The organism is Brevundimonas sp. GW821-FHT09G01, assembly GCF_059416065.1.
Genome location: NZ_JBWKOL010000001.1, coordinates 719,763 through 774,393, shown reverse-complemented (window position 1 = coordinate 774,393; position 54,631 = coordinate 719,763). Strand labels below are relative to the sequence as shown.

General features: G+C 69.8%; 51 protein-coding genes and 3 tRNA genes (1 of these 54 running past the window's edge). 33 read left to right on the top strand and 21 right to left on the bottom strand.

Going from position 1 to position 54,631, the window contains the following annotated elements:
* The first annotated feature begins 24 nt into the window (after positions 1-24).
* Complete coding sequence (locus AC07NB_RS03810) at positions 25-1,095, top strand: COX15/CtaA family protein (RefSeq protein ID WP_494570966.1); 1,071 nt, start codon at positions 25-27, stop codon at positions 1,093-1,095.
* Here the strand turns inward: AC07NB_RS03810 and AC07NB_RS03805 are convergent, their stop codons facing one another.
* Positions 1,096-2,508, bottom strand: a complete 1,413-nt coding sequence (locus AC07NB_RS03805) for an alkaline phosphatase PhoX (RefSeq protein WP_494570965.1) — start codon at positions 2,506-2,508, stop codon at positions 1,096-1,098.
* 304 nt (positions 2,509-2,812) lie between these two features.
* Between AC07NB_RS03805 and rplM the strand changes: the two genes are divergently transcribed.
* The 5 genes from rplM to msrB all read left to right on the top strand — a co-directional run bounded on the left by rplM (position 2,813) and on the right by msrB (position 5,704).
* Positions 2,813-3,289 (top strand): 50S ribosomal protein L13, encoded by a 477-nt coding sequence (gene rplM, locus AC07NB_RS03800; RefSeq protein WP_291840623.1) that lies wholly within the window; start codon positions 2,813-2,815, stop codon positions 3,287-3,289.
* A 2-nt stretch (positions 3,290-3,291) separates the two neighbouring features.
* Complete coding sequence (rpsI, locus tag AC07NB_RS03795; RefSeq protein WP_291840627.1) at positions 3,292-3,786, top strand: 30S ribosomal protein S9; 495 nt, start codon at positions 3,292-3,294, stop codon at positions 3,784-3,786.
* 79 nt (positions 3,787-3,865) lie between these two features.
* A complete protein-coding gene (locus AC07NB_RS03790) occupies positions 3,866-4,234 on the top strand; it encodes a hypothetical protein (protein ID WP_291840630.1) in 369 nt (122 codons plus the stop codon).
* Complete coding sequence (gene argC, locus AC07NB_RS03785) at positions 4,231-5,163, top strand: N-acetyl-gamma-glutamyl-phosphate reductase (RefSeq protein ID WP_291840633.1); 933 nt, start codon at positions 4,231-4,233, stop codon at positions 5,161-5,163. The genes AC07NB_RS03790 and argC overlap by 4 nt, the downstream gene beginning before the upstream one ends.
* Before the next feature lie 49 nt (positions 5,164-5,212).
* On the top strand, positions 5,213-5,704 hold the full coding sequence (gene msrB / locus AC07NB_RS03780) for a peptide-methionine (R)-S-oxide reductase MsrB (protein WP_291840634.1): 492 nt from the start codon (positions 5,213-5,215) through the stop codon (positions 5,702-5,704).
* Here msrB and AC07NB_RS03775 read toward each other — a convergent pair.
* The 3 genes from AC07NB_RS03775 to phaC are packed head-to-tail and all read right to left on the bottom strand — an operon-like array spanning position 5,701 to position 9,258.
* Positions 5,701-6,861, bottom strand: coding sequence for a serine hydrolase domain-containing protein (locus AC07NB_RS03775; RefSeq protein WP_494570964.1), 1,161 nt, complete (start codon positions 6,859-6,861; stop codon positions 5,701-5,703). The genes msrB and AC07NB_RS03775 overlap by 4 nt on opposite strands.
* Before the next feature lie 31 nt (positions 6,862-6,892).
* The gene (locus tag AC07NB_RS03770) at positions 6,893-7,273 is read right to left on the bottom strand and encodes a hypothetical protein (protein WP_494570963.1); all 381 of its coding nucleotides are present in this window, start codon (positions 7,271-7,273) and stop codon (positions 6,893-6,895) included.
* Positions 7,270-9,258 (bottom strand): class I poly(R)-hydroxyalkanoic acid synthase, encoded by a 1,989-nt coding sequence (phaC, locus tag AC07NB_RS03765; protein ID WP_494570962.1) that lies wholly within the window; start codon positions 9,256-9,258, stop codon positions 7,270-7,272. The genes AC07NB_RS03770 and phaC overlap by 4 nt, the downstream gene beginning before the upstream one ends.
* Before the next feature lie 90 nt (positions 9,259-9,348).
* On the opposite strand from phaC, the gene AC07NB_RS03760 reads away from it, so the two are divergent.
* From AC07NB_RS03760 to AC07NB_RS03730, 7 genes are all read left to right on the top strand, one after another.
* A complete protein-coding gene (locus tag AC07NB_RS03760) occupies positions 9,349-9,789 on the top strand; it encodes a hypothetical protein (protein ID WP_492313037.1) in 441 nt (146 codons plus the stop codon).
* A gap of 60 nt (positions 9,790-9,849) precedes the next feature.
* Complete coding sequence (glpX, locus tag AC07NB_RS03755) at positions 9,850-10,809, top strand: class II fructose-bisphosphatase (protein WP_492313038.1); 960 nt, start codon at positions 9,850-9,852, stop codon at positions 10,807-10,809.
* Positions 10,809-12,623 carry a single-stranded-DNA-specific exonuclease RecJ gene (gene recJ, locus AC07NB_RS03750; protein WP_494570961.1) on the top strand — a complete coding sequence of 605 codons (1,815 nt, stop codon included), beginning with the start codon at positions 10,809-10,811 and terminating at the stop codon, positions 12,621-12,623. The genes glpX and recJ overlap by 1 nt, the downstream gene beginning before the upstream one ends.
* An 83-nt stretch (positions 12,624-12,706) precedes the next feature.
* Positions 12,707-12,781: transfer RNA gene (locus AC07NB_RS03745), tRNA-Glu, on the top strand.
* Positions 12,782-13,237: 456 nt separating this feature from the next.
* Positions 13,238-13,801 (top strand): cold-shock protein, encoded by a 564-nt coding sequence (locus AC07NB_RS03740; RefSeq protein ID WP_291832449.1) that lies wholly within the window; start codon positions 13,238-13,240, stop codon positions 13,799-13,801.
* Between the two features lie 33 nt (positions 13,802-13,834).
* Entirely contained in the window at positions 13,835-14,305 is a 471-nt protein-coding gene (locus tag AC07NB_RS03735) for a DUF192 domain-containing protein (RefSeq protein WP_291832448.1), read from the top strand.
* A gap of 50 nt (positions 14,306-14,355) precedes the next feature.
* A tRNA-Pro gene (locus AC07NB_RS03730) sits at positions 14,356-14,432 on the top strand.
* 370 nt (positions 14,433-14,802) lie between these two features.
* Here AC07NB_RS03730 and AC07NB_RS03725 read toward each other — a convergent pair.
* Positions 14,803-15,132: a hypothetical protein gene (locus AC07NB_RS03725; protein WP_494570960.1), complete on the bottom strand. Its 330-nt coding sequence runs from the start codon at positions 15,130-15,132 to the stop codon at positions 14,803-14,805.
* A gap of 144 nt (positions 15,133-15,276) precedes the next feature.
* Between AC07NB_RS03725 and AC07NB_RS03720 the strand changes: the two genes are divergently transcribed.
* Positions 15,277-15,585 carry an ETC complex I subunit gene (locus AC07NB_RS03720; protein ID WP_494570959.1) on the top strand — a complete coding sequence of 103 codons (309 nt, stop codon included), beginning with the start codon at positions 15,277-15,279 and terminating at the stop codon, positions 15,583-15,585.
* Positions 15,586-15,696: 111 nt separating this feature from the next.
* A tRNA-Arg gene (locus AC07NB_RS03715) sits at positions 15,697-15,773 on the top strand.
* A gap of 6 nt (positions 15,774-15,779) precedes the next feature.
* Here the strand turns inward: AC07NB_RS03715 and AC07NB_RS03710 are convergent.
* Both AC07NB_RS03710 and metC read right to left on the bottom strand, forming a co-directional pair.
* Positions 15,780-16,025 carry a hypothetical protein gene (locus AC07NB_RS03710; protein WP_494570958.1) on the bottom strand — a complete coding sequence of 82 codons (246 nt, stop codon included), beginning with the start codon at positions 16,023-16,025 and terminating at the stop codon, positions 15,780-15,782.
* A gap of 115 nt (positions 16,026-16,140) precedes the next feature.
* Complete coding sequence (gene metC / locus AC07NB_RS03705) at positions 16,141-17,322, bottom strand: cystathionine beta-lyase (RefSeq protein ID WP_494570957.1); 1,182 nt, start codon at positions 17,320-17,322, stop codon at positions 16,141-16,143.
* 86 nt (positions 17,323-17,408) lie between these two features.
* On the opposite strand from metC, the gene AC07NB_RS03700 reads away from it, so the two are divergent.
* Positions 17,409-18,515 (top strand): amino acid ABC transporter substrate-binding protein, encoded by a 1,107-nt coding sequence (locus AC07NB_RS03700; protein ID WP_494570956.1) that lies wholly within the window; start codon positions 17,409-17,411, stop codon positions 18,513-18,515.
* 32 nt (positions 18,516-18,547) lie between these two features.
* Complete coding sequence (locus tag AC07NB_RS03695; RefSeq protein WP_291832441.1) at positions 18,548-19,861, top strand: dicarboxylate/amino acid:cation symporter; 1,314 nt, start codon at positions 18,548-18,550, stop codon at positions 19,859-19,861.
* A 132-nt stretch (positions 19,862-19,993) separates the two neighbouring features.
* Here the strand turns inward: AC07NB_RS03695 and sseA are convergent, their stop codons facing one another.
* The 3 genes from sseA to AC07NB_RS03680 are packed head-to-tail and all read right to left on the bottom strand — an operon-like array spanning position 19,994 to position 23,564.
* The gene (gene sseA, locus AC07NB_RS03690) at positions 19,994-20,827 is read right to left on the bottom strand and encodes a 3-mercaptopyruvate sulfurtransferase (protein WP_494570955.1); all 834 of its coding nucleotides are present in this window, start codon (positions 20,825-20,827) and stop codon (positions 19,994-19,996) included.
* Between the two features lie 22 nt (positions 20,828-20,849).
* On the bottom strand, positions 20,850-22,070 hold the full coding sequence (locus AC07NB_RS03685) for a class I SAM-dependent methyltransferase (protein WP_494570954.1): 1,221 nt from the start codon (positions 22,068-22,070) through the stop codon (positions 20,850-20,852).
* Between the two features lie 33 nt (positions 22,071-22,103).
* Complete coding sequence (locus AC07NB_RS03680) at positions 22,104-23,564, bottom strand: cryptochrome/photolyase family protein (RefSeq protein WP_494570953.1); 1,461 nt, start codon at positions 23,562-23,564, stop codon at positions 22,104-22,106.
* 110 nt (positions 23,565-23,674) lie between these two features.
* On the opposite strand from AC07NB_RS03680, the gene kdsA reads away from it, so the two are divergent.
* Genes kdsA through AC07NB_RS03660 form a run of 4 tightly spaced genes read left to right on the top strand, consistent with a single transcriptional unit; the run spans position 23,675 to position 28,112 of the window.
* Positions 23,675-24,535 carry a 3-deoxy-8-phosphooctulonate synthase gene (kdsA, locus tag AC07NB_RS03675; protein ID WP_291832437.1) on the top strand — a complete coding sequence of 287 codons (861 nt, stop codon included), beginning with the start codon at positions 23,675-23,677 and terminating at the stop codon, positions 24,533-24,535.
* A gap of 18 nt (positions 24,536-24,553) precedes the next feature.
* Positions 24,554-26,005: a D-glycero-beta-D-manno-heptose 1-phosphate adenylyltransferase gene (gene rfaE2, locus AC07NB_RS03670; protein ID WP_494570952.1), complete on the top strand. Its 1,452-nt coding sequence runs from the start codon at positions 24,554-24,556 to the stop codon at positions 26,003-26,005.
* Positions 26,005-27,006, top strand: a complete 1,002-nt coding sequence (rfaD, locus tag AC07NB_RS03665) for an ADP-glyceromanno-heptose 6-epimerase (protein ID WP_494570951.1) — start codon at positions 26,005-26,007, stop codon at positions 27,004-27,006. The genes rfaE2 and rfaD overlap by 1 nt, the downstream gene beginning before the upstream one ends.
* Positions 27,003-28,112, top strand: a complete 1,110-nt coding sequence (locus AC07NB_RS03660; RefSeq protein WP_494570950.1) for a DUF3089 domain-containing protein — start codon at positions 27,003-27,005, stop codon at positions 28,110-28,112. The genes rfaD and AC07NB_RS03660 overlap by 4 nt, the downstream gene beginning before the upstream one ends.
* On the opposite strand, the gene recG is transcribed toward AC07NB_RS03660, so the two are convergent.
* On the bottom strand, positions 28,109-30,196 hold the full coding sequence (gene recG, locus AC07NB_RS03655; RefSeq protein ID WP_494570997.1) for an ATP-dependent DNA helicase RecG: 2,088 nt from the start codon (positions 30,194-30,196) through the stop codon (positions 28,109-28,111). The genes AC07NB_RS03660 and recG overlap by 4 nt on opposite strands.
* Before the next feature lie 84 nt (positions 30,197-30,280).
* Here recG and AC07NB_RS03650 point away from each other — a divergent pair, with 84 nt between their 5' ends.
* The 3 genes from AC07NB_RS03650 to AC07NB_RS03640 are packed head-to-tail and all read left to right on the top strand — an operon-like array spanning position 30,281 to position 34,538.
* Positions 30,281-30,598, top strand: coding sequence for an FAD assembly factor SdhE (locus AC07NB_RS03650; protein ID WP_291832429.1), 318 nt, complete (start codon positions 30,281-30,283; stop codon positions 30,596-30,598).
* Complete coding sequence (gene mfd, locus AC07NB_RS03645; protein ID WP_494570949.1) at positions 30,598-34,047, top strand: transcription-repair coupling factor; 3,450 nt, start codon at positions 30,598-30,600, stop codon at positions 34,045-34,047. Before AC07NB_RS03650 ends, mfd begins: the two co-directional genes overlap by 1 nt.
* Entirely contained in the window at positions 34,044-34,538 is a 495-nt protein-coding gene (locus AC07NB_RS03640; RefSeq protein WP_494570948.1) for a GNAT family N-acetyltransferase, read from the top strand. The genes mfd and AC07NB_RS03640 overlap by 4 nt, the downstream gene beginning before the upstream one ends.
* Before the next feature lie 7 nt (positions 34,539-34,545).
* On the opposite strand, the gene AC07NB_RS03635 is transcribed toward AC07NB_RS03640, so the two are convergent.
* Genes AC07NB_RS03635 through AC07NB_RS03620 form a run of 4 tightly spaced genes read right to left on the bottom strand, consistent with a single transcriptional unit; the run spans position 34,546 to position 37,770 of the window.
* The gene (locus tag AC07NB_RS03635) at positions 34,546-35,085 is read right to left on the bottom strand and encodes a GNAT family N-acetyltransferase (protein ID WP_494570947.1); all 540 of its coding nucleotides are present in this window, start codon (positions 35,083-35,085) and stop codon (positions 34,546-34,548) included.
* A gap of 1 nt (position 35,086) precedes the next feature.
* Positions 35,087-35,815 carry a hypothetical protein gene (locus AC07NB_RS03630; RefSeq protein WP_494570946.1) on the bottom strand — a complete coding sequence of 243 codons (729 nt, stop codon included), beginning with the start codon at positions 35,813-35,815 and terminating at the stop codon, positions 35,087-35,089.
* Positions 35,816-35,820: 5 nt separating this feature from the next.
* Positions 35,821-36,417: an ArsR/SmtB family transcription factor gene (locus AC07NB_RS03625; protein WP_494570945.1), complete on the bottom strand. Its 597-nt coding sequence runs from the start codon at positions 36,415-36,417 to the stop codon at positions 35,821-35,823.
* Between the two features lie 36 nt (positions 36,418-36,453).
* Positions 36,454-37,770, bottom strand: coding sequence for a diguanylate cyclase domain-containing protein (locus tag AC07NB_RS03620; protein ID WP_494570944.1), 1,317 nt, complete (start codon positions 37,768-37,770; stop codon positions 36,454-36,456).
* A gap of 198 nt (positions 37,771-37,968) precedes the next feature.
* Here AC07NB_RS03620 and AC07NB_RS03615 point away from each other — a divergent pair, with 198 nt between their 5' ends.
* On the top strand, positions 37,969-38,907 hold the full coding sequence (locus AC07NB_RS03615; RefSeq protein ID WP_291832414.1) for a YihY/virulence factor BrkB family protein: 939 nt from the start codon (positions 37,969-37,971) through the stop codon (positions 38,905-38,907).
* Here AC07NB_RS03615 and AC07NB_RS03610 read toward each other — a convergent pair.
* Positions 38,870-39,103, bottom strand: a complete 234-nt coding sequence (locus AC07NB_RS03610) for a sulfurtransferase TusA family protein (RefSeq protein ID WP_494570943.1) — start codon at positions 39,101-39,103, stop codon at positions 38,870-38,872. The genes AC07NB_RS03615 and AC07NB_RS03610 overlap by 38 nt on opposite strands.
* Positions 39,100-39,591: a CinA family protein gene (locus AC07NB_RS03605; RefSeq protein WP_494570942.1), complete on the bottom strand. Its 492-nt coding sequence runs from the start codon at positions 39,589-39,591 to the stop codon at positions 39,100-39,102. The genes AC07NB_RS03610 and AC07NB_RS03605 overlap by 4 nt, the downstream gene beginning before the upstream one ends.
* Before the next feature lie 74 nt (positions 39,592-39,665).
* On the opposite strand from AC07NB_RS03605, the gene AC07NB_RS03600 reads away from it, so the two are divergent.
* Positions 39,666-41,960, top strand: coding sequence for a fused MFS/spermidine synthase (locus AC07NB_RS03600; RefSeq protein WP_492313057.1), 2,295 nt, complete (start codon positions 39,666-39,668; stop codon positions 41,958-41,960).
* Here AC07NB_RS03600 and AC07NB_RS03595 read toward each other — a convergent pair.
* Positions 41,957-43,111, bottom strand: a complete 1,155-nt coding sequence (locus tag AC07NB_RS03595) for a bifunctional 2-C-methyl-D-erythritol 4-phosphate cytidylyltransferase/2-C-methyl-D-erythritol 2,4-cyclodiphosphate synthase (protein WP_494570941.1) — start codon at positions 43,109-43,111, stop codon at positions 41,957-41,959. The two genes, AC07NB_RS03600 and AC07NB_RS03595, sit on opposite strands and share 4 nt — an antisense overlap.
* 64 nt (positions 43,112-43,175) lie before the next feature.
* Here AC07NB_RS03595 and dusB point away from each other — a divergent pair, with 64 nt between their 5' ends.
* The 7 genes from dusB (at position 43,176) to AC07NB_RS03560 (ending at position 52,405) form a co-directional block, all read left to right on the top strand.
* Positions 43,176-44,228 carry a tRNA dihydrouridine synthase DusB gene (dusB, locus tag AC07NB_RS03590; protein WP_291839138.1) on the top strand — a complete coding sequence of 351 codons (1,053 nt, stop codon included), beginning with the start codon at positions 43,176-43,178 and terminating at the stop codon, positions 44,226-44,228.
* Positions 44,225-46,516: a sensor histidine kinase gene (locus tag AC07NB_RS03585; RefSeq protein ID WP_494570940.1), complete on the top strand. Its 2,292-nt coding sequence runs from the start codon at positions 44,225-44,227 to the stop codon at positions 46,514-46,516. Before dusB ends, AC07NB_RS03585 begins: the two co-directional genes overlap by 4 nt.
* A 9-nt stretch (positions 46,517-46,525) precedes the next feature.
* The gene (gene ntrX / locus AC07NB_RS03580; RefSeq protein WP_492313060.1) at positions 46,526-47,941 is read left to right on the top strand and encodes a nitrogen assimilation response regulator NtrX; all 1,416 of its coding nucleotides are present in this window, start codon (positions 46,526-46,528) and stop codon (positions 47,939-47,941) included.
* Positions 47,938-48,801, top strand: a complete 864-nt coding sequence (locus tag AC07NB_RS03575; RefSeq protein WP_494570939.1) for a D-amino-acid transaminase — start codon at positions 47,938-47,940, stop codon at positions 48,799-48,801. Before ntrX ends, AC07NB_RS03575 begins: the two co-directional genes overlap by 4 nt.
* A gap of 104 nt (positions 48,802-48,905) precedes the next feature.
* Positions 48,906-49,151, top strand: a complete 246-nt coding sequence (hfq, locus tag AC07NB_RS03570) for an RNA chaperone Hfq (RefSeq protein WP_013269198.1) — start codon at positions 48,906-48,908, stop codon at positions 49,149-49,151.
* 133 nt (positions 49,152-49,284) lie between these two features.
* Positions 49,285-50,601 (top strand): GTPase HflX, encoded by a 1,317-nt coding sequence (gene hflX / locus AC07NB_RS03565; protein WP_494570996.1) that lies wholly within the window; start codon positions 49,285-49,287, stop codon positions 50,599-50,601.
* A 166-nt stretch (positions 50,602-50,767) separates the two neighbouring features.
* Positions 50,768-52,405, top strand: a complete 1,638-nt coding sequence (locus tag AC07NB_RS03560) for a Na+/H+ antiporter (RefSeq protein WP_492313062.1) — start codon at positions 50,768-50,770, stop codon at positions 52,403-52,405.
* Here AC07NB_RS03560 and AC07NB_RS03555 read toward each other — a convergent pair.
* The 3 genes in view from AC07NB_RS03555 to AC07NB_RS03545 are tightly spaced (each overlapping or abutting the next) and all read right to left on the bottom strand, a layout consistent with a single transcriptional unit that may run on beyond the window.
* Positions 52,402-52,953: a DUF1643 domain-containing protein gene (locus tag AC07NB_RS03555; protein ID WP_494570938.1), complete on the bottom strand. Its 552-nt coding sequence runs from the start codon at positions 52,951-52,953 to the stop codon at positions 52,402-52,404. The genes AC07NB_RS03560 and AC07NB_RS03555 overlap by 4 nt on opposite strands.
* On the bottom strand, positions 52,950-53,735 hold the full coding sequence (mazG, locus tag AC07NB_RS03550; protein WP_494570937.1) for a nucleoside triphosphate pyrophosphohydrolase: 786 nt from the start codon (positions 53,733-53,735) through the stop codon (positions 52,950-52,952). The genes AC07NB_RS03555 and mazG overlap by 4 nt, the downstream gene beginning before the upstream one ends.
* Positions 53,732-54,631 carry the 3' portion of an MFS transporter gene (locus AC07NB_RS03545; protein WP_494570936.1) on the bottom strand. Its footprint extends 459 nt past the window's final position, so the window shows 900 of its 1,359 coding nt (coding positions 460-1,359); its start codon lies off the right edge, out of view — the gene reads right to left on this strand; the stop codon is at positions 53,732-53,734. The genes mazG and AC07NB_RS03545 overlap by 4 nt, the downstream gene beginning before the upstream one ends.

Sequence of the window (54,631 nt, the reverse complement as noted above, 5' to 3'; positions counted from 1 at the left end):
AACGGGCGGAACGGCAGGCGTCGAATGAAGCGTTTGGGCGGTGGCGATCAAAGCCGGTCGGTGGCGATCTGGCTGTGGGCGGTGGCGGCGTTGGTCTTCGTCATGGTCGTGGTGGGCGGCGTGACCCGCCTGACCGGCTCGGGCCTGTCGATCACCGAGTGGAAGCCGATCATGGGCGCCCTGCCGCCGATGAACCACGCCCAGTGGATGGACGCCTTCGAGAAGTACAAGGCCATCCCGCAATACCAGCAGATCAACGCCGGGATGAGCCTGGCCGAGTTCCAGGGCATCTTCTTCTGGGAGTGGCTCCACCGCCTGCTGGGGCGGCTGATCGGGGTGGCCTTCGCCGTGCCGTTCGCGGTCCTGCTGCTGATGCGCAAGGTGCAGCGCCGGCTGATCTCGCGCTGCGTGGTCCTGCTGGGGCTGGGCGGGCTGCAGGGGCTGATCGGCTGGTGGATGGTGACCAGCGGCCTGAGCGAGCGGGTCGACGTGGCCCCCGAGCGCCTGGCGACCCACCTGGGCCTCGCCCTCATCATCTTCATGGGCCTGATCTGGACCGGGCTGGAGGCCTGGAACGGCGAGGAGCGTTCGCGCTCGCCGGGAGGCTGGAGCCGCGGCGCGGCCATTCTGCTCGGCGCGGTCTTCATCCAGTGCCTGCTGGGCGGGCTGGTGGCCGGGGCCAAGGCGGGGTTCGTCTACACCGACTGGCCGCTGATGAACGGCGCGGTCTTCCCGCCGGTCGAGTGGGGCAAGGGGGCGCTGGCCTTCCTGCACGACCAGGCGCTGGTCCAGTTCAATCACCGCATCTGGGCCTACGGCCTGCTGATCGGCGGCACGGTCTATGCGGTGCAGGCGTGGCGCTGGCGGCTGGCCGAGGGGCTGGGCGCGAGCGGCTTTGTCGTCGCCGCCGCCGTGTGGCTGCAGGCCCTGCTGGGCGTCGTCACCCTGATGCACGCCGTGCCCCTGTGGCTGGGCGCCCTGCATCAGGCGGGGGCGGCGCTGGTGCTGGCGACGGCGACCGTGAACCTGTGGCTGGTCCGCCGGTCGCAGCCGCGGCTGTTCGTGTCGGGTCCGAGGTCGCGCGGGCTGTTCTGACTACACCCGCACCGTATCCCAGGGCCCCGTGATCGCCAGGGTCACGCCCGGGTACTGGATGTTGACGAACAGCACCTCGCCGTCCGGCGAGAAGACGCAGCCGCAGAGCTCTGAGTTGCCCTGGAAGACATTGCGGCCCAGCGTGTAGAGCTTGCCGTCCGGGGTCACGCCCTTCAGGTGGTTGCGGATCGCCGCGGAATAGTTGTCCTCGCACACGATCAGGTGGCCCCAGGGCGCGACCGTCAGGTTGTCGGCCATGTTCATGGCCTTTTCGTCCAGGCTCTCGACGAACAGCTGGATGCGGCCGGGGCGGGCGCGTTCGCCGTCCTGTCCCTCGTCGGGCGAGGGGACGTAGCGCAGGATCTGGCCGCGCTCGATCGGGCCGCCCGAGGTGGCGGTCAGATACAGTTCGTTGTCGCCCCAGTGGATGCCTTCGCCGCGCGCCACCAGCGCCGCGCCGTCGGCGTGGCCGCGCTTGCGCAGGTCGCCGTTGGGGCTTTCGACGTCGTCCAGATCGATCCAGTCGACCTCTTTCCAGTCGCCGACGCTCCAGAAGCGCGCGCCGTTGTGGTTGGCGGTGTCCGCGCCCGGGGCGCCGCGCACGACCATGGCCTGCAGCCGCCCGCCGTCGACCAGCTTGCCCGGGGTGGTCGGGATGAAGCGGTAGAAGAGGCCGTCGCCCTGGTCCTCGGTCTGGTAGAGGATGCCGGTGCGGGGGTCGACGCAGACCGCCTCGTGGTCGAAGCGGCCCATGGCCTTCAGCGGCACGGCCTGGACCAGGCCGTCGGCGTCGGCGGGCACCTCGAAGATGTAGCCGTGCGCCTTCATCACGTCGGCGGTGGCGGGCGTCTCCTCGGTCTCCTCGCAGGTCAGCCAGCTGCCCCAGGGGGTCATGCCGCCGCAGCAGTTGGTCGAGGTGCCGGCCAGGCTCATGAACTGGCGCACGGTCTCGCCGGTCTTGAGGTCGTAGACGACGGTGGTCGTGCCGCCGGGCAGGACCTGGCCGTTCTTGTAGGTGTCATAGGCCTTGGAGGCGTCGACCCGGCCCAGACGCTCCTGCCGGTAGCCGCCGGGGCCCCAGTTGCGGTGCGCCCGCGACGAGCCCTTGAGCTCGTGGTTTCGGACCAGCGCCACCTGCGTGCCGGACAGGGCGAAACAGCCCATGCCGTCGAACTGGCCGGGGACCAGCAGGCCGTCGTCCATGGTCTCGCCGCCTTGGGAGACGACGGTGTAGGAGAAGCCCTCGGGCAGGTCGAACAGGCCGTTCGGATCGGGCCGCAGCGGACCATAGCCCTCGACCTCGTTGACATAGGTCTCGGCGGTCGCCGCCTGGGCCGAGGCCTGACGGGCCAGGCCGGTGAAGGCGAGGGCGGCGGCGCCCGTGGTCAGGACGCCGCGACGGTCGATATGCATGGGGCCGGCACTCCGGTGACAGGAACTGCCGCGCTTATGCCGGGCGTCGGTCAGGGTTCTGTGACAGCGAGCGCGGCGGATCGTCCCGGCGGTCATCCGCGCCGACAAACGGCGGCAAAGGCCGCGCCTTGATGCGGTATTTTAATACCGTTTAAGTTTTCTCATTATTTTACAATGAGATGATGAGATGTGGGTGCACAGACCGGCATTGACCCCGCGCCGGGCTTCCTCTATCAGCGCGCCTTCCGTTCACCGGTCCCGCCGGAGAACACCCGTTTCGCCCGTCTCCCAAGGACTCCTCGTTATGCTGAAGAGCACTACGGCTTCGCTGAAGCCGGCCGAGGTCACGAAGAAATGGATCCACATCGACGCTGAAGGCGTCGTGGTGGGCCGTCTCGCGACCTTCATCGCCAACCGTCTGCGCGGCAAGCACCGCGGCGACTACACCCCGCACGTCGATTGCGGCGACTATGTCATCGTGACCAACGTCGACAAGGTCGTCTTCACCGGCAAGAAGAACACCGACAAGATCTACTACCGCCACACCGGTCACCCGGGCGGCGTCAAGTCGACGACCCCGGAGAAGGTTCTGGGCGGTCGCTTCCCCGAGCGCGTGCTCGAGAAGGCCGTCGAGCGCATGCTGCCGAAGGAAAGCCCGCTGGCCCGCAAGCAGATGACGCACCTGCGTCTGTTCGCCGGCGCCGCGCACAGCCACGAAGCCCAGTCGCCCGAGACGATCGACTTCGCGTCGGCCTCTCCCAAGAACACCCGGAGCGTCTGAGCATGACCGACGTCACCAACGACACCGCCACCGGCTTCGACGCCCTGAAGGGCCTCGGCACTCCGGGCGTGGGCGAAGAGCACCCCGTCTACGTCCAGAAGCTGGACGCCCAGGGCCGCGCCTACTCGACCGGCAAGCGCAAGAACGCGATCGCCCGCGTCTGGGTGAAGCCGGGCACCGGCAAGTTCACCATCAACGGCAAGGACCAGGAGCAGTACTTCGCTCGTCCGGTTCTGCGCATGATGATCGCCCAGCCGCTGGTCGTCACCGAGCGTGAAACCCAGTTCGACGTGGTCTGCACCGTCGAAGGTTCGGGCCTGTCGGGCCAGGCCGGCGCCATCCGCCACGGCCTGTCGCACGCCCTGACGCACTACGAGCCGGAACTGCGCAAGGTCCTGAAGCCGCACGGCTTCCTGACCCGCGACAGCCGCGTCGTCGAGCGCAAGAAGTACGGCCGCGCCAAGGCTCGCCGTTCGTTCCAGTTCTCGAAGCGCTAAGCCGTTTCATTACGGGTTGGATGGGGGCGCTTCGGGAAACCGGAGCGCCCTTTTTCTTTGGGACTCGCTGGAGAGCGCCATGTACGCCTTCCCCTCTGCAGACAGACTGGCTTTTCTAATCGAAGAGCCCGCGCGGCTGATTCAGATCGCCGTCAACGCGACCTCGTTGCGCTTCGTTTTCGACAACGGGTGTTATGTCGATGCCGGTTTGAACGTCGGCTATGTCAGGCCCGATGGCTCAAGCGTTGCGTACGACAAGGAATGGTTCGTCGAGAAGCCGATCGAATTCCATGCGCTGATCGACCAGAAAGCTGTTTCGGTGGAGGCAAGCGACCTCGAAATGCGGATCGGGTTCGGGAACGGCGCGGCGCTGCTTATCTACACTGACATCGGCCCCTATGAGGCGGTCGCCGTGATCAAGCGCGGCGGCCCGGAGTTCTATCTGTGACCCACACCATCTTCATCGACGGCGAGGCGGGCACCACGGGGCTCGAGATTCGCGAGCGGTTGGAAACGCGCCCGGATCTGGACTTGATCCTGCTGGGCGACCGCCGCCGGGACGTCGAGGCGCGGCGCGAGGCGCTGAACGGCGCCGACGCGGTGATCCTGTGCCTGCCCGACGACGCGGCCATCGAGGCGGTGTCGATGATCGAGAACCCTGCGGTGCGGGTGATCGACGCTTCGACCGCCTACCGGGTCGATCCCGACTGGACCTATGGCTTCGCCGAGATGGCGCCGGGCCAGCGCGAGGCCATCGCCGCCTCGACGCGGGTGTCGAACCCGGGCTGCTATCCGACCGGCCTGATCGGCCTGGTGCGTCCGCTGGTGTCGGCGGGGATCGTGCCGGCGGGCTGGCCGGTGACGGTCAATGCGGTCAGCGGCTACTCCGGCGGCGGCAAGGCCATGATCGCCGAGTTCGAGGGCGGCGGGGCCGAGGCCTATCGCGCCTATGGCCTGACGCTGAAGCACAAGCATGTACCGGAGATGACCAGGCATACCGGGCTGGAGCGCAAGGTGCTGTTCGCGCCCGCCGTCGGGTCGTACCGGCAGGGGATGCTGGTCGAGGTTCCGCTGCACCTGTCGGCCCTGCCGGGCTCGCCCTCCGTCGAGGTGGTGCACGGCGCCCTGGTCGAGGCCTATGCCGGTCAACGCTTCGTCGAAGTCGCCTCGCTGGAAGAGACCGAGGCCATGACCGGGATCGACCCGGAGGGGCTGAACGGCACCAACCGCATGCGGCTGCATGTGTTCGGCGACCGGGGGGGAGAGCAGGCGCGACTGGTGGCTCTGCTGGACAACCTCGGCAAGGGCGCGTCCGGCGCGGCGGTGCAGAACCTGAACCTGATGCTGGGACTGGATGAAGCCGCCGGGCTGACCTGACGTGGGGGAGGGGTTGCATCTGCGTCGGGCCTCCCGACGTATCAATGTCATGACCCAGACCCGCAGAGCCCTGTTCCTGACCGCCGGCGCGGCGGCGCTGAGCGCGTGCGCACCGGAAGTCGCCGATGCCTCGGAGGCGCAGTACGCCAACTCGCCCTTCCGGCGGATCACCGACGCCCAGTGGCGGGCGCGGCTGCCGGCGCTCAGCTATCAGGTGCTGCGCCATGAGGGCACCGAGCGGCCGGGGACCAGTCCGCTGAATGAGGAACACCGGCGCGGGACCTTCGTCTGCCGGGGTTGCGAACTGCCGCTGTTCCGCTCGGAGTGGAAGTTCGACAGCGGCACCGGCTGGCCCAGCTTCACCCGGGTGATGGCCGCCAATGTCGGGATCAAGCGGGACTATGCGCTGGGCATCCCGCGCACCGAATATCACTGCGCCCGCTGCCTGGGGCATCAGGGCCATGTGTTCGACGACGGCCCCGCGCCGACGGGCAAGCGCTACTGCAACAACGGCGTGTCGCTGATCTTCCAGCCCGCCTAGGTTTGCGGGGCGGCGTCCACCGCCTCGACCACCTGGCGGATGAAGGCGCGGCGGGCGGCGCTGTGGGCCCGGCCCGTGGCCTCCGGCCAGGCGGACAGCAGGACGATGACCAGCCGGCGCTCGGGATCGACGCGGATCGTCTGGCCGAAGATGCCGTAGGCGGCGAAGATCCCGTCGTCCTGGGTCCACCACTGGAAGCCGTAGCCCTCGCCGGGATCGCCGGTCTCGGCCTGTTTGGTCACGGCCTGGGCGAACCAATCGTCGGGAACGATGCGCTCGCCGCCCAGTTCGCCGCCGTCCAGCGCCATCAGGCCGATGCGGCCCCAGTCGCGCAGGGTGGCCGAGACGCAGCAGCCGCCCATCTCGCGCCCGCCCTGGTCCAGCGCCCAGAAGGCGTCCGCCTGCATGCCCGCGCGCGACCAGAGGCGCTCGGACAGAAGCTGGGCCAACGGACGACGCTCGGCGGCGGCGACCAGGGTTCCGATCAGATTGGTCTCGCCGGTGGAGTAGTTCCAGTGCGCGCCCGGAGGATGGGCGCGGGGCAGGCGGGCCATGTAGGTGACGACCGGATCGCGCCCGTCGAAGGCCGGTTCCTGCAGGAAGCGGGCGACGTCGGAGTTCGGATCCGAATAATCCTCGTCCCAGGCCACGCCCGAGGTCATGGTCAGCAGCTGGCGCACGGTCACGCCGTCATAGCCGCCGCCCGCCAGGCCCGGCAGATAGCGGGTGACGGGATCCTCCAGCGAGCCGATGGCGCCGCTCTTCAGCGCCGTCCCGACCAGGGTCGAGGTCAGGCTCTTGGTCATGGAGAAGGAGACCCAGTGGTTCTGCGGCCCGATGCCGAGGCCGTAGCGCTCCAGCCGAATGCGGCCGTCCTGGATGACCAGCACCCCGGCGACCTTTTCGGCCTGCATGTAGGCGGTGGGGTCCAGCGTGATCGGCGTCCCCGGAGGCAGGGCGCGCACGGGCGTGTCGCCGCGCCGGACGGGCGCGTGCGGCATGATGGTGTCCATGGTCCGGAAGGCCCGCTCGCGGTCCTCGGGCGCCCAGAACAGCACCCCGGCGGGGTTGGTCTCCGGCGTCGGCTGCTGGGCCGAGGCGGGCAGGGCGCCGGCGAGCAGGACGGCGGCGGCGAGGCAGGCTGCGAGACGGTTCATGCGCCAGCTTAGCAGGGCGGCCGCCGCTGCGTCAGCCCGCGCGCCGCGCCTTGATCGCCGACTCCGCCGTCACGCCGAAGATCACCGCGGCGATGATGACCGCCAGTCCGTAGTCGGGACCGGGGAAGAGCACCGGCAGCACGGCGATCGCCGTGACGATGGCCGGGAACAGGGCGGCCCAGACGGCCGTGCCGGGGCTGTCCGGATGGATCATCGGCGGGCGCGGCGGCTGACCCGTCATCTTCGCCAGTCGCGGACTCAGCAGAATGAAGCCGCCCGCGCAGATCACCGCCATCAGGACGTTGCGCAACTGGATCGGCTGGGGCTCGGTCAGGCTGGTGGTGAGCAGGACGAGCAGCAGGCTCAGGCCGGTGGAGACGGCCAGCAGCAGATTGGGTTCGAAACGCTTCAAGACTTCACTTTCACATAGGCCCCGGGGGCCGGTTCGACCGGCGTCAGCGGGCCCGTCTTCGGATCGCGGGCGGGGACCTGGCCGCCGGACCGCTCACGCAGCCACGCCGCCCAGTGGTTCCACCAGCTTCCGGGATGTTCCTCGGCCTGCGCCTGCCATTCGGCCAGGGTCGCGGGCAGGGCGGGGTTGATCCAGTGCTGGTACTTGTTGGCCGAGGGCGGATTGACCACCCCGGCGATGTGGCCCGATCCCGCCAGCGTCAGGGTCACGTCGGCGTTGGGGAAGGCCCTGGCCGAGCGGTAGACCGAGTTCATCGGCGCGATGTGGTCGTCGCGGCTGGCCTGGAAATAGAGCGGGATGGTCACCTTCGACAGGTCGATGGCCTGGCCGCCGATGCTGAAGTCGCCCTGGGTCAGGGCGTTCCTGCCGTACATGGAGCGCAGATAGTCCATGTGCAGGGCCTTGGGCATGCGCGTCTGGTCGGCGTTCCAGAACAGCAGGTCAAAGGCGGCCGGCGCCTTGCCCATCAGGTAGTTGCTGACGAAGAACGACCAGATCAGGTCGTTGGCGCGCAGGGCGTTGAAGGTCTCGGCCATGGCCGCGCCGGGCAGGACCCCGCCGGCGGCGTCCATCTGCTGCTCGATCTCGTTCAGCCAGTGGTCGTCGGTGAACAGCAGCAGGTCGCCCGCTTCGGCGAAGTCGTGCTGGGCGGCGAAGAAGGTGTTGGCCGAGACGCGCGCATCCTTGTTGGCCGCCATATGGGCCAGCGCCGCGCCCATCAGGGTCCCGCCGATGCAGTAGCCGACCGTGTTGACCGACTTGGCGCCCGACTGCTCCAGCACCTTCTCGATCGCACGATAGACGCCCTTCTGCAGATAGTCGTCGAAGCCGTAGCCGGCCTTGTCCCGGTCAGGATTGACCCAGGAGCAGACGAAAACAGTGAACCCCTGGGCCGACAGCCAGCGGATCATCGAGTTCTCGGGCTGCAGGTCCAGGATGTAGAATTTGTTGATCCAGGGCGGGAAGATCAGCAGCGGGATCTCATGCTGGGTCTCGGTCGCCGGGTCGTACTGCAGCAGTTCGAACAGGTCGTCGCGCCAGACCACCTGGCCGGGGGCGGTGGCGACGTTCACCCCGACCTCGAACTTGCCGTAGTCGGCCTGGCTGATCTTCAGCTTGCCCTGGCCGCGCTCCAGGTCGGCGGCGAAATTCTGCATCCCCTTGACCAGCGACTCGCCGTTGCTCTCGGCCAGGGCCTTGAGGGCGGCGGGGTTGGAGGCCAGGAAGTTGGACGGCGAGAAGGCGTCGGTCAGCAGCTTGGTGAAGAACTCGGCCCGGCGCTTGGTGCGCGGATCGACGTCCTCGACCGAGGACACCAGCCCGTTCATCCAGTCGGCGGTGACCAGATAGGACTGGCGCATGACGTCGAACATAGGGTTCTCGGACCAGGCCGGGTCCTTGAAGCGCTTGTCCTTCGACGGCGCAGCGGCGGGCTCCTCGCCCGCGGCCCGACGGGCCGACGACGCCCAAAGGTCCATGTAGCGGTTGAACAGGTCGGCCTGGGCGCTGAACAGCCGGTCGGGGCGCGAGGCTAGGCTGGACATCACCGAGGTCATGGCTGGGCCGACGTTGAACGGATCGGGCGACAGGGCGGCGGGCCGGTCCGCCTGGCTGAGCGCGGCCTCGGCGATGGCCGTCTGGGCCGTCATGGCGGCCTTGGCCAGGTTCAGGGACAGGGTCTCCAGCATCTCGCGCTGCTCGGCGCCGAACGGAGCGGCGGCGGGCCCCGGCTCGGGTTCGGGCGCGGCGGCCTCGGGGCGAGGCTGGGATTGCGGCGCGGGTTCCGGCTCCGGCGCGGCGGCCGCGGCCTTGGCGGCGCGGGGGCGGGGCGGCTTGGCCGAGGTCGGGCGGCCGGCGCGGCGCGGCGCCTTCACGGCCCCGGCGACGGGGGGCTCGGGCGGCGGGACGGTCGGGCGTCTGGCCATGCGGCGGTTCCTGCTGCGCGTCATTATTGGACGTAAAGGACTCGCGCCGCCCTTCCGCCTGTCACGATCATGGCGTAGACCGCCAATGAAATGAACGCGCCGATCCGGAAAATTGCTGCGCTGTGCGTCGTCCTGACGGGGGCGGGCCTGCTTTCGGCCTGCGCCGGGGCCTTCTCGCCCCACACCGACACGGCCTCGCCCGTCGCCCCGCAGGTGCAGGCGCTGGTGGAAGCCAACCGCCGCTATCCCGCCTGGGAGGACTTCCCCAAGGCCACGCCCGCGCCCGAACCGGCCCAGATCGCGGCCCAGGTGAACACCCTGCGGGTCAGCGCCGGGGCGCTGGCGGGCGAGGCCTCGCGAATCGACTGGCAGACCGACGGCGACGCCGCAGCCTTCACCGAAGCCGTGCGGGCCCGCATCGCCGCCACCCCGATCGCGCCCGCTTCGGCCGAAACCCAGGCCGAGATCGACGCCCGCCTGCGCGCCGCCCGCGAACGCGGACGCGCCCCGCCGCCGGTCGACCGCCGCTAATCCCTTTCAGAATCGCCCGGGCGACAGAATCCGGGGATCATCGCCTCACGGAGAACGCTCATGGCCGATACGGCCCCCTACGCTTCGACCCTCGCCGCCGACGCCGCGCGCGTGACCGAGCTGGCCGCCATCGCCTCCTACGCCCAGATCGGGCGCGGCGACGAAAAGGCCGCCGACCAGCTGGCCGTCGACGCCATGCGCACGGCGCTGAACGCCCTGGATATCGACGGCAAGATCGTCATCGGCGAAGGCGAGCGCGACGAGGCCCCCATGCTCTACATCGGCGAGAAGGTCGGCACCGGCAAAGGCCCGGTCATCGACATCGCCCTGGACCCGCTGGAAGGCACCACCCTGACGGCCAAGGCCATGGCCAACGCCCTGTGCGTGCTGTCGATGTCGCCCGGCGGCGGCATGCTGCACGCGCCCGACACCTATATGGACAAGATCGCCGTCGGCCCGGGCTATCCCGCCGGCACGGTCGATCTGGACAACAGCCCGCAGGACAACGTCCGCAACCTCGCCAAGGCCAAGGGCGTCCCGGCCTCGGAAATCACCGTCTGCGTCATGGACCGTCCGCGTCACGCCGAGCTGATCGCCGCCCTCCGCGAGGTCGGCGCCAAGGTGGTGCTGATCACCGACGGCGACGTGGCCGGCGTGATCCACACCGCCGAGCCTGAAACCGGCATCGACATGTACCTGGGCTCGGGCGGCGCGCCGGAAGGCGTGCTGGCGGCCTCGGCCCTGAAATGCGTCGGCGGCTTCTTCCAGGGCCGCCTGATCTTCCGCAACGACGACGAGCGCGAGCGCGCCCGCCGCACCGGCGTGACCGACTTCGACCGCAAATACGACCTGCACGAGCTGGTCTCCAAGGACGCCATCTTCGCCGCCACCGGCGTGACCAAGGGCGCGATGCTGGACGGCGTCCATTTCCGCGACGGCTTCGTCACCACCCATACGCTGGTGATGGATTCCTCGACCCGCACCGTGCAGCGCATCCGCACCACGCGCCCGGTCGCCTGATGGCGGACGGCGGGAGCGCTCCGGCCTTTCTGGGCGTCTCCCGCTCGCTCTCAGGCCGCGTCTGGCGGCAAAGGCCCGCCGAGCCCGGCGTCATCCGCGCCCATATGCAGGCCCTGGGGCTGGACGAGCCGCTGGCCCGGGCGCTGGCGGCGCGGGGCGTGCGCGCCGACCAGGGGCAGGACTTCCTGACGCCGACGCTGAAGGCCCTGTTCCCGGACCCCTCCAGCTTCACCGACATGGATGCGGCCGCCACGGCCATCGTCGACGCCCTGCAGGCCGGGGCGTCGGTGCACGTCTTCGCCGACTACGACGTGGACGGGGCGTCCAGCGCGGCCCTTCTGGTGCGCTGGTTCCGGGCCATGGGCGCCGACCTGCCCATCTATGTCCCCGACCGCATCACCGAGGGCTATGGCCCCAGCGCCAAGGCCTTCGACACCCTGAAGGCGTCGGGCGCCGATCTGGTCGTCACCGTCGACTGCGGCGCGGCGGCCAATGAGGCGGTAGCCCACGCCGCGGCCATCGGCCTGAAGGTCGTGGTCATCGACCACCACATGATGCGCGAGCAGCCGCCGCAGTGCCTGGCCGTCGTCAATCCGAACCGGCCCGGCTGCAACTCGGGGCAGGGCAACCTGGCCGCCGCCGGGGTGGTGTTCGTCCTGCTGGCCGCGTTGAACCGCGAGGCGCGGGGCAGGGGACTGTTCACTCCAGAATCTGGGGGGCGTGAGCAGCCCGACATCCGCCAGTGGCTGGATCTGGCGGCGATGGGCGCCATCTGCGACGTGACCGGCCTGACCGGCTTCAACCGGGCCCTGACCAGTCTCGGCCTGAAGGTCATGTCCGACTGGGGCAATCCGGGGCTGAAGGCCCTGCTGGCCGCCGCCGGGGCCGAGCCGGGGCCGGCCAAGGTCAATCACGCGGGCTTCATCCTGGGCCCGCGCATCAATGCGGGCGGACGGATCGGCAAGGCCGATCTCGGGGCAAGGCTGCTGTCCACCGACGATCCCGAAGAGGCCATGGCGCTGGCGCAGGAGCTGGACGCCCTGAACATCGCCCGCCGCGAGGTCGAGAAACAGGTCACCGATCAGGCCATGCGCCGGGTCGAGGCGACGGGCGCCCACGACGACGGCTCGGCCGTGGTAGTCATCGGGGGCGACGACTGGCACCCGGGCGTCGTCGGCATCGTGGCCGGACGGCTGCGCGAGCGCTGGCGCAAGCCCGTGGTGGTCATCGGCGTCGACGCCGTGAATGGGCTGGGCAAGGGCTCGGGCCGGTCGCAGCCGGGCATGAACCTGGGCAAGGCCGTGCAGGCCGCCTGGGAGAGCGGCGTCCTGCTGGCCGGGGGCGGTCACGCCATGGCGGCGGGCCTGACGGTCAAGGCGGATCGCATCGGCGAGCTGCGCGACTTCCTCAACGGCCGGATGGCCGGCGAACAGGCGGCGGCCGAGGCGCTGGACGGGGTCGAGATCGACGCCCTGATCGAGCCCGTGGCGGCCACCCGCGCCCTGTTCGAGCAGTTCGACGCCCTGGCCCCCTTCGGCCCGGCCAATCCCGAACCCCTGTTCGCCATGGAGCATGTCTCGGTGCGCGAACCCGTGGCCATGAACGGCGGTCATGTGCGCTGCCGACTGGTCGGCGCCGACGGGGCCTCGGTGAAGGCCATCGCCTGGCGCTGCGCCGACCTGCCGACCGGCAAGGCCCTGCTGGCGGGGCAGGGGGGGCTGAGCGTCACGGGCCGTCTGAAGGCGGACGACTGGAACGGGCGTCGCGGCGTTCAATTCGAGATCGAGGACGTCGCCGATCCCCGCATGAGCTAGCTATAACCGCGATCTCAATTTTTCTGCGAAAAGGCGTTGCAGCCTGCGGAGTCGGCGGCTATATCGCCGCTTCCCCGCGCAGCGGTCCCTTCGTCTATCGGTTAGGACGTCAGGTTTTCAACCTGAAAAGAGGGGTTCGATTCCCCTAGGGACTGCCACGCGGGGCATTCCTCCTCCCCCTGAAATCGTCAGTCCCGCGCGAGCCTTCCGGCGCGCGCCGCCACGCCGTTGAGCGTCGCCGTGATGGACGCCGGGCGCCGATCCGTGCGGGCGCACGGATCGATTTTCTTCTCATCGACATCGTCAGGTCCGGAACCCCGGCCGGGCCGCCGTGGGTGAGATTCTGCCGGAAGACCCGTCCGCCTGACCGCGGGCCAGGACGCCCGCGTGGCCTCGCAGGCCAGTGGGCTGGGGCCCTTGCCCTTGATCTCAAAGCCCTATCGCCCCGGCGACCCGCCACGCCGTGTGAAACATCCGTGCTCCGGGCGATCCGGCAACGGTTGAACGAATTCGACTGCACAACCAACGAAAATGGGTGTTTTTCGCTTTTCAGGTGTTCAAAGAACCGTGTTAAATAAGACGTGCCCGTACAGATCCCGGGCAGGGGGAAAGTTGTGTCTGACTACGAGGGTGGGGAAACGGTGACCGCGGTGCGGATCGCCGGACGGGTCAAGTGGTTCGACCCCGGCAAGGGCTACGGGTTCATCGTACCTGACGACCCGGGCATGACCGACCTGAAGGACGTGCTGCTGCACATCTCCAGCCTGCGCGACAGCGGACACGAGACCGCGGCCGAAGGCGCGCCCATTTCCTGCGACTGCGTACGCCGCCCCAAGGGCTGGCAGGTGATCGAGATCGTCGACCTGGGCGAGGGCGATCCCGCCCTGGCCGTCCAGCAGCCGCGCCGTCCGACGGGCTATGAAGGCCTGCGCCAGTCCAGCGAGGCGGCGCCGCCCGTCGCCGGCGGTCCACTCGAGCCGGCGGTGGTGAAATGGTTCAACCGCACCAAGGGCTACGGATTCGTGGTGCGCGACGGCCAACCCGGAGATATCTTCATCCATGTCGAAACGCTTCGGCGCTGCGGGCTGGACGATCTCCTGCCCGGAGAGTCGGTTTCGGTGCGGTTCGCCGATGGTCCCAAGGGGCTGGTGGTCGCTGAAATCAGGATGGGCGGATAGGACATCCGCTCCCTTTGCAAAGGGCGGATGCGAATGATTCATCGTCGTGGAATTCCGGCGCTCGTCGCCGGTGCGGTGCTGCTGGCCGGCTGCGCCCTCGGGACGCCCAAGGGGCCGGACGGCCAGCCGATGGAGCCGCTGACCATCACCACCTCGAGCGGCGCGCACAAATTCATGGTCGAGATCGCCGACGATGAAGCCGAGCGCCAGCGCGGCCTGATGGAGCGTCCGCCGCTCGCCGACGACCGCGGCATGCTGTTCCAGTTCCCCGACGTCGCCGAGCGCGGCTTCTGGATGCACAACACGCCCAGCCCGCTGGACATCATCTACATCGACCCGCACGGCCGTATCGTCTCGATCGTCAAGAACGCGGCGCCCAACAACGACCGGGTCCTGCCGTCGAACGGACCGGCCATGGGGGTGCTGGAACTGCGCGCGGGCCGGTCGGACGAGATCGGCGCCAAGCCGGGCGACAAGGTCGCGCATCCCTTCTTCGCCGAATAAGGTCGTCAGGCGCGTTGCGGCGGGACGACGAGTGTGTCAAATCCCGCCGCCGGAGTGTAGCGCAGCCTGGTAGCGCATCTGGTTTGGGACCAGAGGGTCGGAGGTTCGAATCCTCTCACTCCGACCATTACTAAAATCCAGAAGCGGATAGCCGGCCCCGCGACATCCTTCGCGATGCTGGCGCTTGACTCCAAACTGTCCCGATACTCTCATTGGTGGAATTGTTTGGAAGGCGACGCGGATGCGCTTCTTGGACAGCCCTCATCTGAGAGTGATAGGCGTCGTCCTGCTTTTGGCGGGAACGGTCGCTTATCTCGGCCTTCGCAGCCTGTTCCTCGATCACTGGATCGCTGTCGTCATGTTCGGCGCGACGGGGTGGATGACCGGAGCCGTCTACGCCGCGCTCTGCATGGCTCTGACAGGCGGAGCGCTGTTTGTCTCAACCTTCCTGAGGCGCCGCCGCCCTGTCTCATAGTGCGCTGGAGGCCTAGGCGGCCCTAGAAGACGCCCACCGCGGCGTCGGCCCAGATCAGCAGCACGACGCCCAGGATGACGGCGGCTGAGATCAGCCGGCCGGTCAGGCTACGGAATTTCCAGGCCGCCAGTTCGAACAGGGCGCCCGCGCCGATCAGCAGGACGCCGGCGAAGGTGAAGTCCTCGGGCCCCCAGGCGACCTCGTGCGTGAACTGCATCGCCACGGCGGGCAGCAGCAGCAGGGCCGCGATCCCGCCCCACATCGCCACGCGCCAAAGCGGAAACCGCTGTCCGCCGTCGGTCTTGGTCATGCCCGTCATCTCGGCCTCGCCGTGAAAGTGATGACCTTTCATGCGCCGATCGCCGCGTGGAGGCATGTGGAGATTTCAAGGATTTTTCACGCAGGGTCGTCGCCGCGCGGTCACGAACGACGTGGTTTGGCGCTTGAGCGACGGCGAATGCGTTGTATTACGGCGGCAACCGTTCGAGAGACCGCTATGGCCATCGCCCGCATCTACCGCCCCGCCAAGACCGCCATGCAATCCGGCAAGGCCAAGTCGAAAGACTGGCGTCTGGAATTCGAGCCGGCCTCGGCGCGGACCATCGACCCGCTGATGGGCTGGACCTCATCGTCGGACATGAACGGCCAGGTCCGCCTGACCTTCGATTCCAAGGAAGAGGCCGTCGCCTACGCCGAACGCCACGGCATCGCCTTCCGCCTGCACGAGCCGCAGGAGCCGCCGGTGATCCTCAAGGCCTACGCCGACAATTTCGCCACCTACCGCAAGCAGTCCTGGACGCACTGACCGCCGAAGGCGGTCAGTGTTTTCTGAGTGGCCTACCGCGCGTGGCGCTACTTGAGGCGCGAAATGTCGCCTTGCTGTAATTGGGGCGCGTCTGCGTCCCGGCCCCATCGGGCGCCCATAGCTCAACCGGATAGAGCACCCGCCTTCTAAGCGGACGGTTGCAGGTTCGAGTCCTGCTGGGCGCGCCACCTACATCAGTACAGCAGCTTTTCCTGTTCCGCGCGCGCGGCGGCCTGTCGGGCGTCCGCGGCGGCCTGGGCCTGATCCATGGCCGCGACGGCCTGGACCTGTCGCGCTTCGAGGGCGGCCCTATCGGCCGGATCGCCGCCCCGGGTCTGGTAGATGACGACGAACAGCAAGGTCATGATCGCCAGCGCGCCGAGGCAGGACCAGGCCGTCAGGGTCCAGCTTCTGCGGAAGATATAGGGATCGCGGGCCATCGAACGCTCCGGCCGAGGCGCGCGGCCGGGAGCCGCCCGGTCCGTCGGGACCACGGAAACGGATGCCGGGGGAAAAGGGTCCATCGCTCCCGGAGAAGACGTGGCGCGCGAAGCCCTAGAGCGCCGCCCGCCAGGCCGCGAGACCGGCCTCCAGGTCGGCGATCAGGTCCGCCGGATCCTCCAGCCCGACATGCAGGCGCAGCAGTTGGCCCGCCGGCGCCGGCGGCGAGGCGCGCATCGACAGCTGGCCGGTCTCATGGGTGATCAGGCTTTCGAACCCGCCCCAGGAGTATCCGAGGCCGAACAGGTTCAGCGCCGCCATCAGGGCGTGGGCGGCGGCTTCGGTCCCGCCCTGCATCACGACCCCGAATAGGGAGGCGGCGCCGGTGTAGTCGCGTTTCCACAGGGCGTAGGCGGGCGAACCGGGCAGGGCGGGCCACAGCACCTCGGCGACCTCGGGCCGGGCCAGCAGCCAGTCGGCCACGACGCCGGCCGAACGGGCCTGTTCGGCATAGCGCAGGGGCAGGGTGCGCAGGCCCCGCAACGCCAGCCAGGCGTCGTCCGAGGTGACCCGCCAGCCGTTGTCCTCAAGGGTTTCGAAGATGGGCTTGCCGACGGCGTCGTCCGCCACGGCGATGGACCCCATCAGCAGGTCAGAGTGCCCCCCCGCATACTTGGTCAGGGCCTGGACGCTGACGTCGACGCCGTGCGCCAGCGGCTTGAAGGCCAGACCCGCGCCCCAGGTGTTGTCCATGACGGTCAGGACGCCTCGCGCCCGACAGGCGGCGGCGAGCGCCGGGACGTCGGCCATGTCGAAGGTCAGGGAGCCCGGCGATTCGATCAGCAGCACGCGGGTGCGGTCGGTCAGGGTGGACAGGATCCGGTCCGTGGAGGCGTCGGCGGCGTGGAAGGCGGTATCGATCCCGCGCGGCTTCAGGTGGCGGTGCAGGAAGCGGCGGCTGGGGCCGTACAGGGCGTCCGTGGTCAGGACCTGATCGCCGGGCCTCAGCAGGGCGGTCAGGGGCACGGTGACGGCGGCCAGCCCCGAGGGAACCAGCCAGACGTCCGACGCGCCCTCCAACTGGGCCAAGGCGGCGCGCAGTTCGCGGCCGGCGGTCAGGTCCTCGATGCCGTAGGTCGGCCCAAGCGAACCGTCCCGCATGGCCGCGGGCGAATCGTTGAGCAGGGTCGATGCCCGCTCGATCGGCGGCGACACCGGTCGGCGTCCGGACGCGGGTCCCGGCGTGCGGCGCGTGGCCCCGGCGATCAGGCGCGTACGGTCGGAACGGTCGGTCATCGGCGGCTCGCGGGGTTGCGGTTCAGGCCTCAAAGGCCTCTAAACGCACCGGGGCGCAAGTCTGACAGGCACTGACGAGGCGCGGAATGCGGACAGGCAGGACAGGGGTTCGAAAGCAGGCGCTGGCGCTGCTGCTGACGCTGGGGGTCGCCGCCTGCGGCCAGGGCGCGCCCAGGGACGAGACGCCGGAAGACGCGGCCGCCCATCCGCCGACCGCCGCCCCGGCCTTCAACAGCCCGACCCTGCAGGCGATCAAGCGGCGCGGCCGGCTGAACTGCGGCGTGCACGAGGGGCTGGTCGGCTTCGCCTACACCGACAACCGCGGCCAGTGGCGCGGCTTCGACGCCGACTTCTGCCGCGCCCTGGCGGCGGCGGTGCTGGGCGATGCGAACGCGGTGCGCTTCGTGCCCCTGACCACCAGCCAGCGCTTCGAGGCCCTGCGCAGCGGCCGGGTCGACGTGCTGTGGCGCACCACCTCCTGGACCCTGTCGCGCGAGGCGCAGGAGGGAGTCCGGTTCGCCGGCATCAACTATTACGACGGCCAGGGCTTCCTGGTGCGGCGCTCGCTGACCCTGGCCAGCGCGACCGAGCTGAACGGCGCCCGGGTCTGCGTGCAGCGGGCCTCGACCAGCGAGCTGAACGTCGCCGACTGGTTCCGCGCCCGAGGCATCGAATACCGGCCCGTCGTCACCGCCAACGAGGAAGAGGCGCGCGAGGCCTATGCGCGCGAGGACTGTGACGCCTTCAGCGCCGACATCTCGGCCCTGGCCGCCGCCCGCACCCTGCTGCCCAATCCCGAACAGCACGCCATCCTGCCCGACGTCATCTCCAAGGAGCCGTTGGGCCCTGCGGTGAAGCGCGGCGACGAGGCCTGGACCTCGGTGGTCCGCTGGACCCTGAACGGGCTGATCCTGGCCGAGGAACTGGGCGTGACCCGACAGAACGCGGCCGCCATGGCCGACGACTCCCGCGATCCGCGCATCCGCCGCCTGCTGGGCGCCGAGGGCGACTTCGGCCCCATGCTGGGGCTGTCGAAGTCGTGGATGAAGGATGCGCTCGTCGCCGAAGGCAACTATGGAGAAATCTTCGCCCGCAATGTGGGCGCGGATTCTTCGCTCGACCTCGCCCGCGGGCTCAATGCACAATGGAACCAGCGGCCCGCCGGCTTGATCTACGGTCTGCCGATCCGATAACGACGCGGCTCTAAAGCCGGGGGAACTTCTTCATGGAAACGACCAAAAAGGGCGGGATCGCTCTTCACTGGCTGATGCTGGCCGGCTTTGTGATCGGCCTGGCGGGCGGCCTGTGGGCCAATTTCGCCCTGCAGCCCACGGCGGACTGGTGGCCCGTGGTGATCGCCGGGACGATCGGCCAGATCTTCCTGAAGCTCCTCTTCATGATGGTCATTCCGTTGCTCTTCTCGGCCCTGGTGATCGGGGTGGCGGAGATGGGCGACCTGAAGTCCCTGGGGCGCGCGGGGATCAAGACCCTGCTGCTGACCATCATCGTCTCGGGCGTCGCGGTGGTGATCGGCCTGGGCATGGTGAACTACTTCCGTCCGGGTGAGGGCGTTCCGGCCGATCTGGCCAAGCAGCTGCTGGCGCAGGGCGCGCAGGGCGCCAGCGAGATCGTCGAGAAGGCCCAGGGCGGCGTCCAGTTCGATCAGTTCTTCCTCGACCTGATCCCGTCCAACGTCGTCACGGCGGCGGCCGAGAACCAGATTCTGCCGGTGATGATCTTCGCCCTGTTCTTCGGGATCGGGCTGGTCATGGCCAAGTCGCCCCAGACCGACAATCTGCAGCGGACCGTCGAGGGCCTGCTGGAGGTCACGATGAAGCTGATCAACCTCTTCATCAAACTGGCTCCCATCGCCATCGCCTGCCTGATGTTCAAGCTGGCGGCGGTGTTCGGCTGGGACCTGCTGGTCCGTCTGGCCGCCTATGTCGGCGTGGCCGTGGGCGCGATGGCGATCCACATGTTCGTGGTCTACCCGCTGGTCGTCTGGATCGGGGGCGGCATGAATCCGCTGAAATTCTTCCGCGGCATCCGTGAGCCGATGGTGGTGGCCTTCTCGACCGCCTCGTCCAACGCCTCCCTGCCGGTGTCGCTGCGCGCCGCCGAGGAGCAGCTGGGCCTGCCGCGCAAGATCGCCCGCTTCGTGCTGACCGTCGGCGCCACCGCCAACCAGAACGGCACCGCCTTGTTCGAGGGGGTGACGGTCCTGTTCCTGGCCCAGTTCTTCGGCGTCGAGCTGTCGCTGACCCAGCAGGTCGTCGTCATGCTGGTCTGCATCCTGGGCGGCGTCGGCACCGCGGGCGTGCCGGCCGGCTCGCTGCCGGTGGTCGCCATGATCCTGGCCATGGTCCATGTGCCGGTGGAGGGGATCGGCCTGATCCTCGGCGTCGACCGCTTCCTCGACATGTGCCGCACCACGCTGAACGTCACCGGCGACCTGGTGCTGGCCACGGTGGTGTCGCGCGGCGAGACCGACGACGTTGTCCCCGACGACGCGCCCGAGCCGGTGGCTCCGGGCGCCTAGAGCCTGATCCGTTGAGGAGGAATCGCTTCGCGATTCCGCCGACGCGGTAAATCAGGCTCCAGATTTAAAGCGAGAGCCTGATTCACGCTTCAGCCGGAACCGCGAAGCGGTTCCGTCTAAAACGATCAGGCTCTAGGGGCCGGTGACGACGGGGCCGCCTTCGGGCGAGCCCCATTCGCTCCAGCTGCCGTCATAGAGCCGCGCCGAGCGGCCCAGCTCGGCCAGGCCAAGGATCAGGATGGCGGCGGTGACGCCCGAGCCGCAGGTGGTGACGACCGGACGCTCGATGTCCACGCCCGCGTCACGGAAGGCGGCTTCCAGGGCGTCGCCGCGCTTCATCGTTCCGTCCGGGGTCAGCAGCGAGCCATAGGGCAGGTTCAGCGCGCCGGGCATGTGTCCGGGCCGCACCCCGGGCCGGGGCTCGGACGCCTCGCCCCGGAAGCGGGCGGCTCCCCGGGCATCGACCACCTGGGCCCCGTCGTCCAGGGCGGTCCGCACATCCTCCAGCGCGGCGACGGCGGACGCTTCGAAATCCGGGCTGAACACGGCGAAGTCCGGCCGGGGCGGCAGCCCGTCCTCGACCGGCAGGTCCCGCGCCCGCCAGGCGGGCAGGCCGCCGTCCAGCACCCGCACGTCGCGGGCGCCCATGATCTTCAGCATCCACCAGACGCGCGCCGCCGAGAACAGGCCCGTCGTGTCGTAGACGACGATGCGGTTCCGGTCCGACAGGCCCAGCACGCCCGCCGAGGCCGCGAAGGCCGCGGGCGCGGGCAGGGTGTGGGGCAGGGGGCTGTCCGGGTCGGACACGGCGTCCAGGTCCAGGAAGACCGCGCCCGGAATGTGCGCCTGCGCGAAGTCCGCGCGGGCGTCCCGGCCGTCCAGATGCCAGCTGGCGTCCACGATGCGCAGGTTCGGATCGCCCAGGCGGGCGGCGAGGTCGTCGGCGGAGATCAGGGGGGAGGTCATGGGACCGCCTATGCGCCTGGCGTCAGGCCTTCGCCAGCGCCAGCTGGACCACGTCCGTCCGGCGCGAGCGGAAGCCCGCCTCGCAATAGGCCAGATAGAAGCGCCACAGCCGGCGGAACCGCTCGTCGAACCCGGCCATGCGGCCGACTTCGCCCCAGACCGCCTGGAACCGCTCGTCCCACAGCTTCAGGGTCTCGGCGTAGTCGAGCCCGAAGCGTTCGATCGCCTGCCAACCCAGCCCCGCCTGTTCGATCACCGGCTTCAGGCTGGCCTCGGAAGGCAGCATGCCGCCCGGGAAGACGTATTTCTGGATGAAGTCCGTCCGCTTGGCGTAGCCGCCGAACAGGGCGTCATCGATGGTGATGATCTGCAGGCCCGCCCGGCCACCGGGCGCGAGGACCTCGTGGATCTTGCCGAAATAAGCGGGCCAGTATTCCTGGCCCACGGCCTCGAACATCTCGATGGAGGCGACCCGGTCGAACTGCCCGCGCACGTCGCGATAGTCGATCAGCTGGATGTCGGCCTTGTCCGACAGGCCGGCGTCGAACAGCCGCTGCTTGGCGAAATCGTACTGCTGCTGCGAGATGGTGATGCCGGTGACCGTGGCCCCGACCTCGCGCGCGGCGAATTCGGCGAAGCCGCCCCAGCCGCAACCGATCTCCAGCACGCTCTGGCCGGACCGCAGATCCATCAGCCGGGCCAGGGCGGCGTATTTCTCGCGCTGCGCCGCTTCCAGGGCCATGTCGGGCGCCGCGAACCGGGCCGACGAATAGGTCATCGAGGGGTCCAGCCACGCGGCGTAGAAGGCGTTGCCCAGGTCGTAGTGGGCATGAATGTTCTTGCGCGAGCCCGAGCGGCTGTTGCGGTTCATCCGGTGCGACAGCCAGTTGACCGCCTTCATCACCGGATGCCCATCGAACAGGCGGCGGATGCTGTCGTAGTTGTGGGCCAGCACCTCCAGCAGGGGCGCCAGGTGCGGCGTCTCCCACTCGGCGGCCATGTAGCCCTCGGCGAAACCGATGTCCCCACTCGCCAGTACGCGGCGGGCGAAGCGGTAGTCGCGAATGTCGAGGACGGCCGAGGGGCCGGGCTGTTCGCCCTCCAGCCGGTGGGTCTCGCCGTTGGGCAGCAGGACCGTCAGCCGTCCGAAGGTCCAGTTGGCGCTCAGAAGGCGCAGGAACAGCGCGAACCCGCGTGGGGTGCGGGCGGTGATCTGATGCAGATCGGTAGTGACCGACGTCATGACTGAAGATGTTGGGTGGCCGACCCCCGCGCGTCAATGGCCTGGATCGTCGTGACGGGCAGCCGTGATCGTTCGTAGGGCCTCGAGCGCGCGGTCGCGGGCCTCCGCATGATCAAGGATCGGTCGGGGATAGTCGTGGCCGAGCCGAAGACCGATCCCGCGCATGATTTCCGGCGGAGCGGTCCAGGGCGCATGCAGCCACTTGTCGGGAAGCGCCGCGATCTCGGGGACCCAGCGGCGGACATATTGTCCCTTGGCATCGAACTTCGTCCCCTGGGTCACCGGATTGAACACTCTGAAATACGGCGCCGCGTCCGCTCCGGATGCCGCAACCCACTGCCAATTCTGAACATTGCTTGCCAGATCAGCGTCAACGAGAGTGTCGCGGAACCAGGCTTCGCCTTTCCGCCAATCAATCAGAAGGTCCTTCACTAGGAACGAGGCGACGATCATCCGGACGCGATTGTGCATCCAGCCGGTGGTCCACAGCTGCCGCATCCCGGCATCGACGATCGGATAGCCGGTCCGGCCTCTCCGCCAGGCCTCGAGCCCCTCCGGATCGTCGCGCCACGGCATGGCGTCGTACTCGGGTCTGAACGCCGTGTCCGTCATCTGCGGGAAGTGGTGCAACAGATGTGCGGAGAAGTCGCGCCAGCCCAGTTCGGCGGTGAATTTGTCCGCTTCCGATGACGGCGCGCGACCGTCGGCGGCGGCGGCGCGAACCTGCTGGATCGCCCGCCATGGATGGATCTCGCCGAAGTGCAGATGCGGGGACAGGCGGCTGCAGCCGGGCGCCGCCGGGTGGTCACGGTCACGACTGTAGGCTTTCAGCCCGCCGTTGACGAAAGTTGAGAGCGCCGCCGACGCTCCGGCCTCGCCCGGCGTCCAGTCGAAGCCCGTTGACCAATCCGGTTTCGAAGGATGCAAACCCCAGCCGTCCAGGGATTCGCTCTTGATCCAGGCGGGGGTGTCCAGACGGCGCGGACCGGTCGTGTGCGCCGGGGGTTCGGCAGCGGCGAGCAGGCTTTTCAGAAACGGCGTGAAGACCTTGTAAGGCGACCCTGATCCGTTCAGCACGCCTCCGGGGCGGCACATCAGCGTACCGTTCCAGCCCCGCACCTCGACGTTTTCGGCCTTGAGCGAATGGGCGATATCCGCGTCGCGGGCGAACAGTTCAGGCTCGAACCGGCGGTTCAGGAAAACGGCTCCGGCGCCGGTTTCTCCGATCAGCCGACGCAGCTCGGCTTCCGAATCACCCGACCGCAGGATCAGTCTCGAACCCCGCGTCTGCAGGCTTTCGTCGAGGGCCCGCAGGGACTTGTCCAGCCACCAGAGCGACGCCGCCCCGCCCCGGTCCTGAACCGGGCCCCCATCGTGGATATAGAGCGGAATGACCGGCGCGCCGGTCTCCGCGGCGTGATTGAGGGCTGGATTGTCGGCCAGTCGAAGGTCGCGGCGAAACCAGAGGATCACGGGTGTCGGTCTGGTGGTCATGCGGTCGGCCTCCGTGGTAGCTTGCGAACCTCAACATCGAACGCCACCTGATCGCCGCATAGGTGCGGCAAGGGCCGTGCGTCGCCAAGCCGCTTCTTCGGGAATTCGCCGTGTCCAAGCCCAACGCCGTCATCGACATCAAGGGCGTCGCCCGTCCCGTCAGCATCGGCGGCAATCAGCGCATCGTCTTCATCGCCGGCCCCTGCCAGCTGGAGAGCCGCGATCACGCGCTGGAGATGGCGCATGCGCTCAAGGAGATCGGCGAGCGGCTGAACGTCGGCATCATCTACAAGACCAGCTTCGATAAGGCGAACCGCACCAGCGCCACCGCCGCGCGCGGTTTCGGCCTGGAGGGCTCGCTGCCGATCTTCGCTGAAATCCGCGAGAGCGTCGGCCTGCCGGTCCTGACCGATGTCCACACCGAGGAGCATTGCCGCATCGCCGCCGAGGTCGTCGATGTGCTGCAAATCCCGGCCTTCCTGAGCCGCCAGACCGACCTGCTGCTGGCCGCCGCCGCCACCGGCAAGGTCATCAACATCAAGAAGGGCCAGTTCCTGGCCCCGTGGGACATGAAGAACGTCATCGCCAAGGTCGTCGGCGCGGGCAATCCGAACGTCATGGCCTGCGAGCGCGGCGCCAGCTTCGGCTACAACACCCTGGTCAGCGATATGCGCGCCTTGCCGATCCTGCGCGAGATCGGCTGTCCGGTCGTCTTCGACGCCACCCATTCGGTCCAGCAGCCGGGCGGGCAGGGCACGTCGTCGGGCGGCCAGCGCGAGTTCGTGCCGGTCCTCGCCCGCGCCGCCGTGGCCGTCGGCGTCGACGCCGTCTTCATGGAAACCCACCAGGATCCGGACAACGCCCCCTCGGACGGCCCGAACATGGTGCCGCTGAACGAGTTCGAAGCCCTGGCCGCCGACCTGATCGCCTACGACGACCTGTCGAAGGCGCGCATGGCGAAGGTCGCGTGAATCCGATAGTTCGGTCGCATGGCTGAACGCACGCTCGATCTTGGGGAACTGCAGGCGCTTCTGGAGCGCGTGCGCGGGCTGAAGGTCGCTTGCGTCGGCGACCTGATGCTGGACCGCTACGTCTATGGCGAGGTCAGCCGTATCTCGCCCGAGGCGCCGATCCCGGTGCTCAAGACCAAACGGCGCATCGCCATGCCGGGCGGGGTGGGCAATGTCGCCCGCAACGTCGCCGCGCTGGGCGGGGCCGCCCGTCTCGGCGCGGTGGCCGGTCAGGATCCCGCCGGCGACGAACTGGCCGCGCTGATCGCGGCCGAGGACGGCATCGAGGACGCGATCGAGCGCCGCGCCGGCTCGGCCACCATCGTCAAGACCCGCTTCGTCGCCGCCGGCCAGCAACTGCTGCGGCTCGACGAGGAGGCGGCGCCTTTGATGGCGACAGAAAGCGAAGCTTTTACAGGAGCATCTGTCTATCTGTTGTCAGACTACGCCAAGGGCGCGGTAAGCGATTTGCTGATCGCCCAGGCGCTTTCGGCGGCCCGTGACAGCGGCGCGCCGGTGATCGTGGATCCCAAGGGTCGCGACTTCGCCCGCTATGGCGCGGTCGACCTGATCAAGCCCAACGCCAGCGAACTGGCCGGCGCCACCGGCCTGCCGGTCGACACCGACGCCGAGGTCGAGGCGGCGCTGACGGCCCTGCTGGACGCGACCACGGCCCGGGCCATCGTCGTCACCCGCGCCGGCAAGGGCATGAGCCTGATGAGGCGCGGCGGCGCGGCGAAGCATTTCCCCGGCCGCGCGCGCGAGGTGTTCGATGTCTCGGGCGCCGGCGACACCGGCCTGGCGGCGCTGGGGCTCGCCCTGGGCGCGGGCGTGTCGCTGGAGACGGCGGTCGAGTTCGCCATCCTCGCCTCGGGCGTGGTGGTCGGCAAGGCGGGCACCGCCGTGGTCAGCCCGGCCGAGCTGATCGACGCCGAGATGAGCCAGCACGCCTCGGGCGCCCACGCCAAGGTCATGCCGCTGGAGGAACTGGCGCACGTGGTCGAGGGCTGGAAGCGTCAGGGTCTGAGGGTCGGTTTCACCAACGGCTGTTTCGACATCCTGCACCGCGGCCACGTCGCCTATCTGGCGCAGGCCCGGTCGTGGTGCGACCGGCTGGTGGTGGCGCTGAACACCGACGCCTCGGTGCGCGCGCTCAAGGGCGAGGGCCGGCCGATCAACGATCTGGACAGCCGCGCCGTGGTCATCGGCGGCCTGCAGTCCGTGGACCGCGTCACCAGCTTCGACGAGTCCACGCCGCTGGCCCTGATCGAACGCTTGCGTCCCGACGTCCTGATCAAGGGCGCCGACTACACCCGCGAGGGCGTAGTCGGCGGCGATCTGGTCGAGAGCTGGGGCGGCGAGGTCAGGCTGGCCACCTTCGAGGACGGCTATTCCACCACCCGCACGATTGAAAAGATGAAGGCTGACTGATGGCGCGTCGGATGATCGTGGTGACCGGCGGCGCGGGCTTCATCGGCTCCAACATCGTCGCGCGCCTGTGCGCCGACGACCGCCGCGACATCGTCGTCTGCGACCGTATGGAAGAGGCGGCGCTGGGCAAGTGGAAGAACCTGGCCAAGCACCCGATCGCCGACTTCTGGCAGCCCGAGGAGCTGTTCGAACAGCTGGAACGCCACGCGGACGCCGTCGAGGCCGTCGTCCACATGGGCGCCATCTCCTCGACGACCGAGGCCGACGCCGACCTGATCATGCGCACGAACTTCAGCCTGTCCCGCGACCTGTGGGACTGGTGCGCCCTGCGCGACGCGCGGCTGATCTACGCCTCCTCGGCGGCCACCTACGGCGACGGCGAGAGCGGGTTCGAGGATGACGACAGTCTTGAAGGTCTGTCTTCGCTCAAGCCGCTAAACGCTTACGGTTATTCGAAAATGCTGTTCGACCAGTATGCCGCGCGGCAGTCGGACCGCGGCCAGTCGCCCAGCCAGTGGGCGGGGCTGAAATTCTTCAACGTCTACGGCCCGAACGAGTACCACAAGGGCGGGATGAAGTCGGTCGTGGCCCAGATCTGGCCCAAGGTGCAGGCCGGAGAGCCGGTCACCCTGTTCCGCTCGCACAATCCGAACTACGCCGACGGCGGCCAGCTACGTGACTTCGTCTTCGTGGACGATGTGGTCGACATCATCGACTGGCTGCTGGAGACGCCCCACGTCTCGGGCGTGTTCAACGCCGGCTCGGGCCAGGCGCGGTCCTTCCTCGACCTGGCCAACGCCACCTTCGCGGCGGCGGGCAAGACGCCGGCGGTCGAGTATGTCGACACCCCGCTGTCGATCCGCGACAAGTATCAGTACTTCACCGAGGCCCGGATGGAGCGCGTCCGCGCCGCCGGCTACAGCGGTCAGTCGACGCCGCTGGAGGAGGGGGTCCGCCGCTATGTGCAGGACTTCCTGATGCAGCCGGACGCCTACCGGTGAGCGGTCGCGGGCCGACATTGCGCCAGTGTGTCGGCTATCTCGGCATCGGCTTCGTCGTCCTCATCGTCATCGCGCTCGTCGTCTTCCGTGGCGATATCCTGAAGGCGGGACTGGACCCCAAGGTGCCGTTCCAGACCTATACGCCGCCGCCCGCGCCCGACTATCGCGCGCCCGCCGCCTGGGCCCTGCTGGAGGCGCGCGCGCCGGAGTCCGGGCCCGCGGCGGTCTTCTTCGTCCACTCCACCACCTATGACGGCGGCCGCGACTGGAATGGTCCGATCGGCGAGCCGCGCGGCGAACGCTGGCTGAAGGAGGTGGTCCTGCCCAACTACGCCGGGCCGTTCGCGCGCGCCGGGGCCGTCAGCGCGCCGCGCTACCGGCAGGGCAGCCTCTACACCCGCCTGACGCTGCGGGAGGACGCCCGCGAGGCTCGGGCCTTCGCCTATGTCGACGTGGCCGCGGCCTTCGAGGCCTGGCTGAAGCATCATCCTGCGGGGCCGCTGGTGCTGGCCGGGACCGAGCAGGGCGGCGAGCTGGTCGAACGGCTGGTGCGCGAGCGCGTGGCCGGAGACGCCGCGCTGCGCTCACGCGTCGTCGCCGTCTATCTGATGGATGTGATCGCTGCGGCGGACGCCCTGTCGCCCGCCGTGCCGGCCTGCGCCCGCCGGGATCAGGTCGGCTGCATCGTCGGCTGGTCGCCGGTTGGCGAGAACAACGACGGCGCGGCGCGGCGCCGCCTGAACCGGGCCCTGGTCTGGGACGGGCGCGGCCGGCTGATCACCCTGGACGGCCGCCCGGCCCTTTGCGTCAACCCGATCACCGGCTCGACCGACCTGGCGCCGGTCGCCGCCCGGGCCCAGCGCGGCGTGACCAACGCCACCGGGCTGGAATGGGGCGCCCGCCCGGCCCTGATGGCGCGCGAAGTGGCCGCCCAGTGCCGCGAGGGCCTGCTGCGCCACACCGAGCCCAAGCTGGAGTCCCTGAAGCTGACCGGAAGCTGGGCGGACCGCAGAAAGTCTCGCCCGTACAATCTCTTCTACGGTGATGTTGAGGCGGACGTTCTGACGCGGCTGGCCGTCTGGCAGATGGCCCATCCGGTGAGCTAGTCCAGGCCGGACCGGTCGTTGCGCCAGTCGAACAGGGCCTCCAGCACCTTGACCGCCTCCCCGCGCGGCGACAGCAGGTCCGGGTCGCGGCCCAGCACCAGCCGCGCGTCGTCCGCCGCCGCCAGCATCAGCGAGCGATGCCGGATCGGATCGGCGAACCGATAGGCCGGGAAGCCGCTTTGCTTGAGTCCCAGCGGATCGCCGCCGCCGCGCAGCCGGAAATCCTCCTCGGCGATCTCGAACCCGTCCTCGGTGCGGCGCAGGGTCTCCAGCCGGGTCTTGGCCGTCTCTCCCAGTCCGTCGTCCCCGCCGCCGTACAGCAGCAGGCAGGTGCTCGCCTTGGACCCCCGTCCGACCCGGCCCCGAAGCTGGTGCAGCTGGGCCAGGCCGAAGCGGTCGGCGTGTTCGATGACCATGATCGAGGCGTTGGGCACGTCGACCCCGACCTCGACGACCGTGGTGGCGACCAGCAGGGGCGTGCGCCCGTCGGCGAAGTCGGCCATCACCGCCTCGCGCTCCGCGCCCGGCATCTGGCCGTGGGCCAGGCCCACCTCGATCTGCAGGATGCGGCGCAGGTCGGCGGCGCGGGCCTCGGCGGCGGCCAGATCGCTGGCCTCGCTCTCGGCCACCAGCGGACAGATCCAGTAGGCCTGCGCCCCGGAATCCAGCGCCGCCTTCAACCGCTTGGCCACCTCGCCGATGCGCGCCAGCGGCAGGACGGCGGTCGTCACCGGCGTTCGGCCCGGCGGCTTTTCGGTCAGGCGCGACACGTCCAGTTCGCCGTACTGGGTCAGCTCCAGGGTGCGCGGGATCGGCGTGGCCGACATGGTCAGCAGGTGGACGCCGCCGGTGCGCGGATCACCCTTGGCCTGCAGCCGCTGGCGCTCGTTGACCCCGAACCGGTGCTGCTCGTCGATCACCGCCAGCGCCAGCCGGTCGAAGCGCACGGCGTCCTGGAACAGGGCATGGGTGCCGATGGCCACCTTCGCTTCGCCCGAGGCCAGGGCGGCCAGGCGCGGACGGCGCTCGGCGGGGGTGTCGCGTCCGGTCAGCAGCACCGTCGGGACCCCGGTGGCCTCCAGCATCGGCGCCAGCCGCTGATAGTGCTGGCGGGCCAGGATCTCGGTCGGCGCCATCAGCGCGGCCTGGAAGCCGGACGCGGCCGCATCGGCCAGCGCCAGCGCCGCCACCGCCGTCTTCCCCGAACCCACGTCGCCCTGCAGCAGACGGCCCATCTGTTCGCCCGAGGCCAGGTCGCGGCGGATCTCGGCCACCGCCTGCGCTTGCGCGCCCGTCAGGGTGAAGGGCAGGGCGGCCAGCAGCCGTTCCGACGCCTCGCCCGGCGCGACGACGGGCGCGGGCGTGATCTGCCGCGCCCGTCGGCGCCGGGTCAGGGCCAGCTGGTGCGCGAACAGCTCGTCATAGGCCAGCCGCTCGCGGGCCGGGGCGCCCGGGTCCAGGTCCGCTTCGCCAGTGGGCGCGTGCAGTCGTCCGATGGCCTCGCGCCAGCCGCTCCAGCGTTGCTTGGCCAGCCAGGCCGGGTCCTGCCATTCCGGCAGGTCCGGCGCCGAGGCCATCGCCGCCTGCACCAGCTTGCGCACCACGCGCGAAGTCAGGCCCTGCGTCGCCGGATAGACCGGCTCGACCGCCGCGATCTCATCGGCCTCGGTCGGCTTGAACACGTCCGGATGGACGATCTGGACCTCGTTGTTGAACCGTTCGACCTTGCCCGTGACCAGCCGCGTCTCGCCGCGCGGCAGCAGCCGGTCGATATGCTGGCCCGAGCCGCCGAACCAGATCAGGTGGACGAAGCCGGTCGCGTCGATCGCTCGCACCTTGATCGGCGCGCCGGGCTTGCCGGGCAGGATCAGCCGGTCGATCGTGACCTCGAAGATCCCGACCTGTCCCTCGACCGCGTCGATCGCCGTCATCGGGCGGCGGACCACCACTCCGGACGGCGGCAGGAACAGCAGGTCGCGGACCAGCGGCCCGGCCAGCTTCTGGACGAGCGGCAGCACCTTGGGCCCCACGCCCTTCAGGGTGGAGACCTCGGCGAACAGCGGAAAGAGAATCTGGGGCCGCATACGCCTCAGCATAGCTGGCGAAACGGCCTCTGGAACGCTATCTGCTGCGTCCTGTTTGAAGATATGGACCGGGCAAGGATTCTTGTGGCCGATACGAACGCGCGTCTGAACGAAGCCCAACGGACCCGGCTGGGCCGCATCGCCTTCCGGGCGTGGCGGCGCGGCTTCCGTGAGGCCGACCTGGTGCTGGGCCCGTTCGCCGACCAGGTGGGGCCGACGCTGACCGAGGCCGAACTCGATCTGTTCGAGGCCCTGCTGATGGAGGACGACGACCACGCCCTCTACGCCTGGATCATCCAGACCGCCCCCACGCCTGAAAAGTATGACGGAAGCCTGATGACGAAGATCCGCGCCTTCATGGCCGCGCACGTCGCCGCCGAAGTCGCCAAGGGCGCCGGCTGATGGACGCCGTGATCCCCAAACGCAGCGATCAGGAGCTGGGCGGCGCCCCTGAGGGCCTCGACGCCCTGACCGTGGCCGGGCGCCTGCGCGCCGACGGCGGCGTCGGCCTGTTCGTGGCCCGCGACTACGCCCGCATGGGCGAGTTCGTTCAGGCCTTCCGCTTCTTCGCCGGCGACATCGAGGTGGTGGAATTCCCCGCCTGGGACTGCCTGCCTTACGACCGGCTCAGCCCGACCTCCTCGGTCTCGGCCGAGCGGATGGCCGCCTTGACCAAGCTGGCCGGCCGCGACGCCGGCGACCGCCGCCCGACCCTGGTCGTCACCACCGTCGGCGGCGTCACCCAGCGCACCCCGCCGCGCGAGATCACCTGCGGCGCGGGCTTCGAGGCCACCGTAGGCCTCGACCTCGATACGGCGGCGCTGGAGCGCTATTTCGCGGCCAACGGCTACCTGCGCGCCTCCACCGTGTCCGAACGGGGCGAGTTCGCCGTGCGCGGCGGTGTGGTCGATGTCTATCCGCCGGGCTTCGAGGAGCCGGTGCGCCTGGACATGTTCGGCTCCGAGCTGGAATCGATCCGCACCTTCGACCCGGCCACCCAGCGCTCGACCGGCCAGATGCGCCACGTCTCGCTGGCCCCGGTGTCCGAGGCCCTGCTGACGCCGGAAGCCATCTCGCGCTTCCGCACCGGCTATCTGAACCTGTTCGGCGCCGGCGGCGACGATCCCCTCTATGTGGCGGTCAGCGAGGGCGCGCGGCGTCAGGGCATGGAGCACTGGCTGCCCCTGTTCTACGAGCGGCTCGAGACCCTGTTCGACTATCTGCCGGACGACGCCCCGGTCTTCCTCGACAACCAGTCCGAGGCCGCGCGGGCCGAGCGCTGGACCCTGACCGCCGACGCCTGGGAGGCGCGCCGCGACGCCTCGCGCAGCAAGGGCGGGGCCGCCAACAGGGCCCTGCCGCCCGAGCGCCTCTATCTGCCGGACGCCGACTGGAACAGCGCGCTGGCGGGCCGCACCGTGCGCCGGCTGTCCCCCTTCGCCGCCGGCGGCGAGGATGCGGGCGGCCGCCTGGGCCGCAGCTTCGCGGCTGAGCGGGCGCAGGACAGCATCAATCTTTTCGAGGCCGTCGCCCGCCACGCCCAGGCGCTGAAGGACGGCGGCAAGCGCGTCCTGTTCGCCTCCTGGAGCGAGGGCTCGTCCGAACGCCTGGCCTCCATGCTGGCCGACCACGGGCTGGAGCACGTCGTCGCCGTGCGCGACTGGGCCGACGTCCAGAAGGCGCCGGACGGCCTCTACCTGCGCGGCGTCCTGCCGGTCGAACACGGCTTCGAGACGGACGCCATCGCCGTCATCTCCGAGACCGACATCCTCGGCGATCGACTGGCGCGGCCGCGCAAGAAGCGCCGAGCCTCCAACTTCCTGGCCGAGGCTTCGGCCCTGACCACGGGCGACCTCGTCGTCCACCTCGACCACGGCATCGGCCGCTACGAGGGGCTGAAGACGCTGGAGATCCAGGACGCCCCGCACGACTGTCTGGAGCTGATGTACGCGGGCGAGAGCAAGCTCTACCTGCCGGTCGAGAACATCGACCTGCTGACCCGCTACGGCTCGGACACCGACGGCGCCCAGCTGGACCGGCTGGGGGGCGCGGGCTGGCAGGCGCGCAAGGCCAAGGCCAAGCAGCGCCTGCGCGACATGGCCGAAGGGCTCATCGCCCTGGCGGCCAAGCGCGCCCTACGCACCTCCGAAGCCATCACCCCGCCGCAGGGCCTGTTCGACGAGTTCTGCGCCCGCTTCCCCTACGAGGAGACGGACGACCAGCTCAACGCCATCGGCGACGTGCTTGAGGATCTGGGCAAGGGCACGCCGATGGATCGCCTGATCTGCGGCGACGTCGGCTTCGGCAAGACCGAGGTGGCCCTGCGCGCCGCCTTCGTGGTGGCCATGAGCGGCCAGCAGGTCGCGGTCGTCTGCCCGACGACCCTGCTGGCCCGCCAGCACTTCAAGACCTTCTCGGAGCGGTTCGCCGGCTGGCCGATCACCGTGCGCCACCTGTCGCGCATGGTCACCGCCAAGGACGCGTCGGAAACCCGCGCGGGCCTGAAGGACGGGACCTTCGAGATCGTCGTCGGCACCCATGCGGTGCTCAGCGAACAGGTCGGGTTCAAGGACCTGGGCCTGGTGATCGTCGACGAGGAGCAGCACTTCGGGGTCAAGCACAAGGAGAAGCTCAAGTCGCTTCGCGCCGACGTGCACCTGCTGACCCTGACCGCCACCCCGATCCCGCGCACCCTGCAGATGGCCCTGTCGGGCATCCGCGAGATGTCGATCATCGCCACCCCGCCGGTCGATCGCCTGGCGGTGCGCACCTACGTCACGCCGTGGGATCCGGTGCTGGTCCGCGAGGCCCTGCTGCGCGAGAAATACCGCGGCGGCCAGGCCTACTATGTCGTGCCGCGCCTCAACGACCTGCCGGACATCGAGAAATTCCTGCGCGAGCAGGTGCCCGAGATCAAGTTCGTGGTCGGCCACGGCCAGATGTCGCCGACCCAGCTCGAGGAGGTGATGAGCGCCTTCTATGACGGCACTTACGACCTGCTGCTGTCGACCACGATCGTTGAGTCCGGACTTGATGTTCCGACAGCCAACACCTTGATCGTGCACAGGGCGGACATGTTCGGCCTGGCCCAGCTTCACCAGATCCGCGGCCGCATCGGCCGGGCAAAGGCGCGCGCCTTCGCCTATCTGACCACGGATGCCAGGAAGCCGCTGTCCCTGTCGTCGGAGCGCCGTCTGCAGGTGCTGCAGTCGCTGGACAACCTCGGCGCCGGCTTCCAGCTGGCCAGCCACGACCTGGACCAGCGCGGCGGCGGCAATCTGCTGGGCGACGAACAGTCGGGCCACATCCGCGAGGTCGGCGTCGAACTGTACCAGCAGATGCTGGAAGACGCCGTCGCCAGCCTGCGTGAAGCGGGCGAAGAGGTCGTCGACCGCGGCTGGTCGCCGGCCATCAATGTCGGCGCGGCTGTTTTGATTCCAGAGGATTATGTCCCGGACCTCAACGTTCGTCTGAGCCTGTACCGCCGTCTGTCGGACGCCGAGAACACCGAGGGCCGCGAGGCCTTGGCCGCCGAACTGATCGACCGCTTCGGCCCGCTGCCGGATGAGGCCAAGCAGCTGCTGCGCATCGTCGGCATCAAGGCGAACTGCAAGATCGCCCATGTCGAACGCATCGATGTCGGGCCCAAGGGCGCCGTTCTGACCCTGCGCAACAACACCTTCCCGAACCCGATGGGTCTGGTCGGCCTGATCCAGAAGAACCACGCCTTCTGGAAGATCCGGCCCGACCAGAAGATCGTCGTGAAGGGCGATTGGGACACCGCCGAGGACCGGCTGAAGGTCGCCGAGCGCATCACCGCCGATCTGGCCCGGGTGGCGGGGGCGGCGTGACCGTGCGGGTGCGCGAGGCGACGGACGCCGACTGGCCGGCCATCTGGCCGATCGTCGAGGCCGTGGTGCGCGCGGGCGAGACCTACACCTATCCGCGCGACCTGACCGAGGCCGGCGGCAGGGCGATCTGGATGCAGACGCCGCCGGGCGTGACGCTGGTGGCGTTGGACGACGACGGCCGCGTTCTGGGAACGGCCAAGACCGGCCCGAACCAGATGGGGCCTGGCGCGCACGTGGCGACGGCCAGCTTCATGACCGCGCCAGAGGCCCGGGGACGGGGCGTCGGACGCGCGCTCGGCGAGGCGGTGATCGCGCATGCGAGCCGCAAGGGATTTCGCGCCATGCAGTTCAACGCCGTCGTCGAGGCGAACCACGGCGCGGTCCGCCTGTGGCGGGCGCTCGGCTTCGAAATCCTCGCCACCATCCCGGAGGCGTTCGATCATCCGACCGAAGGCCTGGTCGGCCTGCATGTCATGCACCGGCGGCTCTGACCGCCGGTCAGGCCGGTCGGTCGATGCGGTACAGGACGTGCGGGCGCAGCGGATGGCCGACGGGGACCGTGTCGTCCTCGAAGGCGGCGTCGATGATCTCGGTCATCCCCGACTTCACCATGGCGCGGCGGGACGGCGTGTTGACGGCGGAGGTGTAGCCGATCACCGCGGTCGCGCCGAGCGCGGTCCAGGCGTGGTTGAAGACGGTCCTGGAGATTTCGCCCGCATAGCCCTGGCCCCAGACGGCGCGGTCCAGGATCCAGCCGATCTCCAGCGGCCAGGCCTGCAGGGCGGCGGGTTCGGGCCGGGACAGGCCCGCGCCGCCGATCAGGACGCCGTCCGCCCTGCGCTCGACGGCCACGAAGCCGAAGCCGTCGCGCGCCAGGTCCCGGATCGCCTGATCGATCAGGGCGTCGGTCTCCGCCCGGTCCAGGACGGCCGGATAGTAGAAGCGCCGGACCTCCGGGTCGGCGTTGATCGCCGCGAAGGGCGCGCGGTCCCGGTCCTCCCAGGGGCGCAGCAGCAGCCGGTCGGTCTGCAGCCTCACCTCAACAGCCGGGGGCCTGGGTTTCGAACCGCTCGTCCCACCAGGCCTGCCAACGGGCCTGCAGGTCCGCGCGCGCGGCTTCGGACAGGTCGTAGGTCGTCAGGGTCAGCATGGTGAAGCCGTTCGGCTTCTTCTCGGTCGCGGGCTCGTCCACGACGACCAGAAGCCCGTCGCCCCAGGCGTCGACGGAGACGCCCAGCTGGTGGCGGGCGACGAACCACACCTGGCCCGAGGCGGCGTCCGGACCCAGCGGGCCTGACCACGGCTCGCCCGGCGCCGGCGCGGCGTCGAGGCCCAGCAGGGAGCGGCCCAGCCGGTCCGCGCGCGGGGCGCCGGAGAAGAAGATCGTGCGGCGTGGCTCCAGGTCGTGCCGGGCGAAGGCGAAGGCCAGCTGCCAGGTGAAGGAAATCCACCCCTCGATCATGCCGTCGAAGACGTCCGACCAGGACCCGGCGGGCGCGGACCGGACCACCCGGACGACGCTGGCGTCGCCGCGGGCCTCGACCTCATAGCGGTCATTGACGCCGACGAAGGTCACGGTCCGCGTCGCTTCGTCCGCCGCGGCGTGAGTGACGAAGATGAAGTCGATCTCGTCCTTCAGCCCGTCGGTCTCCCAGCCGAACCAGTGCTTGATCTTCTGCGGATCGCGCAGGGCCGCCCAGACGGCGTCGGCGGGGGCGGGCACGGTGACTTCGACCAGGACGCGGTCTTCCATGGGCTGTTCGGTCATGACGGTCAGTTCCTTGTGGGGGCGGGTTTGACGACGGCCGGATGGGCCGCGGCGGTCAGGCGGTAACGGCGACCCCCGGGGGCCGAATACTGGCGGGCGAGCCTGGCCACGGCGTCGGCGACGTCGCGGGAGAAGGCGTCGAAATCGGCGGGCGCGGCGAAGCTCATGTCGGCCTCGACCGTCAGGGTCAGCAGGCGCGATCCTTCCGCGTCGGCGGCCTCGCGCATCCGGGCCACGTCCCGGACCATGGCCGAGGCGGTATTGATCAGGTGGCCGGCGGCGTGGCGGTCCTGCGCCTCGATCGCGTCCGGGTCGGGCAGGGCCTGCAGCAGGGCGGGGTCCAGCACATAGTTTTCGGCGGCCACGAACAGCCGTTCGGTGAAGCCGCGCTTCTTGCGCTCGCCCGCCAGCCGGACCAGGCCCGCGTCCTCCAGCGCCTTCAGGTGGTAGCCGATCTTCTGGCGCGGCATCTCAAGCCGCTCCGCCAGCCCGGCGGCCGAGGCGGGCTCGACCAGCGACGCCAGGATGCGGCGCCGGATCGGCGCCAGCGCCAGATGGGCGGCGTCCAGATCGTCGAGCAGGGAGGATGGCCGGGGCGTCATGCCTCGAACCTGCATTGGACAAATAAAGTTGTCAAATTAGCGTTGGGAAACGCCCACGTCGGCGGAGGCGCGCTCCAGCACCACGGCGGGCGACTCGCCGGGCATGACTTCGGCCACCCCGACCTCGAACTCGACCACGAAGGGCGAGCGGTCGGGACCGGCGTCGAAGGCGGTGCAGCTGATCACCGCCGCGATGCGGTCGGCGGCGATGCGGGCGGCCGGGCCCCGGGTGGCGGGCAGGGCCAGGGCGAAGACGTCGGCCGACAGGCGCGCGGCGGTGTCCTCGGTGCGGATCAGGCGAGAGACCATGGCCCCGATCTGGGGCAGGGCGCGATCCAGCCAGCCGCCTTCGCGGGCGCTGACCACGGCCTCGGTCTCGGCCACCCGCAGGACGGCCACGGACAGGGGGCGACGGCGCATGCGCGCGCCCTCGGCCACCCGCGCCAGGTGGCTGGCGAACAGTTCACGGGTGAACAGGCCGGTCGAGGGGTCGGTCAGGCCCGAGCCCCGCGCGCTCTCCAGCGCCCGGCGGATGGCGACATGGCGGCGATGCGCCCGCGCCAGCGCCACGATCCGGCTGGCCGTCTCCTCCTCGGGCGTGTCGGCGGCGGCTACGTCGGCGAAGCCGCGATTGTACAGCTCGGCCAGATTGATCTCGCCGGAGCCGCGCAGATAGAGCACCGCGGGCACGTGATACAGGCGGGTGTTGCGCTTCATGCCCGAGGCGATGGACAGGGCCGGGGCGTGGTCCTCGGCGCCCCACAGCACGGCGGCGTCGAACGGGCGCTCATGCAGATAGTCGAAGGCGGTGTAGGGCGTCGGCGCGGCCACGACATCGCAGTCCAGCGCCGTCAGGGCGTTGGACAGGGCCAGGAAATACCGGTCCGGCTTGCCCGCCGCCAGCACGCGCAGCGGCGTGGCCTCGATCTCGGCCAGGGCCAGGGGCTCGCCGCGGGCGGCGAAGGTGGCCTCGCGCAGGCTGACCTCTTCCTCGGCGATGGCGGTGCGCACCAGGTTTTCCAGCCGCAGGGCCGCCTGGGCCGCGTGCGGCGCGTGCGACATGGAGATATCGGACAGGCCCGGCTCCCAGTCGGCGGTCGCCGCGCCGATGGCCATCACCGGCAAACGGCGCGGCGAGACGGTCTGGCGCATGGCCCGGACGCCTTCCTGGGCTTCTGTCAGCGAGGCGTCCAGGATGACGGCCTCCAGCGGCCAGTCGATCAGCACCTGCACGGCGCCGGCCAGGGAGCGGGCGGTGACGGTGCGCCAGCCGAGGGCGTCCAGCCCCTGACACAGGGGGCCGACCAGGCCGTCGTCGGGTGCGACGACCAGAATGCGCGGATCAGATGCCAACGGATGGACTCTCCGGACCGCCTCCAACCCCCGGGGCGATCTCATTGGCGGGGACCATAGCGATGACCCCCGTCGGGAAGCAACGGGCGAGGCTGCGGATTCTCCCCGCGCCCGTTCGCCCCGTTCCCATGTGGCCGAATTGAGGTAAACGTCGTCCCTTGGGCGGCTACGGGTACGGGTTTGCAGGCGAAATCTGAAATGGACGCGGCGGTGCGCTGGGCGACGCCGATGCTGTGGGGACGGCTCGCGGTCCGGGCCTTCACGCGCAGCTGGGGCCGCGACGTCATGCTCTACACGGGCGGGGTGTCCTTCTTCGCCCTGCTGGCCGTCTTCCCCGCCATCGCCATCCTGATCGGCTTCTACAAGGTCGTGCTGTCGATCGGCCAGGTCAGCGAGCAGGCCGCGGCCCTGGCCGACGTCATGCCCCACGCGGCCCGCGCCATCTTCCAGCAGGAGATCGAGCGGCTGGCCAGCGCCTCGGCCCGCACGGTCTCGGCCCAGAGCTTCTTCGCCCTCGTCATCGGCGGGTACGCCGCCCACCGCGGCTTCAAGGCCCTGCTGGCCGGGCTCAACCTGATCCATGACGAGACCGAGCCGCACGGCTTCTTCAAGTTCAACCTGCTGGCCTTCTTCGTAGCACTGTTCGCCTTCGCCCTGTTCACCGTGGTGTCGGGCGCGGTCGTGACCTCGCGCCTGCTGGAGCACACCGGGCCGGGCGCGGCGCCGACCGGCGGCGGATGGCTGTCGCTTGATGGATTGTGGCCCGCCGTCGGCCTCGCGATCGGCCTGACCATGCTCTACCGCTACGCCATGTCCCACCGCACGCCGGTGGCCTGGGCGCCGTCGATCGCAGGCGGGCTGGTGGCGACGGTCATGTCGACCATCTCGTCCTGGCTGTGCGCCATCTATGTCGAGCAGATCGCGCCGCTGGGCGCGACCTACGGCTCGGTCGGCGCCGTCGTGGTGCTGCTGATCTGGCTGTCGTGGAACGTCAACGCCATCTTCTACGGCGGCGCCTTCACCACCGAGATGGAGATCGCCGCCCGCTCCATGGGCGCGCCGGACCTGGAGCCGGAGGGCGAGACCTCCGAGACCGTGGTCAGCCTGTCGGAGCGCCGGGCGTCTCGACCGCGATAGTCAGGACGCCGTCCGCCTCGTCGATCGACACCACCCGCCCGCCGAGGTCCTGCATCAGGAAGGGCACGTCGATGCGCGCCATCGGATCGGTGGCCAGCAGGGTGATCCGGGTCCCCGGCGCCGCCGCGTGGATCGCCTTCTGAAGCTTCAGGCTGGGGGTCGGGCAGCGGTGGCCGCGCGCATCGACGACGGTCATGCGCCGATCCGGTCCAGCAGCAGGCCCAGCGCCACGCGCACGCTCTCCAGCCGCACCCCCTCGCGCCCGATGTCGCCGAAGCGGCGCTCGGCATGGATCACGCCCGCTGGTCCGGCGGCGGCGAAATGCACCAGTCCGACCGGCTTGTCGTCTGATCCGCCGCCCGGCCCGGCGATGCCGGTGACCGCCACCGACACCTGCGCCCGCGACCGCGCCACGGCGCCCGCGGCCATGGCCCGGGCCACCGGCTCGGACACCGCGCCATGGGCCTCGATCAGGGCGGCCGGCACGGCGACGAGATCGCTCTTGGCCTCGTTGCTGTACGTCACGAAGCCCCGGTCCACGACCGCCGACGATCCGGCGATGGCCGTCAGCGCCCCGGCGACCAGGCCGCCCGTGCAGCTTTCGGCCGTGGCGGCCATCAGCCCCCTGGCGGCGGCCTCGGTAATCACCTGTTGAGCAAGGGCGGCGATATCGTCGGGGAACATCAGGGCTTTCCGAAGCGGCGGCGAGTCGGGCTAGGGTGACCCGCGTCATACGGGCGCCAGCATACGGGGCGGGCATGAGCGACACCACCATCGACACGGCCGCGCCGCCCGCCGACCGCTTGACGCCCCTGCTGTTCGCGGTCGCGATCTTCACCTCGGCGTCGCTGGTCTTCGTGGTCCAGCCCATGGTGACCAAGCTGGTGCTGCCCATGCTGGGCGGCTCGCCGTCGGTGTGGAATACCGCAATGGTCTTCTTCCAGGCGGCGCTGCTGGCCGGCTACGGCTACGCCCACGCCGTGCAGAAGATCGGCTCGATCAAGCTGCAGGTCACCGTCCACCTGGTGCTGCTGACCTGCGCGGCCCTGTTCCTGCCGCTGCACATCAACGGCTGGCTGGGCGATCCCGACCCCGCGGCGCCCATCGGGTGGCTGCTGGGCACTCTGGCCCTGTCGGTGGGCGCGCCCTTCGCCATCCTGTCGGCCACCGCGCCCCTGCTTCAAGCCTGGTTCGCCCGGGTCCGCGCCGGTCATGCGGACGGCAAGAACCCCTATGTGCTGTACGCCGCCTCCAACCTGGGCAGCTTCCTGGCGCTGCTGTCCTATCCGGTTCTGATCGAGCCGCTGTCGACCCTGTCCGGCCAGCGTCTCGGCTGGAGCGGCGGCTACGCCGTCTTCATGATCCTGATCGCCCTGCTGGCCTTCGTGGTCTGGAGCCGCCGGGTCGATCGCGCCGCCGAGCCCGCGGCGCTGGAGAAGAGCGCGCCGATCCCGTGGCGCGAGAAGGGCGTGCTCGTCCTGCTCGCCGCCGCGCCGTCCAGCCTGATGCTGGGCGTCACCGCCCACCTGTCCACCGACGTGGCCTCTGCGCCTTTCCTGTGGGTCATCCCGCTGGCGCTCTACCTGCTGACCTTCGTCATCGCCTTCCAGAACAAGCCCTGGATCCCGCTGCCCATCACCCTGATCGTCCAGGGCGCGGTCGGGGCGGTCTGCGTGCTGCTGGTCGCCTTCCGCTCGGCCAACTGGGGTCTGGCGTTCGGCATCAACATCATCGCCTTTTTCTTCGCCGCCCTGATGTGCCACCAGCTGCTGGCCAAGCGGCGGCCCGCGCCGGATCGGCTGACCGAATTCTACCTGCTGATGTCGCTGGGCGGCGTGGTCGGCGGCGCCTTCACGGCCCTGCTGGCCCCCGTGATCTTCAACATGGTCTGGGAGTATCCGCTGGTCCTGGTTCTGGTCGGCCTGGCCCGTCCGTGGGGCAAGGGCGAGATCACCGGCAAGCTCCTGGGCGCCCTGATCGCCGCCGCCGCGGTGGCCGCCGCGCCGGTCCTGCTGTCGCTGTGGCTGGATTCCAACGACGAGGCGCGCCGGGCCTTCTACCAGTTCTTCCCGCTCGGCATGGGTCAGCTGGCCATGTTCATGCTGATCCCGGCGGCGATCTGCGCCTTCCTGGTCCGCGACCGGGCGCCGGTCTACACCGTCATCCTGGTGATGATCGCCCTGTCGTCGCAGTGGATCGCGCGGGGCTACGACTGGACCTTCTCGGAGCGCAGCTTCTTCGGCGTCATGCGGGTGGCCAATGTGCAGGACCCCCGGCTGGGCGGCGATGTCCATGTGCTGATGCACGGCACCACCCTGCACGGAGCGCAGGCGCGGCACGGGCACAACGAGTGCGCGCCGACCCTCTACTACAACGTCGCCACCCCCATCGGTCAGTCGGCCCTGATGGTGCAGCAGCGCGGGCCCGCCCGGATCGGCGTGGTGGGGCAGGGCTCGGGCGCCATGGCGGCCTACAAGCGCCCGGTCGACCGCATGACCTTCTTCGAGATCGATCCGGCGGTGGACCGGCTGTCGCGCGATCCCAAATGGTTCACCTACATCTCGAAATGCGCCGAGGGGCCGATCGACACCGTGCTGGGCGACGCGCGCCTGACGCTGAACCATCAGCCTGCGGGCAGCTACGATCTGTTGATCATCGACGCCTTCTCGTCGGACGCGGTGCCGACCCACCTGCTGACCGCCGAGGCGATCCAGGGCTATCTGCGCCTGCTGAAGCCGAACGGGGTGGTGCTGCTGCACCTGTCGAACCGCAACCTCGAGATCACCCTGCCGGCCATCGCCGCGGCCCAGCAGCTGGGCGTGCCGAGCCTGCACCAGATCTATTACGAGGGCACGGAGTCGCCCGACATGTCGGAAGCCTCGACCGAGGCCCTGATCCTGTCGCCGACCGCGCAAGGCCTGGCGGACTTCACCCGCGACCCGCGCTGGACGACGCCCGGCCGGACCTCGGTGCGGCCGTGGACGGACGACTACGTCAACCTGTTCGGGGCGCTGTGGCGCAGCCGCTTCCCGCCGCCGGAACGCCCGCTCTAGGGGAAGGGCAGTTCCAGCGTCGCCACGGCCTGGGCCGCCAGGCCCTCGCCGCGGCCGGTGAAGCCCAGACCCTCGGTCGTCGTCGCCTTCACGCTGACGGCGTCCAGAGGCAGGTCGAGGATCTCGGCCAGCCGCTCGCGCATGGCCTGCCGGTGCGGCTTCACCTTGGGTCGCTCGCAGATCAGGGTCACGTCCACGTTCGACAGCCGCCCGCCGCGCGCGCGGACCAGATCGGCCGCATGCTTCAGGAACAGGTCCGACGAGGCGCCCTTCCACTGCGGATCGGTGGGCGGGAAATGATCGCCGATGTCGCCTTCGCCCAGCGCGCCCAGGATGGCGTCGGTCAGGGCGTGCAGGCCGGCGTCGGCGTCCGAGTGCCCGATCAGGGTCTGGTCATGCGGCACTTCCAGCCCGCACAGCCACACCGACGATCCCGGGCCCCAGCGGTGCACGTCGTAGCCCTGGCCGACGCGGACGGCGCGGGGGATCAGGGCCTCGGCCATGGCGAAATCCTCGGGGAAGGTCAGTTTCATCAGGCGAGCGTCGCCCTCGACGATGCGGACGCGGCCGCCGGCGCGCTCGACCACGGTCGCCTCGTCCGTGGCGGTCTCGCCCTCCGGCCAGGCGGCGAAGGCCTCGGTCAGGGTCTTCAGGCGGAAGGCCTGCGGGGTCTGGGCGCGCCACAGGGCCTCGCGCTCCACCGCGCCGGACACCACCCCGTCCACGGCGCGGCGCAGGCTGTCGGCGACGGGCAGGGCGGGCAGGGCACCGTCGGCGTCATCCAGTGCCTGGACGCAGCGGGCGATGACGGCCGCGGACAGGAAGGGGCGGGCGGCGTCGTGCACCAGCACGGGGCGGTCATCCGCTCCGCCCAGCGCCGCCAGTCCGGCCCGCACCGAGTCGGTCCGCGCGACGCCTCCGACGACCGCGCGCCAGCCGGTCAGGCCCGCCAGCGCTTCGGCGGCCTCGGCCCCCGCGCCCGGAGACACGACCACCACCAGGTCCTCGGCGCCCGCCTTCAGCAGGGCCTCGACCGACCAGCGGATCACCGGCTTTCCGCCTAGCGGGCGCCATTGCTTGGCCCCGCCGGCGCGCGATCCGGAGCCGGCGGCGACGACGACGGCGGCGAAGGCGGGGAGGGGCGAGGTCATGTCCGGCCTTCTAATGGCCGCCGTCATGCTTGACGAGAGCGCATTGAACGGCGGTAAGGAGCCGATGACCGCAGGCCTTCAGATCGGCGACGTGTGGGTGCCCGGGCGGGTGCTGACCGCGCCCATGACCGGGATCACCGATCTTCCCTTCCGCGTGCTCGCCTCGCGGCTGGGCGCCGCCTATGTCGCCACTGAGATGGTCGCCGCCGCCGAACTGGCGCGTGCCCGTCCCGACGTGGTCCGCCGCGCCGCCGTGGGCGAAGGCCTGCCCCTGACGGTGATCCAGCTGGTCGGCCGCGATCCCGTTGCGATGGCCGAGGGCGCGCGCATGGCCGAACAGGCCGGAGCCGACATCGTCGACCTGAATTTCGGCTGCCCGGCCAAGGAGGTCACCGGCGCCGCCTGCGGCTCGGCCCTGATGCGCACGCCGGACCTGGCCTGCCGCCTGATCGAGGCGGCGGTGACCGCCACCACGCGACCTGTGACGGTGAAGATGCGCCTCGGCTGGGACGACGCCAGCCGCAACGCCGCCCTGATCGCGCGCCGGGCCGAAGAGATCGGCGTCAAGGCGGTCACCGTCCACGGCCGCACGCGCCAGCAGTTCTACACCGGCAAGGCCGACTGGACCGCCGTCGCCGAGGTGAAGGCCGCGGTCTCCATCCCGGTGGTCGTCAACGGTGACATCCTGACCGCCGAGGATGCGCGCAACGCCCTGGCGCAGTCGGGCGCGGACGCCCTGATGTTGGGCCGGGGCGTCTACGGCCGTCCGTGGCTGGCGGCCCATCTGGAGCGGGCGCTGGCCGACGGGACCGTTCTGGAAGAGCCGGACCGCGAGGAACGGCTGGCTATCGTCATCGAACACCTGCGGGCCTCTGCGGGCTTCTACGGCCTGCCGCTGGGGCTGAAGATGTTCCGCAAGCATCTGGGGTGGTACGTCGAGCAGGCGCCATGGCCCGGCGATCCTCTGGACCGCCGCGCGGCCAAGAGCCGGCTGTGCCGTCTCGACAGCCCGGCCGAGGTCGAGGCGGCCTTGACCGAACTGTGGTCTCCGGTGACGCATTCCAGCAACTCTGTTGTTGATATTGCGCCACAGCTGGTTGAAGCTGGCGCGGCATGACGGACACACCCGCCGCCGACGTCGATCCCGCACCGACCGCCCCTCGCGGTCCGGCGCGCTGGTTCGCCGGCTGGTCGGAGGAACGCCGCCGCACGGTTTTCCTGGTCGCCTACGCCATCGCCCTGATCACCAATATCGCGGCCATCTGGCTGGTCGCCGTGGCCCCGGGCCTCGGCGGGGAGGGGGCCCGGGCCTCGGTCAGCCAGACGATGCTGCTGATCCTGATCGCCAACCTGCTGCTGATCGGCGGGCTCGCCGCGACCGTCGGCCGCCGCGCCTTCAGCCTGGTTCGCCGCCGCCGGGGCGACGCGGGCGCGCGCCTCCATCTGCGCTTCGTGATCCTGTTTTCGTCGGTGGCGCTGGTGCCCGCCGTCCTGATCGCCCTGGTCTTCGGGGTGCTGGTCAACCGCGGGGTGGACCAGTGGTTCAGCGACAACGTCCAGGCCGCCGTCGACAACGGCGCCGCGATCGGCCTGGCCTACACCAGCGACGTCTCCAGCGAGATCGACTCCGACATCACCGTCATCGGCGAGCAGCTGGAGGGCATCCGCCCGCTGTTCGACAACCGCATCCAGTTCTCCGACGCCCTCAGCCAGGTCGGCCAGCTGTTCGGCTATCCGGCCGTCTATCTGCTGGACGAGAACGGCGAGGTGCTGGCCAGCGGGGAAGGGCCGAACGCTCCGCCCTACGTCGCTCCGTCCCGCGAGGCGCTGGAGGAGGCGCAGACGCAGGAACAGCCGTCCGTGCAGCAGCTCACGGAGGGGCCTGACGCCATTCGCGGCCTGCGCGCCTTCCCGGCCTACGGCGGCGCCTACCTTTATCTCGTCCGGCCCCTGCAGCCGGGACTGATCGGACAGGTCGCCTCGGCCCGCGAGTCCATCGTGGCCTACAAGGAGGCCGAGGCCAGCCGGGCGCGCATCCAGGCCGTCTTCGCGCTCAGCTATGTCGAAACCGCGCTTCTGGTGCTGGTCGGCGCCGTCTGGCTGGGCATGTCGGCGGCCAACTCCATCTCGGCCCCGATCGGCCGTCTGGTCGTGGCGGCGGACGCCGTGGCCGGCGGCGATCTGTCAGCCCGGGTGGACGCGAACGACGGCCCCGGCGAGATCAAGACCCTGTCGGCCGCCTTCAACCGCATGACCGGCGACCTGGAGGCCCAGCAGGCCGCGCTCAGGACCGCCAGCGAGGAGGCCACGGGCCGCTCCCGCTTCATCGAGACCGTGCTGTCCGGCGTCTCCGCCGGCGTCATCGGCGTCGACCGCCAGCGCCGCGTCTCGGCCATCAACGACAGCGCCGTCGAACTGCTGGGCATTTCGGAAGACGACATCATCGGCCGTCCGCTGGGCGACGTCTCGCCCGAGCTCAGCGAGCTGGCCGGCCGCGCCGAGGCCCATATCGAGGAAGAGATCGACGTGGGCGGCGAGGCCGAGACCCGTCGCCTGCGCGTCCGCATCGAGGGCGGGGTCGGCGGCGAGATGGTGCTGACGTTCGACGACATCACCCGCCTGGTCACGGCCCAGCGCAACGCCGCCTGGCGCGACGTGGCGCGCCGCATCGCCCACGAGATCAAGAACCCCCTGACCCCGATCCAGCTCTCGGCCGAGCGCCTGCGCCGCCGCTACCGGAGCCGGGTCGAGGACGACGTCGAGGTCTTCGACCGCTGCACCGAGACCATCATCCGCCAGGTCGGCGACATCGGCCGCATGGTCGACGAGTTCTCGTCCTTCGCCCGCATGCCCGCGCCGCGCTTCACCGCCGAGAAGCCGGACGAGCTGTTGCGCGAGGCCGTGTTCGCCCAGCGGGTGGCCGCGCCCGACATCGGCGTGGACCTGATCGAGCCCCTGCCCAAGGTCACCTTCCACGCCGACCGCCAGATGGTCGGCCAGGCCCTGACCAACATCCTGAAGAACGCCGGCGAGGCGGTGGCGGCCCGCCGCGAAGCCCAGCCGCGTCCGGGCGACGATGCGACGCCCGGCATCTCGGCCCGGCTCATCGTCGAGGACAGTGTCGCCACCTTCGTCATCGAGGACGACGGCCCGGGCCTGCCCGCCAAGGACCGCGACCGCCTGACCGAACCCTACGTGACCACGCGCGAGAAGGGCACGGGCCTCGGCCTGGCCATCGTCAAGCGCATCTGCGAGGAGCACGGCGGCGAGCTGAAGCTGGCCGACGCCGAGACCCTGTCCGGCGCGCGCGTGTGCCTGATCTTCCCCCTGAAATCCCCAGTGAAGGCTCCGGCCGGGTCGAAGGACGCGAAAGCGTCCGGCGGCGCCGTTCCGGCGGCCCGATAGCGAGGCGATATGCGATCCACCGGAGCCGACATCCTGGTCGTCGACGACGAGGCCGACATCCGCGAACTGGTTTCGGGCCTGCTCGAGGACGAGGGCCACGCCGTGCGCGTCGCCTCGAACTCCGACGAGGCCCTGGCCGCCATCCGTGCGCGCCGCCCGTCGCTGGCCCTGCTCGACATCTGGATGCAGGGCGGCGGCCTCGACGGCCTCGAACTGCTGGACCTGATCAAGGAGCTGGATCCGGACCTGCCGGTCGTCATGATCTCGGGCCACGGCAATATCGAAACCGCCGTCAGCGCCCTGCAGCGCGGCGCCTATGACTTCATCGAAAAGCCGTTCAAGTCCGACCGGCTGGTCGTCGTCGTCCAGCGCGCGCTGGAGGCCTCGCAGCTGAAGCGCGAGAACCGCCGCCTGCGCGCCCAGGTCGCCGCCCCGACCGGCCTGATCGGCAAGTCGGCGGCCGCCCAGACCCTGCGCTCGACCATCGCCAAGGTCGCCCCGGCCAACAGCCGTGTCCTGATCTCGGGTCCGCCCGGCTCGGGCAAGGAGCTGGTCGCCCGCCAGATCCACGAGGCCAGCGCCCGCGCCCGCGGCGAGTTCGTGGCCATCGCCGCCGCCGGCATGACCCCCGAACGCCTCGACCTGGAGCTGTTCGGCGAGGAGGGCGTCGACGGCCGGCCGCGCAAGATCGGCGTGTTCGAACGCGCCCACAACGGCACCCTCTACCTGGACGACGTCGGCGACATGCCGCGCGAGAGCCAGAGCCGCGTCCTGCGCGTCCTGGTCGAGCAGCGCTTCCGACGCGTCGGCGGCGAGCAGGACGTGCAGGTCGACGTTCGCGTCGTCACCTCCACCTCGCGCGATCTCAAGACCGAGATCGCCGAGGGCCGCTTCCGCGAGGACCTGTTCCACCGCCTGAACGTGGTGCCGATCCGCGTGCCGGCGCTGTCCGAGCGCCGCGAGGACATCCAGGAGCTGGTCGACTACTTCATCGAAACTCTGGCGTCGTCGCAGGGGCTGCCGCGCCGCCGCCTGGGCGACGACGCCATCGCCGTGCTGCAGGTCCATCCCTGGCCGGGCAACGTCCGCCAGCTGCGCAACAACGTCGAGCGGCTGCTGATCCTCGCCACCGGCGATATCAACGATCCGATCGGCGCCGACGCCCTGCCGTCCGAGGCGACCAACGCCAACTCCACCGGCACCCTGGGCGCCGAACGCATCATCGCCCTGCCGCTGCGCGAGGCCCGCGAGGTGTTCGAGCGTGAATACCTGGCCGCCCAGATCATGCGCTTCGGCGGAAACATCTCACGCACCGCCGCCTTCATCGGCATGGAGCGGTCCGCGCTGCACAGAAAGCTCAAGTCGTTGGGCGTCTCGCCGTCCCGCGGCGGCGAGGAAGAGGAAGAGGGGCCTGTCGAGGAATGAGCCGCGTCGCCTACGTCAACGGCCAGTACGTCCCGCACAACCGCGCCACCGTCCACGTCGAGGACCGGGGCTTCCAGTTCGCCGACGGCGTCTATGAAGTCTGGTCGGTCTTCGACGGCCGCATGGCCGATTTCGACGGCCACATGACCCGCCTGCACCGCAGTCTCAACGAGCTGCGCATCGACATCCCCATGTCGCGCGAAAGCCTGACCCTGGTGCTGAAGGAAACCATTCGCCGCAACCGGGTCCGCAACGGCATCGTCTATCTGCAGGTCACGCGCGGCACGGCGCGCCGCGACCATCCGTTCCCGCCCGAGGGCACACCGCCCAGCGTGGTGGTCACCTCCAAGTCCATCAACCCGATGAAGTCCGACGCCACCGCCGCCAACGGCGTGGCCGTGGTCACCACGCCGGACATCCGCTGGGGACGCTGCGACATCAAGACGGTCGGCCTGCTGGCCAATGTGCTGGCCAAGCAGCACGCCCGCGACCGAGGCGCCTACGAATGCTGGATGGTCGACGACATGGGTCTGGTGACCGAGGGCTCCTCGACCAACGCCTGGATCATCGACGAGCACGGCAAGCTGCGCACCCGCGACACCCAGGCCAACATCCTCAAGGGCTGCACCCGCACGACTCTGCTCGACATCCTCAAGGAAGAGGGCATCGAGCTGGAGGAACGCGGCTTCACCGTGGAAGAGGCCCAGCGCGCCAAGGAGGCCTTCTTCACCGCCGCCGGCGCCTTCGTCATGCCCGCCGTCTCCATCGACGGGGTGAAGATCGGCAACGGCAAACCCGGGCCGGTCGCGACCCGTCTGCGCGAACTTTATATCGAACGCGGGACCCGCGACGCCATCTAGGGCGTTGCGGGAGGCGCGGGGGCGGGTAAGGTGGCGGTCGCCGGCATCGACCGGTCCCGCGCCGCTCCCCGGCCGGAGAACAACAAGACCAGGGATAACCTGCCATGTCTCAAGACAAGCGTCAGAACCTTCAGGACACCTTCCTCAACTCGGTCCGCAAGACCAAGACGCCGCTGACCATCTTCCTGGTCAACGGGGTCAAGCTGCAGGGCATCGTGACCTGGTTCGACAACTTCTGTGTGCTGCTGCGTCGCGACGGCCAGTCCCAGCTCGTCTACAAGCACGCCATCTCGACCATCATGCCCTCGGCGCCCGTGCAGCTGTACGAGCCGGAAGCCGACGAGGACTGAATTCAGTTCTGGGCGGCGAGTGGCGAGCGGTGTTCCTGCGGGATGCGCTGGCCGGGGTTAGTTCCTACATAGTGGGAGCGTTGGCTCAGCCTCGCCACTCGTCACTCGCCACTCACCACTTCGAGACACCCTTCTGACCACCAAGCATATCGACCATTCCGTCCCCCTGATCCGGGCGGTCGTCATCCACCCCGACGGACGTTCGGAAAGCTCCCGCCTCGCCGAGGAACGCCTTGAGGAAGCCGTGGGCCTGGCCCGCGCGCTGGACCTCGACGTGCGCGCCGAAGAGATCGTGCGCGTGCGCAAGGTCACGCCCGCCACCCTGTTCGGCTCCGGCAAGGTCGATGAATTGGCCGCCCTGGTCCGCGCCGCCGAGGCCGAGGCCGTGGTCGTCGATGACGACCTGTCTCCGGTGCAGCAGCGCAATCTGGAGAAGGCCTGGGAGTGCAAGGTCATCGACCGCACCGGCCTGATCCTCGAGATCTTCGGTCGCCGCGCCCGGACCAAGGAAGGCCGGCTGCAGGTCGAACTGGCCCGGCTGGACTATGAGCGCTCGCGCCTGGTCCGCACCTGGACCCACCTGGAACGCCAGCGGGGCGGCACCGGCTCGACCGGCGGTCCCGGCGAAACCCAGATCGAGCTCGACCGCCGCCTGATCGCCGACCGCATCGTCAAGCTGAAGGCCGAGCTGGAAGAGGTGCGCCGCACCCGCGGCCTGCACCGCAAGGCCCGCCAGAAGGTCCCGTTCCCGACCGTGGCCCTGGTCGGCTACACCAACGCCGGCAAGTCGACCCTGTTCAACCGGCTGACGGGATCGGAGGTCTTCGCCAAGGACCTGCTGTTCGCCACCCTGGACACCACCCAGCGCACCATCCGCCTGCCGCAGGGCCGTCCGGCCATCGTGGCGGACACCGTCGGCTTCATCTCGGACCTGCCGCACGAACTCGTCGAAAGCTTCCGCGCCACCCTGGAAGAGGTCGGCGAGGCCGACCTGATCCTGCACGTCCGCGACATCGCCTCCGCCGACAGCGAAGCCCAGGCCAAGGACGTCGAGGCGGTGCTGAAACAGATCCCCATGGTCGAGGACGCCAACGGCGAACCCAAGCCACGCCGCATCCTTGAGGTCTGGAACAAGATCGACCTGCTCGACGCCGAGACCCGCGAGGCCGTGCTCGGCCAGGCCGAACGCCTGCGCGCCCAGGGTCAGGCCGTGGCCGTCTCCGCCTGGACCGGGGAGGGGATCGATCCCCTGCGCGAGACCATCGCGGGCCTGATCGACGACGATCCCGAGAGCGCGCTGGTGCTGGCCCCCCATCAGGGCGAGGCCCTGGCCTGGCTCTATGAGAACGGCCGGGTCACCGGCCGCGAGACCGACGACAAAGGCCGCACCCACGTCACCGTGCGCCTGCACCCCGCGGCGCTGGGCCGGTTCGAGCGGCAGTTCGGCTGACAGGCGTCCGTTTTCGCCGCATCGCCGTGCCATACTGCGGCGCAGGATGATTCAGGCGCGGAACACGACGAACAGTGCGATTCTCGACTCGTGACATAACAGGGACTTACGGGCAGGTTTCGCACTGTTCGCACCCCGTTTTTTCCGTCGTGCGAAAGAGCGCGCGATGCACCTGATCGAGACCACCCTCCTGCTGCTCCTGGCCGTGGTGGTGTCGGGCTCGGTCGCCCGCATCACCCGCATCGCCCTGCCGCTGGTCCAGATCGCCCTGGGGGCGGGGGTGGTGCTGGTCACCGGCGAGGCGGTGGATCTGGAGCCGGATATCTTCTTCCTGCTCTTCCTGCCGCCCCTGCTGTTCCTCGACGGCTGGCGCATTCCCAATGAGGCCCTGTTCCGCGACCGGGCGGTGATCCTCGAGCTGGCGCTGGGGCTGGTGGTCTTCACCGTCGTCGGTCTCGGCTTCCTCCTCTGGTGGATGATCCCGGAGATGCCGCTGGCCGTGGCCTTCGCCCTGGCCGCCATCCTGTCGCCGACCGATCCCATCGCGGTCCAGGCCATCGCCGCCCGCGCCCCGATCCCCAAGCGGCTGATGCATATTCTCGAAGGGGAGTCGCTGCTCAACGACGCCACCGGCCTGACCTGCATGCGGCTGGCCATCGTGGCGGCCTCCACCGGGACCTTCGTCCTGAGCCATGCGGTGGCCAGCTTCGCCTGGCTGGCGCTGGCCGGTGTCGCCGCGGGGGTCGGCGTGACTCTGCTCATCAGCCTGGCCAAGGCCTGGGTCAGCCGCCGGTGGGGCGAGGATGTCGGCGCCCAGATCCTGATCAGCCTGCTGATCCCCTTCGCCGCCTATCTGGTCGCCGAGAAGGTGCACGCCTCCGGCATCCTGGCCGCCGTCGCGGCCGGCGTGACCATGAGCTTCACCGAGCGGGGCGGGGCCAAGGGCCAGGCGCTGGCCGTCACCCGCGTCCGTCGCGGCGCCGTCTGGGACACGGTCCAGTTCGCCGCCAACGGCATCATCTTCGTCATCCTGGGCGAGCAGATGCCCTCGATCCTGTCGCGCGCCGCCGAGGTGGTCGCGGGCACCAGCCGGCCCGAGGTCTGGTGGCTGGCGATCTATGTCTTCGTCACCTTCGCCGCGCTCGCGGCCCTGCGCTTCATCTGGGTGTGGACCTCCCTGCGCCTGACCCTGTTCCGCAAGCGGCAGAAGGGCCCGCCGCCCAAGGTCGGCCTGCGCCTGACCGCGGTCATGTCGCTGGCGGGGGTGCGCGGGGCCATCACCCTGGCGGGCATCCTGACCGTGCCCTTCACCCTCGACGACGGCTCGCCCATGCCGTCGCGGACCATGGCCATCTTCCTGGCCGCCGCGGTGATCATCGTCTCGCTGATCGTGGCGACCATCGCCCTGCCCAGGCTGCTGAAGGGCGTCGAACTGCCGCCCGAGCCCTCGCACCAGCGTGAGGAGGACCACGGTCGGGTCGCCGCGGCGATGGCGGCCCTGCGCGCCATCGAGGACGCCTCCCACACCATGGCCGAGGGGCGACCCAATCCGGACCTCTATTCCGACATCGCCAGCCGGCTCATGGAGATCTACCGCCGCCGCATCGAAAACCGCACCCGCACCGACGAGGACGATCTCGAGGCCGCCCGCCAGGCCGATGTCGTCGAACGCGAACTGCGTCTGGTGGGGCTCGCCGCCGAACGCATCGAACTCAGCAAACTGGCGCGCTCGAAATTGATCGACGAGACCACGGCGAAACGGCTGATGCGCGAGATCGACCTGCAGGAGCTGCGGTACAGCTAGCTGGCGTCGAACGGCCTCAGCGGCGTGTCTCCGCGCAGGTAGAGCGGATGCTTCGGACTCCCGTCTGCGTTGGTCCCGAAGCACCACAGGGGCACCCCGTCCCGCCGCAGCGCCTCGACCAGGGCCTTGCCCGCTGGGGCCAGCGCCTTATTCAGCTTGCCGTGGCACAGGACCACCAGCCCGGCTCCGGCGGCGGCCTTGCGGATGGCCGGCAGGTTGTCGGGCGACGAAGCCTCGACGCCGGGCGCCAGCAGCATCTTGGGGTCGGTCGCCCGGTAGTCGCCGACGTTGGCCTTGACCATGGCGTCGAACCCCTCGCGCTGGCTGAAGGTCCACTCCCGCGCGCAGGTCGGGTCGTTGACGCTGGCGTCCGCCGTCGACGGGTTCATGCCGATGAACAGGACGTAGCGCTCGGGGAACTCGGGTCCCAGCCAGCGCCGCATCAGCTGGCGATAGCGCCCGTCCGGGCTGAAGGTCGCGTCGCCGTTCACGCCCGGCATCAGCGCCAGCCGGACCTTGCCGCCGGGATCGTGCTGATCAGCGCTCATGCCCGCTCCGCCGCCTTGGCCGCGTCCCACAGACCGTCCATCTCCGCCAGGTCCGACTGCTCCGGCGTCTTGCCCGCCTTGGCCAGCTCCGCCTCGATGAAGCCGAAGCGGCGCACGAACTTGGCGTTGGACCCGCGCAGCGCGTCCTCCGGCTCGACCCCCAGCTTGCGCGCCAGGTTGGCCACCACGAACAGCAGGTCGCCGACCTCGCCCTTGGCCTTGTCGAGGTCCCCGGCGGCGATCTCGGCGCGGAGCTCGGCGACCTCCTCGTGCAGCTTGTCGAAGACCTCGTCGGTCGAGGGCCAGTCGAAGCCGACGCGGGCGGCGCGCTTGGTCAGCTTGGCGGCGCGGGCCAGGGCGGGCAGGCCTACCGGCACGTCGTCCAGCACCCCGTGCTGGGCCTTGGCCTTGCGCTCGGCGGCCTTGATGTCCTCCCAGCGGGCCTTCTGCGCCACGCCGTCGGCCTTGGCCGCCTCGTCGCCGAAGACGTGCGGGTGACGGCGCTCCAGCTTGTCGGCGATGGCGTCGGCCACGTCGTCGAACACGAACAGGCCCTGCTCCTCGGCCATGCGGGCGTGGAAGACGACCTGGAACAGCAGGTCGCCCAGCTCGGACTTCAGGTCGTCCATGTCGCCGCGCTCGATGGCGTCGGCGACCTCATAGGCCTCCTCCAGCGTGTAGGGGGCGATGGTCTCGAAGGTTTGCTCCACGTCCCAGGGACAGCCGCTCACGGGCGCGCGGAGCCGGGCCATGATGGCGTTCAGGCGGTCGATAGGCGTCATGCGGCGTCGCGGGCCTCCAGCGCCAGGCGGATCTCGTCGTGCCGGGCGGGCGTCAGCGGATAGTTCCTCAGCACCAGCGCGGCCGCCGCCAGCAGCAGGCCGGGCAGCAGGATGAACAGGACCTGCAGGGTCAGCAGCGACATCTCGCTGTTGCCCCCCGCCGGCGCGATGGCCTTGAAGCCCACCCACTGCAGGATCAGGTAGGGGATCAGGGCGACCACGTGGCCGATCTTGGTCGTGGCCGACAGGATGGAGAACATCAGACCGGTGCGGTCCACGCCGGTCTCCAGCCGGACCTCGTCGCCCACATCGGCCATCATGGCCCGCAGCAGGAACAGGCCCGCCGCATAGGGCAGGCCGGCCAGGAACATGACCGCCGCCGTCAGGGCGAAGTTGCCGCCCGGGACCAGGGTCGCGCCGATGTAGAGGCCGGCGAAGCTCAGGCTGGCGATGGCCAGGGCCTTGTCCTTGCCCACCCGCGTGGCCAGCCAGGCCCAGAAAGGCGCGCCCACCAGGCCGGCGACGAAGTACAGCAGCATGAACAGCGAGGCCTCGGTATGGCCGTAGCCCTTGATCTGGCCGAAGAAGAAGAACAGCAGCGAGCCGGTGATGCCCGGCGCCACGCCCAGGAGCACGTCCGCGAACAGCAGCTTCCGGACCGCCTTGCGCTTGAACAGGGCGAGATAGGCCTTGGGCCCGCCGTGCGGCGCGGCGCCGGCGTTGACCGGCTCGGGCACCACGAACAGCGTCAGGCCGATGGTGACGGGCAGGGCGATCAGGATGGCCCAGCCCATGATGCGCACGCCGTCGGCGTAGGTGCCGATGCCCAGCTGGATGACCACGGTCGGCAGGATCAGGATCAGGATGACGCCGATGATGTTGAACACCTGCCACCA

Excerpts from the sequence above, each read along its gene's own strand:
- AC07NB_RS03610 (WP_494570943.1), bottom strand. The coding sequence starts at position 39,103 with ATGACCGTCGTCGATGCGCGCGGCCACCGCTGCCCGACCCCCAGCCTG.
- recJ (WP_494570961.1), top strand. The coding sequence starts at position 10,809 with ATGGCGGACGGCGGGAGCGCTCCGGCCTTTCTGGGCGTCTCCCGCTCG.
- AC07NB_RS03720 (WP_494570959.1), top strand. The coding sequence starts at position 15,277 with ATGGCCATCGCCCGCATCTACCGCCCCGCCAAGACCGCCATGCAATCC.
- rpsI (WP_291840627.1), top strand. The coding sequence starts at position 3,292 with ATGACCGACGTCACCAACGACACCGCCACCGGCTTCGACGCCCTGAAG.
- AC07NB_RS03790 (WP_291840630.1), top strand. The coding sequence starts at position 3,866 with ATGTACGCCTTCCCCTCTGCAGACAGACTGGCTTTTCTAATCGAAGAG.
- AC07NB_RS03560 (WP_492313062.1), top strand. The coding sequence starts at position 50,768 with ATGCACCTGATCGAGACCACCCTCCTGCTGCTCCTGGCCGTGGTGGTG.
- AC07NB_RS03775 (WP_494570964.1), bottom strand. The coding sequence starts at position 6,861 with ATGAACCGTCTCGCAGCCTGCCTCGCCGCCGCCGTCCTGCTCGCCGGC.
- AC07NB_RS03805 (WP_494570965.1), bottom strand. The coding sequence starts at position 2,508 with ATGCATATCGACCGTCGCGGCGTCCTGACCACGGGCGCCGCCGCCCTC.
- AC07NB_RS03725 (WP_494570960.1), bottom strand. The coding sequence starts at position 15,132 with ATGAAAGGTCATCACTTTCACGGCGAGGCCGAGATGACGGGCATGACC.
- msrB (WP_291840634.1), top strand. The coding sequence starts at position 5,213 with ATGACCCAGACCCGCAGAGCCCTGTTCCTGACCGCCGGCGCGGCGGCG.
- AC07NB_RS03605 (WP_494570942.1), bottom strand. The coding sequence starts at position 39,591 with ATGTTCCCCGACGATATCGCCGCCCTTGCTCAACAGGTGATTACCGAG.
- recG (WP_494570997.1), bottom strand. The coding sequence starts at position 30,196 with ATGCGGCCCCAGATTCTCTTTCCGCTGTTCGCCGAGGTCTCCACCCTG.
- mfd (WP_494570949.1), top strand. The coding sequence starts at position 30,598 with ATGGACGCCGTGATCCCCAAACGCAGCGATCAGGAGCTGGGCGGCGCC.
- rfaE2 (WP_494570952.1), top strand. The coding sequence starts at position 24,554 with ATGGCTGAACGCACGCTCGATCTTGGGGAACTGCAGGCGCTTCTGGAG.
- rplM (WP_291840623.1), top strand. The coding sequence starts at position 2,813 with ATGCTGAAGAGCACTACGGCTTCGCTGAAGCCGGCCGAGGTCACGAAG.
- AC07NB_RS03710 (WP_494570958.1), bottom strand. The coding sequence starts at position 16,025 with ATGGCCCGCGATCCCTATATCTTCCGCAGAAGCTGGACCCTGACGGCC.
- dusB (WP_291839138.1), top strand. The coding sequence starts at position 43,176 with ATGACCGCAGGCCTTCAGATCGGCGACGTGTGGGTGCCCGGGCGGGTG.
- AC07NB_RS03595 (WP_494570941.1), bottom strand. The coding sequence starts at position 43,111 with ATGACCTCGCCCCTCCCCGCCTTCGCCGCCGTCGTCGTCGCCGCCGGC.
- ntrX (WP_492313060.1), top strand. The coding sequence starts at position 46,526 with ATGCGATCCACCGGAGCCGACATCCTGGTCGTCGACGACGAGGCCGAC.
- AC07NB_RS03600 (WP_492313057.1), top strand. The coding sequence starts at position 39,666 with ATGAGCGACACCACCATCGACACGGCCGCGCCGCCCGCCGACCGCTTG.
- mazG (WP_494570937.1), bottom strand. The coding sequence starts at position 53,735 with ATGACGCCTATCGACCGCCTGAACGCCATCATGGCCCGGCTCCGCGCG.
- metC (WP_494570957.1), bottom strand. The coding sequence starts at position 17,322 with ATGACCGACCGTTCCGACCGTACGCGCCTGATCGCCGGGGCCACGCGC.
- AC07NB_RS03575 (WP_494570939.1), top strand. The coding sequence starts at position 47,938 with ATGAGCCGCGTCGCCTACGTCAACGGCCAGTACGTCCCGCACAACCGC.
- AC07NB_RS03700 (WP_494570956.1), top strand. The coding sequence starts at position 17,409 with ATGCGGACAGGCAGGACAGGGGTTCGAAAGCAGGCGCTGGCGCTGCTG.
- AC07NB_RS03615 (WP_291832414.1), top strand. The coding sequence starts at position 37,969 with ATGGACGCGGCGGTGCGCTGGGCGACGCCGATGCTGTGGGGACGGCTC.
- AC07NB_RS03810 (WP_494570966.1), top strand. The coding sequence starts at position 25 with ATGAAGCGTTTGGGCGGTGGCGATCAAAGCCGGTCGGTGGCGATCTGG.
- phaC (WP_494570962.1), bottom strand. The coding sequence starts at position 9,258 with ATGGCCAGACGCCCGACCGTCCCGCCGCCCGAGCCCCCCGTCGCCGGG.
- AC07NB_RS03630 (WP_494570946.1), bottom strand. The coding sequence starts at position 35,815 with ATGACCGAACAGCCCATGGAAGACCGCGTCCTGGTCGAAGTCACCGTG.
- AC07NB_RS03625 (WP_494570945.1), bottom strand. The coding sequence starts at position 36,417 with ATGACGCCCCGGCCATCCTCCCTGCTCGACGATCTGGACGCCGCCCAT.
- sseA (WP_494570955.1), bottom strand. The coding sequence starts at position 20,827 with ATGACCTCCCCCCTGATCTCCGCCGACGACCTCGCCGCCCGCCTGGGC.
- AC07NB_RS03695 (WP_291832441.1), top strand. The coding sequence starts at position 18,548 with ATGGAAACGACCAAAAAGGGCGGGATCGCTCTTCACTGGCTGATGCTG.
- AC07NB_RS03685 (WP_494570954.1), bottom strand. The coding sequence starts at position 22,070 with ATGACGTCGGTCACTACCGATCTGCATCAGATCACCGCCCGCACCCCA.
- hfq (WP_013269198.1), top strand. The coding sequence starts at position 48,906 with ATGTCTCAAGACAAGCGTCAGAACCTTCAGGACACCTTCCTCAACTCG.
- AC07NB_RS03680 (WP_494570953.1), bottom strand. The coding sequence starts at position 23,564 with ATGACCACCAGACCGACACCCGTGATCCTCTGGTTTCGCCGCGACCTT.
- AC07NB_RS03585 (WP_494570940.1), top strand. The coding sequence starts at position 44,225 with ATGACGGACACACCCGCCGCCGACGTCGATCCCGCACCGACCGCCCCT.
- AC07NB_RS03735 (WP_291832448.1), top strand. The coding sequence starts at position 13,835 with ATGATTCATCGTCGTGGAATTCCGGCGCTCGTCGCCGGTGCGGTGCTG.
- rfaD (WP_494570951.1), top strand. The coding sequence starts at position 26,005 with ATGGCGCGTCGGATGATCGTGGTGACCGGCGGCGCGGGCTTCATCGGC.
- AC07NB_RS03760 (WP_492313037.1), top strand. The coding sequence starts at position 9,349 with ATGAACGCGCCGATCCGGAAAATTGCTGCGCTGTGCGTCGTCCTGACG.
- AC07NB_RS03555 (WP_494570938.1), bottom strand. The coding sequence starts at position 52,953 with ATGAGCGCTGATCAGCACGATCCCGGCGGCAAGGTCCGGCTGGCGCTG.
- glpX (WP_492313038.1), top strand. The coding sequence starts at position 9,850 with ATGGCCGATACGGCCCCCTACGCTTCGACCCTCGCCGCCGACGCCGCG.